At 70.6% G+C, this 43,329-nt stretch carries 29 protein-coding genes and 1 pseudogene; 18 read left to right on the plus strand and 12 right to left on the minus strand.

Annotated elements, in window-relative coordinates; translation table 11 throughout:
- From GCN81_RS32040 to GCN81_RS32590, 4 genes and pseudogenes are all read left to right on the plus strand, one after another.
- A pseudogene (locus GCN81_RS32040) lies at window positions 1–495 on the plus strand (hypothetical protein); the annotation flags it as partial.
- Window positions 496–535: 40 nt separating this feature from the next.
- Window positions 536–1,804 carry a type VII secretion-associated serine protease mycosin gene (mycP, locus tag GCN81_RS27085; RefSeq protein ID WP_156727205.1) on the plus strand — a complete coding sequence of 423 codons (1,269 nt, stop codon included), beginning with the start codon at window positions 536–538 and terminating at the stop codon, window positions 1,802–1,804.
- Between the two features lie 1,584 nt (window positions 1,805–3,388).
- The gene (locus GCN81_RS27090; RefSeq protein WP_267904605.1) at window positions 3,389–4,642 is read left to right on the plus strand and encodes a helix-turn-helix domain-containing protein; all 1,254 of its coding nucleotides are present in this window, start codon (window positions 3,389–3,391) and stop codon (window positions 4,640–4,642) included.
- A 507-nt stretch (window positions 4,643–5,149) separates the two neighbouring features.
- Window positions 5,150–5,530 (plus strand): hypothetical protein, encoded by a 381-nt coding sequence (locus GCN81_RS32590; RefSeq protein WP_231626998.1) that lies wholly within the window; start codon window positions 5,150–5,152, stop codon window positions 5,528–5,530.
- A 406-nt stretch (window positions 5,531–5,936) separates the two neighbouring features.
- Here GCN81_RS32590 and GCN81_RS27100 read toward each other — a convergent pair whose 3' ends face one another.
- Window positions 5,937–6,338, minus strand: a complete 402-nt coding sequence (locus GCN81_RS27100) for a hypothetical protein (RefSeq protein ID WP_156727207.1) — start codon at window positions 6,336–6,338, stop codon at window positions 5,937–5,939.
- A 70-nt stretch (window positions 6,339–6,408) separates the two neighbouring features.
- Window positions 6,409–6,981, minus strand: coding sequence for a DUF6817 domain-containing protein (locus GCN81_RS27105; RefSeq protein WP_156727208.1), 573 nt, complete (start codon window positions 6,979–6,981; stop codon window positions 6,409–6,411).
- A 207-nt stretch (window positions 6,982–7,188) separates the two neighbouring features.
- Between GCN81_RS27105 and GCN81_RS27110 the strand changes: the two genes are divergently transcribed.
- Window positions 7,189–8,736 (plus strand): aspartate aminotransferase family protein, encoded by a 1,548-nt coding sequence (locus GCN81_RS27110; protein ID WP_156727209.1) that lies wholly within the window; start codon window positions 7,189–7,191, stop codon window positions 8,734–8,736.
- 126 nt (window positions 8,737–8,862) lie between these two features.
- Here GCN81_RS27110 and GCN81_RS27115 read toward each other — a convergent pair whose 3' ends face one another.
- Entirely contained in the window at window positions 8,863–10,317 is a 1,455-nt protein-coding gene (locus GCN81_RS27115) for a flavin monoamine oxidase family protein (RefSeq protein WP_156727210.1), read from the minus strand.
- A 195-nt stretch (window positions 10,318–10,512) separates the two neighbouring features.
- Window positions 10,513–12,162, minus strand: a complete 1,650-nt coding sequence (locus GCN81_RS27120) for an MFS transporter (RefSeq protein ID WP_156727211.1) — start codon at window positions 12,160–12,162, stop codon at window positions 10,513–10,515.
- Between the two features lie 335 nt (window positions 12,163–12,497).
- On the opposite strand from GCN81_RS27120, the gene GCN81_RS27125 reads away from it, so the two are divergent.
- Window positions 12,498–14,084 (plus strand): GMC family oxidoreductase, encoded by a 1,587-nt coding sequence (locus GCN81_RS27125; protein WP_156727212.1) that lies wholly within the window; start codon window positions 12,498–12,500, stop codon window positions 14,082–14,084.
- 78 nt (window positions 14,085–14,162) lie between these two features.
- Here GCN81_RS27125 and GCN81_RS27130 read toward each other — a convergent pair whose 3' ends face one another.
- Entirely contained in the window at window positions 14,163–14,363 is a 201-nt protein-coding gene (locus tag GCN81_RS27130) for a helix-turn-helix transcriptional regulator (RefSeq protein WP_156727213.1), read from the minus strand.
- Between the two features lie 250 nt (window positions 14,364–14,613).
- Window positions 14,614–15,522, minus strand: a complete 909-nt coding sequence (locus GCN81_RS27135; RefSeq protein ID WP_156727214.1) for a sugar phosphate isomerase/epimerase family protein — start codon at window positions 15,520–15,522, stop codon at window positions 14,614–14,616.
- A gap of 117 nt (window positions 15,523–15,639) precedes the next feature.
- Between GCN81_RS27135 and iolC the strand changes: the two genes are divergently transcribed.
- From iolC to mmsA, 4 genes are read left to right on the plus strand one after another with little or no spacing between them, the layout of a single operon-like run.
- Window positions 15,640–16,617: a 5-dehydro-2-deoxygluconokinase gene (gene iolC, locus GCN81_RS27140; RefSeq protein ID WP_267904606.1), complete on the plus strand. Its 978-nt coding sequence runs from the start codon at window positions 15,640–15,642 to the stop codon at window positions 16,615–16,617.
- Between the two features lie 36 nt (window positions 16,618–16,653).
- Window positions 16,654–17,463: a 5-deoxy-glucuronate isomerase gene (iolB, locus tag GCN81_RS27145; protein WP_156727215.1), complete on the plus strand. Its 810-nt coding sequence runs from the start codon at window positions 16,654–16,656 to the stop codon at window positions 17,461–17,463.
- Between the two features lie 14 nt (window positions 17,464–17,477).
- Window positions 17,478–19,364 (plus strand): 3D-(3,5/4)-trihydroxycyclohexane-1,2-dione acylhydrolase (decyclizing), encoded by a 1,887-nt coding sequence (gene iolD, locus GCN81_RS27150; RefSeq protein WP_407698024.1) that lies wholly within the window; start codon window positions 17,478–17,480, stop codon window positions 19,362–19,364.
- 10 nt (window positions 19,365–19,374) lie between these two features.
- Entirely contained in the window at window positions 19,375–20,877 is a 1,503-nt protein-coding gene (gene mmsA, locus GCN81_RS27155; protein WP_156727217.1) for a CoA-acylating methylmalonate-semialdehyde dehydrogenase, read from the plus strand.
- A gap of 132 nt (window positions 20,878–21,009) precedes the next feature.
- On the opposite strand, the gene GCN81_RS27160 is transcribed toward mmsA, so the two are convergent.
- Window positions 21,010–21,879 carry a LolA-like protein gene (locus GCN81_RS27160; protein ID WP_231627000.1) on the minus strand — a complete coding sequence of 290 codons (870 nt, stop codon included), beginning with the start codon at window positions 21,877–21,879 and terminating at the stop codon, window positions 21,010–21,012.
- Between the two features lie 177 nt (window positions 21,880–22,056).
- Window positions 22,057–23,025 carry a ScbA/BarX family gamma-butyrolactone biosynthesis protein gene (locus GCN81_RS27165; RefSeq protein WP_231627001.1) on the minus strand — a complete coding sequence of 323 codons (969 nt, stop codon included), beginning with the start codon at window positions 23,023–23,025 and terminating at the stop codon, window positions 22,057–22,059.
- A gap of 341 nt (window positions 23,026–23,366) precedes the next feature.
- Here GCN81_RS27165 and GCN81_RS27170 point away from each other — a divergent pair, with 341 nt between their 5' ends.
- The 3 genes from GCN81_RS27170 (at window position 23,367) to GCN81_RS27180 (ending at window position 25,677) form a co-directional block, all read left to right on the plus strand.
- Entirely contained in the window at window positions 23,367–24,050 is a 684-nt protein-coding gene (locus GCN81_RS27170) for an HAD family phosphatase (protein ID WP_156727231.1), read from the plus strand.
- A 52-nt stretch (window positions 24,051–24,102) separates the two neighbouring features.
- Window positions 24,103–24,873, plus strand: coding sequence for a glucose 1-dehydrogenase (locus tag GCN81_RS27175; RefSeq protein ID WP_156727218.1), 771 nt, complete (start codon window positions 24,103–24,105; stop codon window positions 24,871–24,873).
- Between the two features lie 123 nt (window positions 24,874–24,996).
- Window positions 24,997–25,677, plus strand: a complete 681-nt coding sequence (locus GCN81_RS27180) for a ScbR family autoregulator-binding transcription factor (RefSeq protein WP_156727219.1) — start codon at window positions 24,997–24,999, stop codon at window positions 25,675–25,677.
- A gap of 100 nt (window positions 25,678–25,777) precedes the next feature.
- Here GCN81_RS27180 and GCN81_RS27185 read toward each other — a convergent pair whose 3' ends face one another.
- Window positions 25,778–26,467: a ScbR family autoregulator-binding transcription factor gene (locus GCN81_RS27185; protein ID WP_156727220.1), complete on the minus strand. Its 690-nt coding sequence runs from the start codon at window positions 26,465–26,467 to the stop codon at window positions 25,778–25,780.
- 307 nt (window positions 26,468–26,774) lie between these two features.
- On the opposite strand from GCN81_RS27185, the gene GCN81_RS27190 reads away from it, so the two are divergent.
- From GCN81_RS27190 to GCN81_RS27210, 5 genes are all read left to right on the plus strand, one after another.
- Window positions 26,775–29,102 carry a BTAD domain-containing putative transcriptional regulator gene (locus GCN81_RS27190; RefSeq protein ID WP_156727221.1) on the plus strand — a complete coding sequence of 776 codons (2,328 nt, stop codon included), beginning with the start codon at window positions 26,775–26,777 and terminating at the stop codon, window positions 29,100–29,102.
- 206 nt (window positions 29,103–29,308) lie between these two features.
- A complete protein-coding gene (locus GCN81_RS27195) occupies window positions 29,309–29,674 on the plus strand; it encodes an acyl carrier protein (RefSeq protein ID WP_156727222.1) in 366 nt (121 codons plus the stop codon).
- Between the two features lie 2 nt (window positions 29,675–29,676).
- Window positions 29,677–30,504: a 4'-phosphopantetheinyl transferase family protein gene (locus GCN81_RS27200; protein ID WP_197287797.1), complete on the plus strand. Its 828-nt coding sequence runs from the start codon at window positions 29,677–29,679 to the stop codon at window positions 30,502–30,504.
- 2 nt (window positions 30,505–30,506) lie between these two features.
- Entirely contained in the window at window positions 30,507–32,054 is a 1,548-nt protein-coding gene (locus GCN81_RS27205) for an acyl-CoA carboxylase subunit beta (protein WP_156727223.1), read from the plus strand.
- 38 nt (window positions 32,055–32,092) lie between these two features.
- Complete coding sequence (locus GCN81_RS27210; protein WP_156727224.1) at window positions 32,093–32,326, plus strand: acyl-CoA carboxylase subunit epsilon; 234 nt, start codon at window positions 32,093–32,095, stop codon at window positions 32,324–32,326.
- A gap of 88 nt (window positions 32,327–32,414) precedes the next feature.
- Here GCN81_RS27210 and GCN81_RS27215 read toward each other — a convergent pair whose 3' ends face one another.
- The 3 genes from GCN81_RS27215 to GCN81_RS27225 all read right to left on the minus strand — a co-directional run.
- Window positions 32,415–33,203: a thioesterase II family protein gene (locus GCN81_RS27215; RefSeq protein WP_231627004.1), complete on the minus strand. Its 789-nt coding sequence runs from the start codon at window positions 33,201–33,203 to the stop codon at window positions 32,415–32,417.
- 103 nt (window positions 33,204–33,306) lie between these two features.
- A complete protein-coding gene (locus tag GCN81_RS27220) occupies window positions 33,307–40,005 on the minus strand; it encodes a type I polyketide synthase (protein WP_156727225.1) in 6,699 nt (2,232 codons plus the stop codon).
- A 57-nt stretch (window positions 40,006–40,062) separates the two neighbouring features.
- A partial coding sequence (locus GCN81_RS27225) for a type I polyketide synthase (RefSeq protein ID WP_156727226.1) occupies window positions 40,063–43,329 on the minus strand: 3,267 nt, incomplete at its 5' end.

Here is a 43,329-nt window from a genome sequence, read left to right on the forward strand (position 1 = left end):
GGCCAACAGCGCCCGGCCAACCCCGGCCCCGGCGCGGCCGGTCGCCTGCCGCGCGACAGCGGCATCATCGGCGGCCGCCCTGCCCAGACGGGCACCGGGCGCCCCACCGGCCCCGGCCCCCGCGGCACCGTCATCGGCACCGAAACCCCCTACGGCCGCGGACCGGTCGGGGCAGGCGGCGTGGGCGCCGGAGCAGGCGGCACCACCCCCGGCCGGGGCAGCTCGGCCACCGGCCGCCGCCTGGCCCGCGAGAGCGGCGGCGTAGTCGGCGGCACTCCTCAGCAGACCACCCGCAGCAGTCGGGGCCAGTTCACCCCGGGCGGCACCGGCCTCGTACGCGGCATCACCCCCGCAACCCCTCCCCCGCCCGGCACCCGCGCCAAGCCACCACGCCGCGACGACGACCGGACCGATCGTCCAGGCCTGGCCACCGAAGACGAAGCAACCTGGCAGCAGGGCCAACGACCGGCCACCCCACCGGTCATCGACAACTAGCCCCGCCCGCGCCACCCCTCACCGAACACGAGGCAACCAGATGCACCCCCAAAACAGGCGACGACCGGCCCGGATCAGGTCCGCCCTGGCGGCCGGGCTGGGCCTGCTGCTGGCAGGCATCGCGACCGTCCCCGCACAGGCCGACTCCATCCGCGAGGACCAGTGGCACCTGGACGCGATGCACGCCGAGGAGATGTGGAAGACCAGCACCGGCAAGGGCATCGCCGTCGCCGTCATCGACAGCGGGGTCGACAAGTCGGTGCCCGAGCTCCGTGGCCAGTTGCTGGAAGGCAAGGACTTCTCAGGCATGAAGGGGGATTGGTACACCGACTACGACGACCACGGCACAGGGATGGCCTCCCTCATCGCGGGAACTGGCGTACGCGGTAATGGTGTTGGTGTTCACGGTCTGGCGCCGGGGGCCAAGATCCTCCCCATTCGGACGCGCTATGCCCAGCAGGACTTTGGTGGCACCGGCGTATTCATCCGGCATGTGGCACAGTCCATTCGTTTCGCCGCAGACTCTGACGCGAAGATCATCAACCTCTCGCTGGGGAAGACGAACTCACCTGGCAAGAACGATGCCGGTACGCCCGAACTGGCTGAAGCGGTCAGGTATGCCCTCGACCAAGGGAAACTGGTCTTCGCGTCTGCCGGAAACAGGGGGCAGAAGGGGAACACGGTGTCGTACCCGGCCGCGACTCCCGGCGTGGTCGCCGTCGCGGCTGTGGACAAGAACGCCAAGCCCATCGCCATGTCCCAGTGGGGGCCGCAGGTGGACTTGGCCGCCCCCGGTGCAGACATCGCCAGCGCCTGCGCCGGTGGCACGCACTTCTGCCGAGGAAGCGGCACCAGCAACGCGTCCGCCCTCGCTTCCGCCTCCGCCGCCCTCATCTGGTCCAAGCACCCCGACTGGACGAACAACCAAGTACTCCGCGTCCTGATGCAAACCGCTAGCGGCAACGAGAAGGGCCTCTCCCGAGACGACGTAGTCGGCTACGGCGTCATCCGCCCCCGCATCGCCCTCACCAACCCAGGTGACCCCGGCCCCGCCAACGAGTACCCCATCCCCGAGCCCAAACCCACCGCGTCCAAGTCCCCATCCCCAAAGCCCTCAACGCCACCGAGCGCCGACGCCGACGCTGACGCCGAGACGAAGGACCCGTCCGCCCGGCAGGAAGCCACAGCCCCCACCACCACCGACGACAGCAACACGGGCCTCTGGCTGGCCCTGGGTATCGGCGCCGCAGTTCTACTCGGTACGGCGATCGCCGTACCCACCGCCATCCGCAACCGCCGCCAAGGCTGACCCACATCCGGTGACCGCCGGTCGGTCAAGCAACCGGGGTTTGCCCACGAGTCCCGCGGGGCTCCGTTGTGATGGCCCGGGGTCGGTTGAGCGGGGCGGGGCTGCGTTGTGGTGGGCCAGTACCGGATGGGTACCGGTGGCCGCCCGGTTCGTCGGATGGTGGCGGGTCCGGGCCGGGTGTAAAGGGCGCTCCCTTTGGTCGCGTCGGCTGCGCCGATTCCGCTGTCGCTCCACCCTTGACACCCGTCCCGGACCCGCGAGGCTGAGGTACACCGGGCGGCCCAAAAACAGGGCAGCGGGACGGGTAGGGGAGGGGTGGGCGTTTGAGTGCCGGGTGCGGATTGGTTGTTGGGGCGCATGAGGGGGGTGGGTGGTGCGACACCGGCTCAGCGGCTGCGGCGGGTGGGGGTCACGGGTGCGCACGAAGGGGTGGGCGGGTGCTCGCCTCGGCTCAGCGGCTGTGGGCCAGAGGTCGAACGGGCGCACGGGCGCCGGGGGTGGTGGAGCGCGGCTTGCGGCTGCGGGTGGTTGCGATACGCGGGTGGTGGGTGTGGCTTGGCTGTGGTGGTGTCTGCGGCCCCGGCCGGAGGTCGGCAGGGGCGGCGGTCCGTTGTCGGCCGTCGCCCACCCAGGGTGCGGCGCTGAGTAAGGGCCGGGTCAGGGGTCAGGGTCGGTGAGTCGAGCTGGGGGCTGCCCGGCGACCCCCGTCCGACCCAAGTCGGGGGTAAGAGGAGACTTTGGTACAGCAAGCCGCCCCTTTTGCCCGGCTTTTGGTGTACCAAAGTTGCACTTCTCTTCCCGACCTGATCCCACCAGCCCCAGAGGTGCCCTCCCGTCCCACCGGTCGGTGGTCGCCAGGCCGAGTGCCACTCCCACGCGTCGCTCGCGCGCCCGGTCACCCCACCAGCCCGCAGCCGCCAAGCTGGGAACGCTCTCACCCGGCCTTGGTGCGCTCGGATCACCCACGACCCGCAGCCGCCGAGCCGGGGCAGCACAACCCGCTCAGCCTTCGCGCGCACCGACTGCCCCCACGACCTGCAGGCGCTGAGCCGGGGCGAGCACGCATCCACCCCTTCGTGCGCACCCCCAGGCCCCCACCACCCGCAGCCGCCGAGCCGGTGTCGGACCACCCCGCCTCCTCGGGCGCACGCCAGACCCCCACCCGCCGCAGCCGCTGAGCCGGTGTCGCACCACCCATCCCCCTCGTGCGCCCCAACAACCAGTCCGCACCCGGCAGCGAAACGCCCGCCCCTTCCCGGGCCTCCGCCGCCGCCTCCCCTGGGCCGTCCTCCCACGGTCTGCAGAGCGGGGACGGGTCGGGTGTCAAGGGTGGAGCGACAGCGGAATCGGCGCAGCCGACGCGACCGTAGGGAGCGCCCTTGACGGCCGGCCCGGCCCCGCGACCATCGAGACTAGAGGGCGGCCATCCCTGTGCCCTCACGGACACGGGGTAACCCCGACGCCGCCCCGCTCACCCCCGCGTCGTCCACCGCCAGGCTGGTCAGGATTCGATCAACCCTGACGGGGGGCGTGGCTCAGCCGTAGGCTGGCTCTGATGTGAGCCATGCGGAGAGGGGCAATACTGTGCCGTCCGACGCAACTACTCCCGACCCGTCTGCTGAGCCGATCGCGTTCGGTCAGCGGATGCAGGTGCTCCGTACCCGGCGGGGTATGAGCCGTACGGTACTCGCGGGCCGGGTGGGCAAGTCTCCGAGCTGGGTCAAGCAGGTTGAGGGCGGGCGGCTGCAGATGCCGAAGCTCCCCATGGTGCTGCGGATTGCCGAGGCGCTGCGTGTGCGCAATCTCTGTGAGCTCACGGGCGATCAGTCGATGGCCGTAGACCTGTTCGCCGGGCCGGGGCATGGGCGGCTACCGCAAGTCCGGGCCACGATCAACATTTTCCCGCTGGCCAGAGAGCAGGAGGCGCCGCCCGCAGAACACTTGAGGACGCGCCTTGCCCGAGCCTGGCAGGCACGCCATTCCGCACCGAACCACCGCGAGGTCATCGGAGCCCTGCTGCCCGAGCTGATCGGGGACGCACAGCTCGCCGTACGGCAGGCCGAGACGGGCACGGAACGGCGCGTCGCGCAGGGGCTGCTCTCGGAGGTGTACAGCCTGAGCCAGTTCTTCCTCGCGTACCAGCCTGATGCCTCGCTGCTGTGGCGCGTGGTCGAGCGAGGGCTGATCGCCGCGCAGGAGTCGGAGGACCCCCATGCGCTCGGAGTGGCGGCTTGGCTCGCCGCGCAAGCGCATCGTGACAGCGGCCCTGGCCACTTCGAGGAGGCCGACGCGGTGAACCTCGCGACTGTCCGCTATCTGGAACAACTCCTGCCGGACGCCGACGACGATGTCCGCGCCATCACGGGGGCGCTGCAGTTCGAGGCGGGGTACACCGCGGCGCGTCGGGGTGACGCGGGAACGGCGTGGGGTTACTGGGATACGGCACGCGCTGTCGCGGAACGCCTGCCCGCCGACTACTACCACCCGGTGACGTCGTTCTCGCGCGCCATCATGGGTGCGCACGCGGTGACCATCGCGGTTGAGCTGCACGCGGGTGGCGAGAGCGTCAGACAGGCCGCAGCCGCTGATGCGGTGATCATCCCGTCGTGCCCCCGACGGGCTCGGCACCGGATTGAGGAGGCGCGCGCCTACCAACTCGACGGGCAGGCCGAAGCGTCACTGGTGACCCTCGGGAAGGCGTACGAGGCGGCCCCCGAGACTGTTCGTTACAACGGCTACGCCCGCAGGATCGTCCTGGAAGAGGCGGAGTCCAAGAGCCCGGCACAGCGCCGCCGCGCGAGCGAACTCGCGGTGAAAATCGGAGTACTGGCCGCGTGAGGCAGGGGGCACGGAGTGTGCCCCCTGCCAGGGCCTCAGGCTTCTAGGTTCGGTCTGCGTACGACTGAACCTAGAAGCCCCGCGACCGCTGACACGGCGGCCCGGGGCATGGCCAACGCTTCGTAGGAGCGTCGACATGACCGAGCTTATCCACGCCCTGATTTTGTGGGCGAGGCTGGTGTCCGGCTTGCGGGGGTGGGTGCGGTCGCCGCCGCCCCGGACTGCAGCGCTGCCTGCGCTCGACGGGGTGCCCCTGCACCTCGTGCCCGTTCCCGTCCCCGTCGCGCGACGACGTGGACGGGAGTGGCCCCCGGCTCCCCGTTCGCCGTATGGGCTGGACACGCCGCTCGACGGTGAGGAAACAGCTCTCGTCCGCCCGTACTTGGTCGAGTATGAGCAGCGGCAGGAGCGGGCACGTCAGCGGCGGCGGCGCCTGGCTCGGGTACTCGCGGCCGACTTCGGCGTTGACTTTGACCGCCACCTGGTCGGCGCGCGGGGGATGGTGTCATGAGCGCGCAGCAGCAGCCGCGCGACGACGGCAGGCGCCCCGGTCTGACCGTCACGGTCTACCGGGTGAACCCGAACACCGGGGCCCGCACCCCCGCCCGGACGCGGGTCCTGGCGCCCGCCGACACGCCGACACGCCGCCACAGACCCTGGCTTACCCGTCGTGCCAGTGCCCCCGCTGCACCAACAGGGGACCCGATGAGTCCGGCGTGGGGTGCCGAACACGACCGCGACGCGACGGCGTACGCGACGGCCTACGTGGCGCTGCTCGACCACGGCGCCCAGTGCGCGGCGTGCCGCACCACCCCGGCCTTGTGCCCGGAGGGCCAGCGCCTCGCGGACGCGCTGAGAGCCGCACGGAGGGAGGCGCGCCCGTCATGATCTGCTGCCGCTGCGATCGGGCCATCAAGTCGGGCGAGCTGTATGAGAGGCACGTCCACGACCGGGGGACCGGTGCGCCGCTGGTCAACTACAGCCACCGGAACGGGTGTCCGGCGACGGCCTCCGGCCTGAAGCAGGCCCGGTGACGCTGGCGAGTCGTGCTGAGGGGAGTGACTAGATGGGTTGGGACACGCTTCTCCGTGCGCAGGTGTCCCAAACCGTCCAGTCGCTGGCGCTCGATCTCGATAGCTGGTCCTCGGGGGGCCGTCAGGGAGGGCGTCGGCGCCTTCGCAGTTCATGACGTTCTGGGCTGCTTTTCCCACGCCACTATGTCCGGGCCCTCTGCGACGCTAACGCGCCGTTCGCGTGGTCGCGTTGTCGCGTTGTCGCATTCCAGCTCAACCTTTCAATGGAGCGAAGATGCCCCGACGGTGACGATCACCATGGTGAGGGTGAGCTGCGCGCCCCACTGTGCGGCGATGACCCCGGCGCGTAGGCGTTGGGGGCCTTGTCTGTTCCAGCACAGGGCGGTGAAGCCAAGGGCGAGGGCGGACCAGAACGGGACCCAGAAGACGGCGCTCGGGGGTGGGGGGCAGCCGCCCTGGGTGAGGCACTGGGCGGCCTCCGGGGTGGCTAGGGCGATGAGCCAGGAGCCGAGCACCATCGGGAGGAACAGGCCGAGGCCCCAGCCTGCCCAGAGCGTTAGAGCGCGGCTGTTGGGCTGCGGGGCGGCGTCGAGGTCGTCGCCCGTTGTCCGCGTGTGCGCGTGGGTTCCGGGTGTGGTGTCGGTGTCCGGCATGTTGGTCATGGGGTCAGTCAAGTGGGTTGGTGGGAGTGGGGGATCGGGGTGTCTGCTCAGGTGGGGTGAGTATCGGTACTCAGTGGGTGAGGGTTGTGCGGGTCTGCTGCCAGGCGTTTTCCGACAGTAGGGGCCTGAAGCGGGTGAGGAGGGTGAGGAGGTCTGGGCCGTGCTTCGCGCGGAAGTCCGGGTTGGCGTGGGCCAGGTCCAGTTCGTTCGCGGCGGTCAGTTCGGCGAAGTCGCGGAGTTGGGGGAGGGGTGGGGTGAACTTCTTGCCGGTGAAGCGGTCATGGAAGTGGGCGTGGGCGTGGGCGTGGGTGGCGGTCAGGGTTGGGTAGGTGGCGGTGCGGTCGCAGCTTGCGTAGAAGTAGACGAGTTCCTCGGCTTCTTGGCCGATCGCCTCGGTGAGGCGGGGGCGTTCGGACAGGTCGAGGAGCGCGGCGGGGAAGCCGTCGGTGCCGTAGAAGGCGTGGCACAGGCCTGCCAGTTGGAGCGTGGGGCGGGCGCCCCACGTGGCCAGGAGGGTCTGCACGCGGTGAAGGTGGGCGAGGAGTGTGCCGCCGGGGTGTTCTGTGGTGTCGGCGCCGCAGGTGATGAGGAGGGCGGTGGCCGCCTGGGCGCGGGCGGAGGGCTCGGTCACGGGGGACGACATGAGGACATGATGGCGAAGGGCGGGCTATCCCGGGGCTGTTTCCCCGAGGCAGCTCGCCCGCCCCAGTGGAGCCCGCGTTACTGGCTGGTTGCCTGACGCCGACTTGTCTCTCGGTACGTTCGGGCCTAACCGCCTGACGGCCGAGGAACGTCCCCGTCGTGCGCGTACCGAGGGAATCCCCAGGCCCCTGACATGGGAGAAGACGACATGAGTTCCGCAGCCACCGAGCAGAAGTTCGCCGACGGGTACCTGAGCGAGAAGGTTCAGGGGCTGGGCATCGCCCGGGCGTACACCCGGGCCCAGGGGAACACGCTTTACTACCTGGACGAGCACGGCGAGGAGGCCGCCGTGCTCGACTACGTCGGTGGCTTCGGCTCGCTGATGTTCGGACACAACAACCCCGAGATCAACGCGCACGCCAAGGCCATCCTGGACGCGCAGACCCCCGTCTTCACGCTGATGCTCGGCCATTCCTACGCCAACGAGGTGGCCACGGCGATCAACAAGATCGTGCAGCGCGAACTGGACACGGACGAGCCCCACTACAGCCTCTTCGCCAACAGCGGTGCCGAGGGCGTCGAGATCGCCATCAAGCACACCGAGCTGGACCGTGGCATCCGGATCGCCGAGCTGCTCGACGACGTCGAGGCGCACATCGAGGCTGCCCGCGCCGCGGTGGACTCGGGCGCGGCCACCCTGCCCGACGGCGCCGCCTCCTTCGACGCGCTGGCCGCCGACGTACGGGCGAGGAACACCGAACTCGCGGAGCGCGCACCGGTGTTCCTCGCGCTGGAGCGGGCCTTTCACGGCAAGCTCACCGCGAGCGTGCAGCTCACCTACAACCCGGACTATCGCACCCCGTTCAAGGCGCTCGCCGCGCAGAGCCGCTTCGTGCCGGCCGACGAGCCCGAGACGCTGCGCGAGGTCGTCGCTCAGGAGCGCCGTAACGGCCTGGATGTTGTGGTGAGGGAGGGGCAGATCGTTGTCGTAGAGCGGGACTTTCCCGTCATCGGCGGCTTCTTTCTTGAAGTCATTCGTGGCGAGGCGGGCATCTGGCCGGTCAGTCGGGAGTTCGCCCAGGAGGTGCGCGAGACCGCCGATGACCTTGGCTGCCCGCTGGTCGTCGACGAGATCCAGAGCGGTCTGGGCCGCACCGGCGCGTTTCTCGCCAGCACCCACATCGGGCTTCAGGGCGACTACTACGTGCTGGCCAAGAGCCTGGGCGGCGGCATCGCCAAGACCGCCGCAGTGATCATCCGCGAGAGCCGGTACCGCAAGGACTTCGAGCTGATCCACAGCTCCACCTTCGCCAAGGACAGCTTCTCCAGCCTGATCGCCATCAAGGTGCTGGAGATGCTGGAGGCCGACGACGGCAAGGCGTACAAGCTGGCCGCCGAGCTGGGCCGCAAGCTCACCGCCGTACTGGAGTCGCTGCGCGCCGACTTCCCCGACGTCTTCAAGGACGTCCGGGGAACCGGCCTGATGCTCGGCCTGGAGTTGCACGAGCAGCCGGATTCGGCGTCCGGGATCATCCGTGAGATCTCCGACGGCGGCGGCCTCGGCTACGTCGTCTCCGCGCACATTCTGCGCGAGCACCTCATCCGCATCTTCCCGACCGCCAGCGCGGGCAACACGCTCCGCCTGGAACCCTCCATCTATCTCACGGACGCGGAGATCGACCGTCTGGACGTCGCCCTGCGCGCCACGGCCAAGGTGCTGCGTGACGCGGACGGCCAGCGCCTGGTCGGCGCCTGACCCCAGGGTTCCCCCTACGGAACAGGGGTACCCCGCCCGTAGGGAACAGGGATACCCCGCACGGAAGCGGCCGCCGACACCAGTCGNCGGCGGCCGCTTCCGTCTGCGGTTACGGCGGACGGTGGTTCAGGCGAGCCGCGTCGCCTGCTCGGCCGCCCGCATGCCCGTCTCGATCGCCCCGTCGACAAAGCCGAGCCAGCCGCTCGCGATGCCGTCATTGGCGAAGGACAGGCGGCCGTGCGGGCGCTGCACCGCGGGCAGATGGCGGGTCAGCTGGCCGGGGCGGCGCAGGGCCCAGCCACCGCGGCTGAACTCGTCGCGGCCCCAGTCCGCGTACTTGTACTCGACGACCCGCGCACCCGGCACCAGCCGCTTCACGGCCGCGGAGACCTGTGCGGCGTCGCGTACGTCGAAGCCCGGGTCCTGGCTGAAGCCGATCATCAGCTGCTCGCCACCGTCGAGCTGGTAGTACGAGAACAGCGACGAGATCTGCGCGCCCTCCCCCGCGTGGGCGGAGACGAGGCCGACGTCGCCACGTACCCGCAGCCAGAACTTCGCGCTGTTCGGCACGCCGCTGCCCTGCTGGGCGACCTCGGCGTGGACCGGGGGCAGGCCCGGAGCGAAGGCGATGTCCTTCCACACGTTCGCCGGGACGGCGATGACCGCGACGGGGGCGGTGTAATGGCGTCCAGCGCGGGTGACGACGGTGATCTCACGGCCGTCGTCGGTGACCGACCTGACCGGAGAGTTGAGGACCAGCCCGGGCCGGGCGTCCGCGAGCATCGCGTGGAGCAGGCCGCTCATGCCCGTCTCGCCGCTCTGGCCGATCAGCGTGTTCCAGCCGGTGGCGTCGTGGCCCGGCAGTGCCCACCACTGGGCCAGCGCGGTGTAGCCGCCGTTCCGGCTGTCACCGCCGGAGTAGGTCGCGGTGGTACCGCTCAGCCACAGTTCGTCGCGGGTGCCCAGGCTCAGTTGACTGATCCGGTCGCGCAGCGACAGGTGGTCCAGCGCGCGTACCTTGTCCGCCGCTGCCAGGGGTTCCAGTGGGCGGGGGAGGAACTGCTCGGTGTCCGCGAACAGTTGGGTAAGCAGCTCGTCGTTGCGGGCGAAGGCGAACGCCGGGTCGAAGTCGGCGAAGCCGCCGTCGCCGTCGGGGAAGACGGCCCGCTCGGGGGCTATGCCGCCAGGGACCAGGTTGACGCCGTACCGGGAGAGTTCCCGCGCCACCAGCGCCTGGTGCTGCGAGAACCACCCCGCGCCCAGCTCGATGCGCTTGCCGGCGAAGGACTCGGTCCAGGTCCGGCCACCTATTCGGCTCTTCGCCTCGACTATCAGCGGGCGCAGTCCACGGGCCCGTAGCTCGCGCGCGGCGGTGATGCCCGCGAAGCCCGCGCCGACCACGATCGCGTCGAAGCGGTGGCTCTCCTCACTGGCCCGCGCGACGGCCTGTTCGGTGGCCTGTTCGGTGGCCCCTGCGGCTCCCGTGCCCGCCGCCCCGAGTACGGTCGCGCCCGCGGCGGCGGCCGCGACCTTCAGAGCGGAACGGCGGTCGAGACCCGATGCAGAATCTTCCGTGCTCATGTGCTCCCCTTGTCAGGATTGAGTTCAGGAGTGGGTTCAGAAGTGGGTTCAGGAGTGCGTGGTGGACGACGTTCTTGTGCCGTAATGCGGAGGCAGGCGCCGCGATCAGCGGTCCAGCGCCCGCCAGCCGCCGGGACCGGTGATGTCGGTCCCGGCGGCTGGCGGGCCCCGTAGGGGGCGTACGGAGATCCGTCCCTAGCTGACCTGGGCGGTCTCGGTCTGGTGCCCCTGCCGCGAAAGGGGCGTCCCCGCCGCCTCGTCGGCCGCGGCATCGGCCGCAGCGTCCTCAGGCGCCTCCTCCTGAGACGCGTCGTCCTCGGCTCCGGCCGACGGCACATGGCGCAGGGCGACCATGGCCATGACCGCCAGCAGCAGGACGATGCCCGCACTGACGGCAGCGATGACGGACATACCGGAGAGGAACGCCTCACGCGCCGCGCTCAGGACACTCGCACCCACCTCGGAGGGCACGTCCGTGACCACCGCCGACGCGCTGGCCAGCGAGTCCTCGGTAGCGCTGACGACGTTGCCGGGAAGTCCCTCGGGGACGTCCACCTGGCTGGCGTACACCGTCGCGCCGAGGCTGCCGAGAGCGGCGATGCCGAGGGATACGCCGAGCTCCATGCTGGTCTCGGACATGGCGGACGCGGAGCCCGCCTTCTCCGGGGGCGCGGAGGCGACGACCAGGTTGGTGCCGAGCGCCATCACCGGACCCGTACCGAGGTACAGGACGGCGAAGCCGACGACCACGAGCCACAGACCCGTGTCGGGGGCGACGAAGGCGAGCAGCAGGTAACCCGTGGCGGACACGAGCAGCGCGCCGCCGACGACGAAGCCGGGACGGATCCGCTGGGCGATCGCCGGGGCGACCGTGGAGGTGATGACCATGCCGATGGCGGCGGGCAGCAGCCACATACCGGACTTCAGCGGCGAGAGCCCCTCGACCAGTTGGAGGTACTGCGTGACGAACAGGTAGATGCCGCCGATCGCGACCAGACCGAGCAGCAGCACGCCGAGCGCCACCGCGAAGCTCCGGTTGGCGAACAGCCGCATGTCGAGCAGCGGGTTCTCCAGCTGGCGCTGGCGCCGCACGAAGACCACGGCGAAGGCGAGGCCGACGACCAGCGCCACGACGGACGCCGCCATGTGTTCACCCTTGGCGACCTCCTTGATGCCGTACACCAGCGGCAGCATGGCGAGCAGCGACAGCGCGACGCTGGCGAGGTCCATACGGCCCGCGTCCGGGTCCTTGTGCTCGGGCAGCAGGATCGGGCCGAGCACCACGAGCAGCAGCATCACGGGAACGCCCAGCAGGAACACGGAGCCCCACCAGAACGACTCCAGCATCACGCCGCCGACCAGCGGGCCGATCGCGATGCCGACGGAGAAGCAGCTGGCCCAGGCACCGATGGCCATGCCGAGCTGCTTGGGGTCCCGGAACATGTTGGTGATCAGGGCCAGCGTGGCCGGCATCAGCGTCGCACCGGCGAGTCCGAGCAGCGCGCGGGTGACGATCAGCATCTCGGCGCTGGTCGAGTAGGCCGCGAGGGCTGAGGCCACACCGAATGCGAGCGCGCCGGTCAGCAGCAGCTTGCGGCGGCCGATGCGGTCCCCGAGGGTGCCCATCGTGATCAGGAACCCGGCCACCATGAAGCCGTAGATGTCCATGATCCATAGCGCTTGTGTGCTGCTAGGCGCCAGGTCGGCACTGATGTGCGGCACCGCCAGGAACAGGACCGTCACGTCCAGTGACAGCAGGAGGGTGGGAAGTGCTAGGACGGCCAGGCCCAGCCACTCCCTCGGGCCGGCACGCAGACCAACAGCGGCCGAGGCGTTCGCACTCATCACGGATTCCTTCTCCTCAGTCCTACACGGGGGCGTGACCACACACGGGGAGGTTCGTGTCCACACGCCTGGGGTCACGGACCACCATCCCCCCGCCGGTTCTGTGGCAGATCTGACGCTGGCCTTGACTCAGTCTTTGGACGGTCATTGACCTGTCTTGGCTCAGTTCGCGGCCCTCTCCGCGGACGGAGGGGGAACCCATGACCGATTAGTGGGCGCCTCCGGATACGTTCGCGGCGAGGTTCAGCCACCACGGTTCAGCCATCGCCGTCGCGCCACCGTCACGCCGTCGTCGTCACCGCCGTCACCTTCGTAGAGAGTCCGGGGAGATGCCCATGACCGAGGAAACGTTCGACTACATCATCGTGGGCGCCGGTTCGGCTGGCTGCGTGCTCGCGGCCCGGCTGTCCGAAGACCCCTCCGTGACCGTCGCGCTCGTCGAGGCCGGGGACTCCGGCGACGACGAACGGTCCATCCAAGTGCCCTGGCTGGCTCCTACGTTGATGGGTTCCGCGTACGACTGGGCGTTCAGCACCACCGCCCAGCCGGGGCTGGGCGGCCGGGAGGTCTTCTACCCGCGCGGCAAGGTGCTGGGCGGCTCCTCGGCGATCAACTTCATGATGTGGATACCGGGGCATCGGCTGGACTTCGACGACTGGAACGAGGCCGTAGGCGACAGCTGGTCCTGGGGCCGGGTGGAACCGTACCTCCGTAAGTCGGAGCGGTGGGCCGGGGAGTTCGAGCCGGGCCGGACGTACGGCACCGAGGGGCCGCTGTGGATCGCGCCGCCGCAGGACCCCGACCCCACCACCGAGTCGTTCCTCCAGGCGTGTGCCGAGCTCGGTCTGAAGGAGATCGACGGCGGGCTCGGTGGCCCAGGTGGTACCGGCACCTCGGTCACCCCCCTCAACCAGTACCGGGGCGCCCGCTGGAGCGCCGCCGACGGATATCTGCGCCCCGCCCTGAAGCGTGCGAACCTACGCCTGATCAGCGGGGTGAGGGTGGATCGGGTGACCCTGACAGACGGCCGGGCGACCGGCGTCGAGCTGGCCGGAACCCGGATCGCCGCGCGCCGGGAGGTCATCCTCAGCGCGGGAGCGGTGGGCTCCCCGCATCTGCTGCTGCTGTCCGGCGTCGGCGATCCGGACGAACTGCGCCGGGCCGGGGCCGAGTTGACGGCCGCGCTCCCTGGCGTGGGCAGGAATCTGTCGGACCACCTGATCCTGGACCTCGCGGTGGACACCACCGCCCCCGTCGCCCTCGCCGACGCCGACACCGAGGCCAACCGCAAGCGGTACGAGGAGGACCGCCGCGGCCCGCTCACCTCCAACGTCGCCGAGGCGGTCGCCTTCCTCCGCGCGGACGGTGAGCCGGGCGCCCCGGACCTCGAACTGATCTGGACCCCGGTCGCGTTCACCGAGGACACCGAGTCCGGTACCCGCCCCGGCCTCACCATCGGCGTGGTTCTGCTGCGCCCGGAAAGCCGGGGCAGCGTCGGCCTCGCCTCCGCCGACCCGGCCGCGCCGCCGGTGATCGATCCCGGTTACCTGAGCGCGCCCGCCGACGTGCACACCTTCCGCGCCGGAGTCCGCTTCGCGGAGCGGGTGTTCGGCGCGGGGGCGCTGCGCCCGCTCGCGGGTGAGGCGCTCGGTGACTGGCGGCCCGGGCTGGATGACACAGAGGTGGAGGGTTATGTGCGGGCCGCCGCACAGACGCTGTTCCACCCTGTGGGCACCTGCCGTCCCGGGCCCGCGGGCGACGCGTCGGCCGTGGTGGACGAGCGACTGCGGGTCCACGGCGTGGCGGGGCTGCGGGTGGTGGACGCGTCGGTGATCCCCACCGTGCCGCGCGGCCACACCCACGCGTCGGTCGTCATGGTCGCCGAGCGGGCGGCGGAGCTGATCCGCGAAGCGGCCGACTGACCGGCTCCCAGGGGGCCCGCGCACCCGCGCACGGTGTGCGGGTGCGCGGGTGCGCGGGGCCGGTGTGCGGGGCGGGGGTTATTCCTGCCTGCGGCCGCGGTTGCCGGGGCGGCTGGCGACCCAGGTGCGGACGGTATCCGCGTACCAGTAAGGCTTGCCGCCCTCGACGTGGTCGGGGGGAGGGAGCAGGCCGTGCTTGCGGTAGGAGCGCACGGTGTCCGGTTGCACCCGGATGTGTGCGGCGATCTCCTTGTACGACCAGAGTCGGCGTTCGGTCATCGGTGGAACCTCCATGTACGCGCCGCAGCGGCGGCCGGGGGAGCCGTCGGGGAGCGATCACTCAGCCTGTGCCCGATGAACGACAGTCAGTGACTGTGCGGAGTGCATTGTTGACCAGCCGTGACGGGAAACCCGCGTGAACGTGACATGTGTGACGGGAGCGGGATGTTGGTTACTTCTGTGGTGCTTGTGGCTTCTGGGGTGGTGTGGCTTCTGGGGTGGTGTGGGTGCCGTGGTGGCGTGGGTGCTGTTACGCGCCGCACCCGCGGAGGTAGCGGCGCGTGCGGTGGGCGATCGGGAAGGGGCGGTCGGGGGGACACGGGTACATGTCCTGCTCGACGATCGCGAAGAGGTCGATGTTCAGGGCCTGGGCCGCCCGTAGGACCGGAGGCAGATCGGGCACGCCTCCCGGTGGCTCGCACATCACGCCCCGGGCCACCGCCGGTCCGAACGGCAGGTCCTCGGCCCGTACCTCCGCCAGGACCCGCGGGTCCACCTGCTTCAGGTGCAGGTAGCCGAGACGCGGGCCGTACGTCTCGATCAGCCTGACGCTGTCCCCGCCGCAGTACGCGTAGTGGCCGGTGTCCAGGCACAGCGCGACCAGGTCCGCGTCCGTGGCGTCGAGGAAGCGGGCGACGTGCGGCTCGGTGTCGATGTGGGTGTCCGCGTGGGGGTGGACGACGATACGCAGCCCGAAGCGCTCCCGTACCTCCCGGCCCAGGCGCTCGGTGCCCGAGGTGAGCCAGCGCCACTGCTGGGGCGTCAGTTCGCGGTCCTCCAGGAGCTTTCCGGTCTTGTCGTCACGCCAGAAGGAGGGGATGACGACCAGTTGGTCCGCACCCATCGCGCGGGTCAGCTCGGCAACGGGCGCGACGTGCGCCCAGGTTGTGTCCCATACGGCGGGCCCGTGGTGCAGCCCGGTGAAGACGGTGCCCGCCGAGACCCGCAGCCCGCGGCGCGCGGTCTCCTCGCGCAGACGGGCGGGATCGGTGGGCAGATAGCCGTACGGGCCGAGCTCGATCCACTCGTAACCGGACTCCGAGACCTCGTCGAGAAAGCGTCGCCAGGGGACTTGGCGCGGGTCGTCCGGGAACCACACCCCCCAGGAGTCGGGGGCGGAGCCGATGCGGATACGTGACAGGGGCGACGGCAGCGTCATAGGCGTCAGCTTTCAGGCGGGGGGAAATAGGTGTCAAGAGCTTCAATGGCGTGTAGGTCTGTATGTAAGGACATAGCGCGAAGGACATAGGGCAAACGGCAAGGAGGGGCGTGGACGGTGACCGCTGACGACGCGTACGACGTCATCGCGATGGGACGGATCGGGGTTGATCTCTACCCCCTGCGGACCGGAGTTCCGCTGGCGCAGGTCGACACCTTCGGCAAGTTTCTCGGCGGTTCCGCCGCCAACGTGGCCGTCGCGGCGGCCCGACTCGGGCGGCGTACGGCGGTGATCACCCGTACCGGTGAGGACGCGTTCGGCGGGTATCTGCACCAGGCGCTGCGTGAGTTCGGTGTCGATGACCGATGGGTGACGGGGGTGCCGGGGCTGCCGACGCCGGTGACCTTCTGCGAGGTCTTTCCGCCGGATGACTTTCCGCTGTACTTCTACCGCCAGCCGAAGGCCCCCGACCTGGAGATCTACGCCGATGAGCTGGACCTCGACGCGATCGGCTCGGCGCGCGTCTTCTGGGTGACCGGGACCGGGCTGAGCGAGGAGCCGAGCCGCTCGGCGACGCTCCAAGCCCTCAAGCACCGGGCCGGACTCGGGGCGGGGGTCACCGTCTTTGACCTGGACTGGCGGCCGATGTTCTGGGGAGACACAGCCCGGAACGACCCCGGCCAGGCCCGCACCTACTACACGGCCGCCCTCTGCCACGCCACCGTCGCCGTGGGCAACCTGGACGAGTGCGAGGTCGCCACCGGCGAGCGCGCCCCGCACGCCGCGGCCCGCGCGCTGCTCGACGCGGGCGTCGAGCTCGCCGTCGTCAAGCAGGGCCCCAAGGGCGTCCTGGCCATGAACAGCGCGGGCGAGAGCGCCGAGGTCCCGCCCGTGCCCGTCGAGGTCGTCAACGGGCTCGGGGCCGGAGACGCCTTCGGCGGCGCGCTGTGCCACGGGCTCCTGGCCGGGTGGGACCTGGAGCGGACGATGCGGTACGCGAACGCCGCCGGGGCCATCGTGGCGTCCCGACTGGCTTGCTCGTCCGCCATGCCGTACCCGGACGAAGTGGCCGCCGTACTGGAAGGTGGACAGTGACCATCGTCGAAGGCAGTTGAGTTGAGGGGAGCCGGGATGCATCTACCCGCGGGCAGTACGGCCAGTGGGCCATACGCGCTGGACATCGATCCCAAGCGGGCCGGTTGGGGGTACGCCAGCCTGCGGGTCATCGAGCTGCCGCCCGGCGGCAGCCATCAGCTGGCCACCGGGGACAGCGAGTGGATTGTGCTGCCGCTCAGTGGTGGATGTACCGTACAGGTGAATGGTGAGTTCTATGAACTCCTGGGTAGGGAAAGCGTGTTCAGTGGGATCAGCGACTTCGCGTACGTACCACGCGACGCCCACGCCCAGATCGCCTCCGGCGCGGGAGGCCGTTTCGCCCTGGCAGGAGCGAAGTGCGAGCGCAGACTCCCCGCCCGCTACGGCCCCGCGCCGGAGGTCCCCGTCGAGCAGCGGGGCAGCGGCGACTGCGCCCGCGAGGTGCACAACTTCGGGGCGGCGGGCGTCTTTGCCTGCGACCGGCTGATCGCCGTCGAGGTGCTGACGCCGGGCGGCAACTGGTCCTCGTACCCGCCGCACAAGCACGACGAGCACCGGCCAGGCGAGGAAGCCGAGCTGGAGGAGATCTACTACTTCGAGATCGCGGACGAGCAAGGGCGCCCAGGCCTCGGCTACCAGCGCGTGTCGCCGTCCAGGCCGGGCGGCGCCGATCTGCTCGCCGAAGTCCGCAGTGGCGACGCGGTGCTGGTGCCCGACGGCTGGCACGGACCGTCCATCGCCCAGCCGGGCCATCCCATGTACTACCTGAACGTCATGGCGGGTCCGGGCGACGAGCGCGCCTGGCGGATCAGCTTCCACCCCGACCACTTGGAGGGATACCGGTGAAGCCACAGACAGCGGTGAAACCGGTGAATACGGTGAAACTCACCGTCGCCCAGGCGCTGGTGGCGTTTCTCGCGCGCCAGTACACCGAGCGGGACGGCGTCCGGCAGCGGCTGATCACCGCCACCTGGGGCATCTTCGGACACGGCAACGTGGCCGGGATCGGGCAGGCGCTGGTCGAGTACCGCGACGAGATGCCGTACCACCAGGGCCGCAACGAACAGGCCATGGTGCACGCGGCCGTCGGGTACGCCCGCCACAGGCGCAGGCTCTCCGCGCACGCGGTCACGACGTCGATCGGGCCCGGCGCGACCAATCTGGTCACCGGCGCGGCCCTGGCCACCATCAACCACATCCCCGTACTGCTGCTGCCCGGGGACACCTTCGCCACCCGGCCCGCCGACCCGGTGCTCCAGCAGCTCGAAGTGCCGTACGCGGGTGATGTGTCGGTCAACGACTGCCTGCGCCCGGTGTCGCGGTACTTCGACCGGGTCACCCGCCCCGAGGCGCTGATCCCGGCCGCGCTGGCGGCGATGCGGGTGCTGACGGACCCGGCGCAGACGGGCGCGGTGACGCTGGCGCTGCCGCAGGACGTACAGGCCGAGGCGTACGACTGGCCCGAGGAGTTCCTCGCCGAGCGGGTGTGGGGCGTACGCCGCCCGGCTCCCGATCCGCGCGAGCTCGCGGCGGCCGTGCGGGCGGTACGGGAGTCCCGCCGCCCGCTGATCGTCGCGGGGGGCGGCGTCCGGCACAGTGAGGCGGAGTCCGCACTCGGGGCGCTGGCCGACGCGACCGGTATCCCGGTGGCGTCGACCCAGGCGGGCAAGGGCTCGCTCACCTTCGACCACCCCGCCGACCTGGGCGGCATCGGCCACACCGGCACCGCGACGGCCGACGCGCTGGCCCGTACCGCCGACCTGGTGATCGGGGTCGGGACCCGGTACACCGACTTCACCACCGCCTCGGGCACGCTGTTCGGCGAGCGGGCCCGGTTCGTCAACCTCAACATCACCGGGTTCGACGGTCACAAGATGGGCGCCCTGCCGCTGGTCGCCGATGCCCTTACCGGGCTTGAAGCGCTCACCGAGGCCCTGCGCACCGCCGTCCACCACGTCGACCCCGCCTACGAAGCCGAGTACACCGACCACAAGGCCCGCTGGGAACGCCAGGTCGACGCCGCCTACGCCACCCCTGACCCGGACGCCCGCCCCACCCAGGCCCAGGTGCTCGGCCTGCTCGACGAGCTGGTCACCGGCGACGACGTGATCATCAACGCGGCCGGTTCACTCCCCGGCGACCTGCACAAACTCTGGCGCACCCGCTCCAGCGGCCAGTACCACGTCGAGTACGGCTACTCCTGCATGGGCTACGAGATCCCCGCCGCCATCGGGGTGGGGCTGGCCGACTCCGGGCGGCCCGTCTGGGCGCTGGTCGGGGACGGGACGTATCTGATGATGCCCACCGAAATCGTCACCGCCGTACAGGAGGGGATCGCCATCAAGGTGGTGATCCTGCAGAACCACGGGTACGCGTCCATCGGCGGGCTCTCCGAGGCCGTCGGCGGTGAGCGGTTCGGCACCGCCTACCGGTTCCGGGCGGACGACGGTACGTACACCGGCGCGCCGCTGCCCGTCGATCTCGCCGCCAACGCGGCCAGCCTGGGGATGCGCGTGATCCGCGCCCAAACGGTTCGTGACCTGCGCGAAGCGCTGCGCGAGGCACGGGCGGCCACGGGCCCCACAGGTGTCTATGTGGAGACCGAAACGGCAGACACAGTGTCGGGCGTGCCGCCCGCACAGGCGTGGTGGGATGTTCCCGTAGCCGAGACCGCGCGCCGCACGCCCGCGGTCACGGCACGCGAAGAGTACGACCGGCATGTCACCACCCGACGCCGTCACCTGTGAGGAGTACGTCATGACGAAGACCGTCAACCACTGGATCGGTGGCAAGACCGTCGAGGGGGCGTCCGGTACCCACGGGCCGGTCACCGACCCGGCCACCGGCAAGGTCACCACTCAGGTCGCCTTCGCGTCCGTGGACGAGGTGGACGCCGCGGTCGCCGCCGCGCGGGAGGCCTACGCGAGCTGGGGCACCTCGTCGCTGGCCCAGCGCACCAGCATTCTGTTCAAGTTCCGCGCGCTGCTCGACGCGCATCGCGACGATATCGCCGAGCTGATCACCGCCGAGCATGGCAAGGTGCACTCGGACGCGCTGGGCGAGGTGGCCCGCGGTCTGGAGATCGTGGACCTGGCCTGCGGGATCACGGTTCAGCTCAAGGGCGAGCTGTCCACGTCCGTGTCCAGCCGGGTGGATGTCGCCTCGATCCGGCAGCCGCTGGGTGTCGTCGCCGGGATCACGCCGTTCAACTTCCCGGCCATGGTGCCGATGTGGATGTTCCCGATGGCCATCGCCTGTGGGAACACCTTCGTACTCAAGCCGTCCGAGAAGGACCCGTCCGCCTCGATGAAGATCGCCGAACTGCTGGCGGAGGCGGGGCTTCCGGACGGTGTGTTCAATGTGGTGCACGGCGACAAGGTGGCCGTGGACCGGCTGCTTGAGCACCCGGACGTGGCGGCCGTGTCGTTCGTCGGCTCGACGCCGATCGCCCGCTACATCCACACCACGGCCTCGGCCAACGGCAAGCGGGTGCAGGCTTTGGGCGGCGCCAAGAACCACATGCTCGTCCTGCCCGACGCCGACCTGGACGCGGCCGCGGACGCGGCGGTGTCGGCGGCGTACGGCTCGGCTGGCGAGCGCTGTATGGCGATCTCCGCGGTGGTGGCGGTCGGTGGGATCGGTGACGCGCTGGTGGACAAGATCCGGGAGCGTGCCGAGAAGATCAAGATCGGGCCCGGCAACGACCCGGCCTCCGAGATGGGGCCGCTGATCACCGCCGCGCATCGCGACAAGGTCGCGTCGTATGTGAAGGGCGCCGCTGACCAGGGCTGCGAGGTCGTGCTCGACGGCACCGGGTACACGGTCGAGGGGCATGAGGACGGGCACTGGATCGGGCTTTCGCTGCTCGACCGGGTTCCGGTCACCGCCGACGCCTACCGGGACGAGATCTTCGGTCCGGTGCTGTGCGTCCTGCGGGCCGAGACGTACGACGAGGGCGTGGAGCTGATCAACGCCTCGCCGTTCGGGAACGGCACGGCCATCTTCACCCGCGACGGCGGGGCGGCCCGGCGCTTCCAGTTGGAGATCGAGGCGGGGATGGTCGGCGTCAACGTGCCGATTCCGGTGCCGGTGGGCTACCACTCGTTCGGCGGCTGGAAGGATTCGCTCTTCGGCGACCACCACGTCTACGGCAACGACGGCACGCACTTCTACACGCGCGGCAAGGTCGTCACGACTCGCTGGCCCGACCCGTCGGACTCGCCGTCCGCGGTGGACCTGGGCTTCCCCCGCAACCACTGAGGCACCTGGGGCCACAGGACCAGGCCCGGGCTCGGCCCCCAGGCTCGGGCGCGGGCCACATGAGAACGGAACCAAGCCCAGGTCGGCGGTCGTGCGTGCCGCCGATCTTGGCTTGGCCGTCCTCCCGCAGGCTTAGCCCTGCGCGTCACCTTGCATGCCGCCCTGCACACTGCCTTGCACGCCGCCCTGAGCCCCACCTTGTCCGGCCTTGACCTCGTCGGTCACGTCGCCGGTCTCGGCGGCGGGCGGTGCCGTGATCTTCTTGGCGGCGCCGAACTTCTCGAAGTCCATCGTCACCGTCATGGCGCCCATCTTCTGCTTGATCCGGACCGGCAGGTCCTTGCCGTCCACCCAGATCTCGATGTCGATCTCGGCGTTCCCGGCGAGCTGGCCCATCGCCGAGTCGTTGTCGAGACCGAAGGCGGTCTGCGGGAGCGCCGCCTTGTAGTGCGTCGCCTTCCTGCCGCCGACCGTCTCCTCACCGAGGTTCTCGACGTCGTTCGCGTGCTTGATACCGCGCAGCCCGGCCGTCGGGTCCGCGTTCTGCGACTGGAGGTTCGCGGACGCCTCGTCGCCCATCACCGCGGACGCGTCTATCTTCATCCACTGCTTGCCCTGAAGCGGGCCGCTCGGCTGCGGGTTCACCTTGTAGTAGTACGAACCGTCGACGAACAGCGACCGGACGGTGTCGCCGGAGACGAGCGCCTGCATGCCCGATGCCTTGGCGTCCATCTCGACGTCAAAGCCGAGGCCGTCGCCCCAGGTGTAGGTGCCGTCCATGGAGATCGGCTGGCCGTTGCCGAGATCCGTGGCCATGGAGACCTCGGCGGACCCCATCTTGTCCGTCTTGGTCGTGGCGCGCAGGAGCGCTGCCGGAACGGCGCTGCCAGCCTTCTCCTTGACGCCTTCGGCCGTCTCCTTGACGGAGTCGGAGCCGCAGGCCGTCGCGCCCGCCGCGATCGTGACGGCTGCCGCGCAGGCCACGAGGGTCCGCATCTTCATGTCTGTCCACCCCTGGATGTCTGTGAACTCGTCTGTGGACCCGTCTGAGAGCCACCGCGAGCCACGTCGGTGAGTTCGCCTCTGATTCTCCTGTGTGTCCGCGGCGGACTCTAGTAGAGAGGTCGGACACTCGATCGAGCCGGGGACTGCCGGAACCCGGCAGTCCCCGAGTCTGGGTCAGGCCGGCACCGCGGTGGTGACGGTGGAGGTGAAGACGGTCTCGCCCTCTTGATGGGCCCTCACCACCAGGCCGCTGTTCAGGCCGGTGGGGTCGTCCGCGGGGTACTCGGCCTCGATCCAGCAGGGGCTACCGAACTCGACGTACCGGGAGAAGGTGCTGTGCACGGACGTGGGCAGCAGCGGGGCGTCGCCCGGTGCCATCGCGTGCGCCACCTGTCGGGCGGCCTCCAGCAGGACCATTCCGGGGACGTGGTCGACGTAGTGGTCGAAAAGGACGGGGTGTTGGGTGTCGACCCGCAGTTGCCAGCACCGCGGGTGAGCGGCGGGCCCCAGGACGACGTCTGAGCCAGACGAGCGGCCAACCCGGGCGGGTGGGACGGGGGTGCCGGGGAGCAGCGGCACAGCGGCGGTCGCCAACCGCGCACCACGCAGCCTGCGGTAGAGCTCCGGCGATGCGCAGGTGTAGCCGAGGCCGCCGGTCGCGATGACCCGCCCGTCGTGGCGGATCGCGACCTCGTAGCGCAGTCCTGTCAGCCTGGTGCCGCGCCTGCGAATCTCGCTACAGACGACGTCAAGTTCGAGGTCAGCAGGACGGGCCCCGATGGCCAGGTGCCCTGGTATGACCGTGTAGTTGAGATCCCACATCAGGAACTGGTGGTCGAGGGGTACCCCAAAGGCTGAGTGGCCCAGCAGGGTGCCTACCTGCCGAATCGTTTCGGCGGCCAGCATTGGGTCGTAGTGACCCGATACGGGGGCGAAGAAGCTGTGGGCTCGCGGCCACTGCGCCGATATCACGTAGTGGTCGTCGGCGAGCTGCCGGCAACCCGTCAGGAAGACCTCGGCCACGGCGGCGCGGTGGACCAGCTGCCGGGGCACCGTCGAGGTGAGAGTGGAGTGCGAAGGCTCGGCGAGAGCGGAGCCTAAGGCGAGTGAATGGTCGTGTGTGGCAGCAAGCGTCTGCGTCATGACTTCCCCCTGAAGGACCTGACCGAATAGGCATGTGCTGCGCCCTGCCCGATGAAAGATACGTACTCCTCGGTTTGATTCGCAACAGATTCCGTGGCTGAGGTTTGATGGTGGCGCGCACCTCGCGACACGGAGATCTGGAAGCGCATCGTCCGATTCGCTCAGCAACACCCCTGGGTATCCTGGTCATTGGGGTGTGCGGGTTCGCGTGGCGCATGGGGGAAGTTTACGGATCAACAAGAGTGAGGGCTTGGCTGGAAGGTTGTGTCGACACCTTTCCGGAGCGTAACATCCGTACTCCCCGGTTTTTATTGGCGTGACTGGAGAATGCTGTGGATCACGTGGAGCAGCTGCGGCTCGCCGCTGTGAACATCGACGGAGTACTCCTGAACGACACGTTCAGTCCCGTTATCCACCAGTTCATCACTCGGCGCGGCGGTCGCTACGACGCGGCCGTGGAGCGGGAGATCTTCTCCCAGCCTCAGCGTGTCGCCTGCCGCGCGCTCGGCGCCGCCGCCGGACTCGACCTGACCGAGGACGAGATCCTGGCGGCCTACTTCGCGGAGCGGGACGCCTACCTCGCGGACGAGCCGATCCGTGTCTTGGACGGGGCCGTTGAACTCCTGCACAGGCTGCGCTCTTTGGGGCTGTGGACGGTGTGTTACGGCGGCTTGGACAAGACCCACTTCGACCGCCATGCGGGCGAGCTCGCCGAACTCTTCGACGGTCCGCGGTACGTCTGCACCAACGACTTCCGCCCGGGGGTCGCGGAGATCACCACCGAGGTGTTCTCACTCCACTTCGACCAGGTGGTGTTCATCGACGACGTGGCGCGCGTCGCCGAGACAGCCAAAGAGCTCGACGTGCCGTTCATAGGCCATCCCAGCGACTTCGCGCACGGCTTCCAGCGCCAGTTGATGCGCGAGGCCGGCGTGCGGCATCTTGTGGACTCGCTGGCGGGCATTGACGAGCACCTCCTGCGCACCGTGGACAGGGAGGCGGCCACGGGCACCGCCTGGACCTGAGGGCCCGTCTCTGAGCGCCCTGCCGATTCAGTCCCGTTACGGAGGAATGACCATGACTGAGGACCACCGCCTGCTGCCCGCCAAGGTCGCCCTGATCACCGGCGCGAGCAGCGGCATCGGGGCCGCGGCCGCCCGGGTGTTCGCGCGCGAGGGGGCCAAGGTGGTGCTCATGGCCCGCCGCGCGGAGCGGCTCGAGAAGCTCGTCGCCCAGCTGCGCGCCGGTGGGGCCGAGGCCGAGTACGTCGTTGCCGACGTGACGCGGGCGGCGGACACGGCCCGGTCAGTGGCCCATGCCGTCTCCCGATTTGGGCGACTGGACGTGGCCTTCAACAACGCCGGTTGGGGGGTGGGGCGCACCCCGCTGCATGAGATGGGGGACGAGCTCTACGACCAGATCATGGACGTCAACGTGCGCGGGGTGTGGAACTGCCTGCGTGACGAGCTCGCCGCGATGCTGGAGTGCGGCGGCGGCGCGATAGTCAACAACGCCAGCGTGGGCGGTCTTCTCGCGACCCCGGTGGCGGCGCCCTACGTCGCGTCGAAGCACGCGGTGATCGGCCTCACCAAGGCAGCCGCCGCGGAGTACGCGGACCGGGGGATCCGCGTCAACGCGGTCGCCCCCGGCACCACGCGGAGCGAGGTGGTGGCGGAGTGGTTCGCAAACAATCCCGGCATCGAGGAGGTGCTGCACGCGGCGACACCGCAGCCGCGCACCGCGGAGCCCGAGGAGATCGCCGAGGCCGTGGCCTTTCTCTGTAGTGACCGTGCCTCGTTCGTCACCGGCGTCACGGTGCCGGTCGACGGCGGTTTCACCATTATTTGACCGTGTCACGAGGGGTGGCGTTGATTACATACTGACTCGTTGGTTTTAATGGCCTGTCCCACATACGTGCGTGGCGCGTATTGATCGCCCGACAGTAAGGGCTTGCACAGTTAGGACAGCCAGGTGGCGAAACAGGATCGCGGGATCCGTACCCGCCGAGTGATCTTGGAGGCGGCGGCCGAGGTCTTTGAGGAGCGCGGGTACGACGCAGCGAAGATCACCGACATTCTCACGCGAGCAGGGGTGACCAAGGGAGCGCTGTACTTTCACTTCGACTCCAAGAAGGCCCTGGCACTGGCGGTGCTGGACGCACAGGTGGCCCAAGCCCCCCGGCAACTCCCGCAGGCGTCTAAGCTGCAGGAGTTCGTTGACCTGGGCATGGTCTTCGCTCATCGCCTCAGCTATGACCCACTGGTCCGCGGCAGCGTCCGGCTCACCTTGGACGACATGGGGGTGCAGCTCGACCGCAGCGGCCCGTATGTGGCTTGGGCTGAGATCCACACGCGCACGCTTCAGGAGGCAAGGGACCGGGGGGAACTGCTCGCGCATGTCGACCCGGTCGAGAGTGCCATCCTCCTGGTCGGGGCTTACGCGGGGGTCAACATGATGGCCCGGACGACGAACAAGCGTCACGAGCTGGATCAGCGAGCCTCGACTCTCTACCGGCACCTGATGCCCAGCATCGCGGTTCCCGCGGTGCTGGCCACGCTCGATATGGCGCCGGGGCGCGGGGCGCGCGCTCTGGCTGAGGCGGAGGGGACCGCCGCCGTCCGCGACGAGGTGGTTGCACCGGTGGACGGCTGAGGTTCTGCCTGGGGGCCCTGGCGGCAGACTGGAGAGTCTGTTCGTCAGGGTTCGGCCAGGTCGATGCGGCGTCCAGCGGACCGGGCAGGCCCGACAGGCCCTAGGGGTGTGCGGCGGTGTCCGTGGGGGCGGCGGCTGGTTCGGGGACGCGTGGGACAGCCTGCGCGGCAGTCCATGCCGACTCTGAGCCGGCCGGGTCCAGTTGGCCGAGAGCTTCCGGTGTCGCCATCCGGGGTAGCTGCAACTGCCAGAAGCCGGTGAGTGAGCCTCTGGAGATCCACGCCTGGTCGGAATCGCTCAGTACCTCGAAGCCCACGGTGGCGGCGACGATCGCCGAGGCCGTGTGCTGGCGCGACAGTTCGGGGTTGAGCCACCCGTCACGGGCCGCCTCGGTGAGAAGCCGATGCACACACGTCTGCCACTCGAGGTGCAGATCGAGCCGAGAGGCGTGGCCGTCGCAGTTGAGCCGCAGCCCGGCCTTGGCGACGACGTTCTCGCGTAGCACCTGGGCCAGTGCGTGTGAGGTGTCGACCAGCGCCTGGAGCCCGGACACGCGCCCCTCGCCGCTCCGTCGGGCCACGGTGTGCAGGGTGTGGGAGGCCTCCGTCTCCACGGCCTCGGCCAGTGCGGCCTTGCTGGGGAAGTGGAAGTACAGAGCCCCCGAACTGACGCCGCTCAGTCGGCTGATGGCGGTCATGCTGGCCTCCGTGTAGCCGTGCTGGCGGAAAGCCCTGGCGGCGGACACGATGAGCTGGCTACGGGTACGGACAGCGCGTTCCTGCTTGCTCACGATCAGTCCTCGCGGTGCTGAGGGCTCGAAGGGGTGGATGTCATGGGTGGCAATGAAACCAACCTCTAGGTATTTATTCCAGTCGTGCGCCCTGTTTGTACAGTAAAGACTTCCTGAAGTGGGTGGGAGCTGGTGGATGCTCCGGGGACTGCTCTCTGCTTGAGCCTCCGATGTGGGTCTATTTGCCCTGGTTTGGCGGCAGGTTGAGCTCTTGAGTCTTTGACAAACCGACGCAGCGGTTTGTAATCTCTCGTTAGATCGTGGGTGCGTGGCAGCACTCGGCCGCGCGAATCGAGGGGGAGGGAACATGCGGTTCAAGATGCTGGGCCCGCTGGAAGTGACCGCCAGCGGCCGTCAGATCGAACTCGGAGGAAGCAAGCAGCGTGCGGCGCTGGGCTTCCTGCTGCTGCAGCCCAACCAGGTCGTGCCCACCAGCCAGCTCCTGAAGGCCCTTTGGAGCGTTGAGGAGGCGCCAGCCACGGCCCGGAAGATCCTGCAGAACGCGGTGTGGGGGCTGCGCAGGGCCCTGTCCGTGGAGGATGAGCCGGGCACGCCGGTGGCGCTGCGTACGCAGGCTCCTGGATATCTCCTTGAGGTCGCCCCCGAGGATGTGGACCTGCATCTGTTCCGCCAGTGGGTGGCCGAAGGCCGGGCCAGGCTCGCCGCGGGCGCGCCCGAGGAGGCCGCGCGGCTGCTGCGCGACGCGCTGGATCTGTGGCGCGGCGATGTGTTGTCCGACCTGGTGGAAGTCGGCTTCTTCTGGAGCGAGTTGACCACGGTGCAGAACGCGCGCCTGGACATCCTGGAGGACCTCTTCGACGCGCAGCTGGCGTGCGGGCGGCACTACGGGATGCTCGGGGAGCTGGAGGCGATGGTCGAGAGCGAGCCGCTGCGGGAGCGCTCCTGTGGCCAGCTGATGCGCGCGCTGTACCGCTGTGGCCGCCAGGCCGACGCGTTGGGCGTCTACAGCCGGCTGCGGAGGGTGCTGGTCGAGGATCTGGGCCTGGAGCCCAGCCGGGAGCTGCAAACGCTTCAGCAGGCCATACTGCTGCACGATCCCGCGCTCCAGCAGCCAGAACCCGCCGAGCTGGTAACCACGAGTCCGCGGCCACGCCCCGAGCGGCAGGGAAGGCAGGCAGGGGAGGCAGGGCAGGGAGAGCAGGGAGAGCAGGCAGGGCGCGGACGGCACATGGCGACGCCCGCGCCTTCCGCCCTGCCCGCCCCGTCCACCCTGCCCACCCCGCCCGTACTGTCCACACCCTCCGCCCCGCCCGTACCGGCCACGCTCGAAGCTGCCCCGTACGCCCCACCAGCCAGCACGGCAGTCGCGGCCGTACGCAAGGAGGTCAGTGTCCTGCTGGTCCGCGCCGAACTGGGCCCCGACTCCGGGGTGCCGGGAGGCGAGGAGGTGGACACCGCCCTCGACCGGATGAGCAGCCTGATCCGGGAGCAGGTCGAAGCTCTGGGTGGCACGGTCGCAGCGTCCATGGGCACCGTGAGCCTCGGACTCTTTCCCGCGCGGGACCACCCGGACGGCCACGCCGAGCGCGCCGTGCGGGCGGCGATGGAGTTACGCAAGGCGTTCGCGTGCGGACCCGAGGCCACCGGCCAGCTGGCCTCGCTGGCCGGGTGCGCGGCCGTCAGTGCCGCGGTCAGTACGGGTGAGGCGCTGGTACGTGAGGGGCCGGACGGTGGAGCCGCGCCCCTCCAGGTCAGCGGTGCCTTACTCCAGGAGTGCCAGATCCTGCTGTCCCTCGTACCCGAAGGCGAGATACAGGTCGGGCCCACGACCCGCAACACCACTGGCTCGCTGTTCTCCTACACGCAGGTGCAGGGCACGCCGGCCAGGTGGACGGTGGAGCGGGCCATACCGGTCGAGGACATGTACGGCGCTCCGCAACCGGTCCAGGATGTCGCTGACCAGAGCGAACTCAACCTGTTAAAGGGCCTGTTAGCGCACGGCAGCCGCTGGGCGCAGCCCCATCTGGTCACCTTGCGAGGCGGTTCCGACGACGAACGCGGCAGGATCCTGACGGAGTTCCGGCGGGTGGTCGTCGCCGAGGATCCGCAGGCCGTGCAGGTGCTGTGCTGGTGCACGCCGTCCATGGCGGAGAGCGGTCCGTTCGAACTGCACCGGATGATCTTGTCCGGCTACTGCGGGATCACGCGGGCCGACTCTCCCCTCGCGATCCGGGACAAGGTGGAGACGACGGTACGCCGCCTCGTCGGTGATCAGGGGCGGGCGAACTGGCTGGTGGCACGGTTGATTCCGTTCGTCGACCCCGCGAGTCGGCCCACGCGTGGCTTCGGTGACGGCGAGTGGCGAGAAGGATGGCACCAGTTCCTCGAAGTGGCGGCGCGGGACCGGCCGTTGGTGCTGATCGTCGACGATGTTCAGTTGGCCGACGAGACGCGAGACCTTGTCGAATCCATCGCGCGACTGTCCCGGCGTGTTCCGCTGCTGGCGGTCGCCGGGGTGCCCGACGGCGCACGCGGCCTGTCGGCCGATCAGGCGGCTGGCCGGGTCCATGCCACGACGATCGCGCTCGACCCGTTGCGCGGCCCCGAATCCCGACGCTCCGCAGAGAGTCCGTCACTCACCCGTGACGTGCTCTCGGGGAGTGCCGCACGCTGATCCCGCGCTGACAACTACGTACGGGCACACCGAGAGCGGTGGCCGGGTAACCCCCGGCTGCCGCTCTCGCCGTGCTTTCCGCGGCTATTCCGCTCGTGCCCCCACTTACTCGCCATTTGATTGCCAATTGCCATTCTCTGGTTGGCTGGACAACGGAATTCATTCACCGAGTAAAGGGCGAAAGCCTCACCGAGAGGGACTTGATCATGACCGAACAGGCCGTGTCCGCCGCCTATCTCGAACGCTACCCAGACCAACTGGCCCTCCGGGCGTCGGACTTCGAACTGCGGACCCACACGATCGCGGACTACATCTGTCAGGAGCTCGGGCGCTTTCTGGAGATTCCGCCCGCGCACCGCGTCAGCGCGAGCCGCTCGCTGCGCAGCCAGGGGGTGGGCTCGATCACCGCGCTCAAACTCCGGCGCACTCTGGAGGACGCCCTGGGGATCGAGGTGTCCGCGGTGGACCTGCTGCGGGACATCACCGTCGCGGAGGTGGCGGCGCTGCTGGCGAGCCGGCTGGACGGCCCCACGGTCGAGCAGTTCGCCGCCGCGGGCGGTCGCAAGCCGTGACCATGACCGCAACCGGCAGCGCCCCTGGGCCGGCACCGGTCATCGCCGCGGAGGACGGGGACCTGCACTTGTGGGCCCTGCGCCAGCCATGGACCGACGAGGGGTCCACGGTCATGGTCAAGTCCGAGCTGGACGACGCCGAACTGGAGCGCGCGGCATCGTTCGTCCAGCCACACGACCGGCTGCTCTACCTGTCGGCGCACATCGCCCTGCGGCGCCTGCTGGCCGCGTACGTCGGCATCCCGCCCGCACACCTACGCCTGGGCCGCGCACCCTGCCCAGGCTGCGGCGGCCCCCACGGCCGCCCCGTCGTCCTGGACACCGACCTGCCGCTGCACTTCTCGCTGTCACACAGCCACGGGCTGGCCATCTTCGGCGTGGCCACCTCACCCGTCGGCGTCGATGTGGAGCGAGTGCCGTCCCTGGAGACAGCCGAACTGTGTCTGCCCGCCCTGCACCCCGAGGAGCAGGCGGAGCTGGCCCGGCTTCCGGAGGCCGAGCTGCCGGTGAGCTTCGGGCGGCTGTGGACCCGTAAGGAGGCCTACCTCAAGGGCATCGGCACCGGGCTCAGCCGTGACCTGGCCGCCGACTACCTGGGCGAACGGGAAGACGGCGTATCCGACCGGCCCAAGGGCTGGGTGGTGCGGAGCGTCACCGGATACCCCAGCCATGTCACCGCGGCCGCGCTGCTCACCGACGACGACCACTGCACCACCGCCCGCAGGCTCCCCACGGAGTGCCTGTACATCGAGGACGCATCGGAACTGATCGCCGTCGCGAGGCAGCAGGTCTGCACCGCGCTGCCCGCGAACGGCGCAGGAAGCGAGTGAAGATGACACAGGACCGCTTTCAGGAACTGACCGAACTCAAGGAGCAGGCCCGCCAGGGGCCCGACCCCAAGGCCACCGAGCGGCAGCACGCCAAGGGCAAGCTGACCGCCCACGAACGGATCGCGCTGCTGCTCGACAAGGGCAGTTTCACCGAGGTCGAGGCGCTGCGCAGGCACCGTGCCACCGGCTTCGGTCTTGAGGACAAGAGGCCCTACTCGGACGGAGTCATCACCGGCTGGGGCACAGTGGAGGGCCGCACGGTCTTCGTGTACGCCCATGACTTCCGGATCTTCGGCGGAGCACTCGGCGAGGCCCACGCCCAGAAGATCCACAAGCTGATGGACCTGGCCATCGCGGCGGGCGCGCCCTTGGTGTCGCTCAACGACGGGGCCGGGGCCCGCATCCAGGAGGGCGTGTCGGCGCTCGCCGGATACGGCGGGATCTTCCAGCGCAACACCAAGGCCTCCGGTGTGATCCCGCAGATCAGCGTGATGCTCGGCCCGTGCGCCGGTGGCGCGGCCTACTCGCCGGCGCTCACCGACTTCGTCTTCGCGGTCCGGGACATCTCGCAGATGTTCATCACCGGACCCGACGTGGTCCAGGCCGTGACCGGCGAGCAGGTCACCCAGAACGGCCTGGGCGGCGCCGATGTACACGCCGGGACCTCGGGCGTGGCGCACTTCGCGTACGACGACGAGGAGACCTGCCTGGCCGAGGTGCGGTATCTGCTGTCGCTGTTGCCGTCCAACAACCGGGATCTGCCGCCGACGGAACTCAGCGACGATCCGGTGGACCGGGCGGGCGACGCCCTGCTGGAACTCGTCCCGGAGGACGGGAACCGCGCGTACGACATCCGCGGGGTCCTCACCGAACTCGTCGACGACGGCGACTACCTGGAGGTACACGCCGCCTGGGCGCCGAACATCGTCTGCGCGCTGTCCCGGATCGGCGGCCAGGTGGTGGGCGTCGTCGCCAACCAGCCGAACGCCATGGCGGGCGTGCTGGACATCAAGGCCAGTGAAAAGGGGGCGCGGTTCGTACAGTTCTGCGACTCCTTCAACATCCCGCTGGTCACCCTGGTCGACGTGCCGGGCTTCCTGCCCGGCGTCGACCAGGAGCACGAGGGCATCATCCGGCGCGGCGCGAAGCTGCTGTACGCGTACTGCAACGCCACCGTGCCGAGGATCTCCGTGGTGCTGCGCAAGGCATACGGCGGCGCGTACATCGTGATGGACTCGCGGTCCATCGGCGCGGACATCGCGCTGGCCTGGCCGTCGAACGAGATCGCCGTGATGGGCGCCGAAGGCGCTGCGAACGTGGTCTTCCGCCGGGAGATCGCCGCGGCCGAGGACCCGGAAGCGATGCGTCAGCAGAAGATCAAGGAGTACAAGGAGGAGCTCGTCCACCCCTATTACGCGGCCGAGCGCGGCCTGGTCGACGACGTGATCGACCCTCGTGACACGCGCGCGGTACTGGCCCGGTCGCTGGCCATGCTGCGTTCCAAGGACGCCGATCTGCCCTGCCGCAAGCACGGCAACCCGCCGCAGTGACAGCCGTCGACACCAGGATGAGTGAGAGGGGCGGGGACATGGATGACCAAGCGGTGGACACTCACCTGATCCGCGTAGTCAAGGGCGATCCGAGCGCGGCCGAACTGGCCGCGCTCACCGCGGTTCTGCTGTCCCGCGCCGCGCAGACCGGCGCCGAGCCGGACGATGTGTCGCGCGGCCAGCGGGCGGTGGCCCGCTGGCGCAGGCCAGAGCGGACGCGCGGCTACACCGGCCCGCGCACCTGGCGGATGGGCAGCCCAGTGGGCGGGTAGCCCGTGCACGCCGGCGGGCGCAGAGCACTGGGCGGGAACCGGACACCCGGTTCCCGCCCAGTGCTGTACGCCCCGCCGACCGCTCCGGTCAGGCGGATGCTCCGCTGAGGGCGCCCCTGATCACGTCGACGATCTCGGCGGTGTTGCTGTCGAGAAAGAAGTGACCGCCGGGGAAGGTCCTGAAGTCCCCGTGCAGCGCCGAGTGCCCGAGCCAGTCCGCCGCGTCGGGTACGGCGACGACCGGATCCGCGTCACCGACCAGCACCGTGAACGGGATGTCCAACGGCGGCCCCGGCGCCCAGTGGTAGCCGCTGAGTGCCCGGTAGTCGGCGCGCAGCGCGGGCAGGATCATCTCCAGCAGCTCCGGGTCCTCCAGGAACCGGCCCCCCGTACCGCCAAGCCGCCGGATCGCCGCGACCAGCGCCTCGTCGTCGTGCAGCTGGTCGGTGCGGGGCGGGTTCGGGGTAGGCGCGCCGCGACCCGACAGGAACAGCCGCAGCGGCGCGGGCACCGCACGGCGCGCCAGCAGGCGGGCGGTTTCGTACGCCACCGCCGCGCCCATGCTGTGGCCGAAGAACGCGTACGGGCGGTGGGGTTCGGGACGGGCCGCCAGCTCGGTGGCCACGGATTCGGCGAGCGCGACAACAGAGGTGACCGGCGCCTCCAGACGGCGGTCCTGACGTCCCGGGTACTGCACCGCGTGCACCTCGATCTCGCGCCCCAGGGCACGCGACAGCGGCACGTAGGCGCTGGCCGCGCCACCGGCGTGCGGGAAGCAGTACAACTGGAGACGGGCGTCGTCGGACGGCGCGGCGAACTGCCGGAACCAGGGGCTCTCCATCCGCGTTGTGCTGCTCGTGCCTGAGGTGATCTCCATGTCGGCTCCATTCCAGCGGCCGTCCACCGCCCCATCGGGCAGCGGACGGCCGCTTGTCATCGGTGTGGTGTCGTGTGGTGTCGTGTGGTGGGGTCGGTGAGGGTCAGGAGGCCTGAAGTTCCGGCAGCTCGCTCTGCTCGAGGTCGGCGGTGCCCACGTCGGCCCGCGGGAAGAACCCGACCTGGACGAAGAAGTCGACGTACCGCTGGAAGAGCTCCACGGTCATCGGTGCGCACCGGACTGTCGTGTCTTCCAGCGCCCGCTCGGCCACGCTGGTATCGACCGGCGGATAAAAGGCCTCGTTATTCGAGGCCATCATTTCGAAGGCCTCCAGAAGGGGCAGCATGACGTTTTCGGGGTCCGACTGCACCAGTGTGCTCCAGCTTTCCCAGTCCAGCTCCGACAATCGGTGCCCAGCGGAGCGGAGTTCAGCGACGAATTCCGCGAAGCTCAGGTGGCTCTGGTTATAGAGGTGGAAGTTACCGCCGACCGTATCGGCCTTCCTGGACAGCGCGACGACGGCGGCACTGACGTAGTCCACCGGGGTCAGATGCACCTTCCCGACCAGCCCCGCGGGCACCGCCCCGGCCTGGACGAGACCGCGCAGGCTCAGCCACACGAAGTCGCGGGTCTGGCAGGCGCCGTTCACCTGGTCGCCGGAGATTACGTCGACCCGGTAGATCGACACCGGCAGTCCACGTTCCCTGGCCACGCCGATGACCTGCTCGGCCACCCACTTGCTCTGCAGGTAGCCGCTCGGCAGCGCCTCGACGGGGCCGGTGGTGTCGTCCACCTTCAGGGGCTCGCCCTGCGCGAGTTCGCCCGCGAAGACGCCGGTGGTCGACAGGTAGTGCACCGGCACCGTGCGGTGCCGTGCGGCCAGCCGCAGCACTTCTTCGGTGCCCCCGACGTTGGCCGCCCTCAGGCTGGTGAACGGGTGCAGCCAGTGGACCGTCGCCCCCGCGTGGTAGACGGCGTCCACGCTACGGGCCAGCGCGTCGAACGTCTCGTCGGAGAGCCCGAGCCGGGGCTGGGCGAGGTCGCCGACGACGACCCGCAGCCGGTCGGCGTCGACCTCGTCCCAGACGCGGAACCAGCGCAGGTTGTCGATCAGCCGGCACAGACCCGCCTCCTCGTCCGCAGCGCGTACCAGGCAGTGCACCACCGCTCGTGTCTCCCGCATCAGGTCACGCAGCAGGAAGGCGCCGAGGAAGCCGGTCGCACCGGTGAGGAAGACCTCGGCCGGGTTGTCCGCGAACCGTATGGTCTCGGCGGCGGGCTGGATGTCAGCGGCCAGCCGGATCTCCGCCGGGAAGTCCACCGTGCCGCGCGACACCTTGCTCGCGCCGCCCGCCTGGCCGCCGCCCGCCTGGTCGAGCAGCACGTCGCACAGGTATCCGGCCATGGCCTCGGGCGTCGGGTGGTCGAAGACCAGCGTGGACGGCAGCCGCAGGCCCAGGCTCGCGCCCAGCTGGTTACGGAGCTCGACCGAGGTCAGCGAGTCGAAGCCCAACGTGGCCAGGGACTCGGCGGTGTTGATGGCCGACGCGTCAGCGTGTCCGAGCACGGCCGCCATGTCAGCCGCGACCAACTCACAGACAAGCTGGCGCTGTTCCTCGTCGCCCAGCCCGGCGAGTCGTGCCGCCAGATCGCTCACCGACAGCTCGGAGTTGTTGGCGGTGCGCCGTACCGGCCTGCGGACCAGCGCGGTCAGCAGCAGCGGCGTACGCTCCGGCTGTTCCCGCATCGCCGCGAGGTCGAGCCCGGTGATCACCGGGGCGGGGTGCGGCAGGGTGAGCGCCAGGTCGAGCAGCCCCGGCCCCTGCTGGGACGTGATCGGCTGGAACCCGGCGCGGGCGATCCGGGCGAGGTCGGCCTCGTCCAGGCCGCCGGTGATACCGGAGGCCTGCGCCCACAGGCCCCAGGCGGCGGCGGTCGCCGGGAGGCCGTGCGCCGCGCGGTGGGCGGCCAGGCCGTCCAGGAACGCGTTGGCCGCGGCGTAGTTGGCCTGTCCGGCGCCGCCGATCACCCCGGCGATGGAGGAGAACAGGACGAAGGCGGAGAGGTCCAGGTCCTTGGTCAGCTCGTGCAGGTTCCACGCCGCGTCGACCTTGGGGCGCAGTACGGCGGCGAGCCGCTCCGGGGTCAGGTCGGTGACCAGCCCGTCGTCGATGACGCCCGCGGTGTGCACGACTCCGGTGAGCGGGTGCTCGGCGGGGACCGCGCGCAGCACGGTGTCCAGCGCGGTACGGTCGGCGGCGTCGCAGGCGGCGATCGTCACCCGCGCGCCGAGCGCAGCGAGTTCGGCTGTCAGCTCGGTGGCGCCCGGTGCGTCCTGGCCGCGGCGGCTGAGCAGCAGCAGATGGCGTACGCCGTGCTCGGTCGCCAGGTGGCGGGCGAACAGCGCGCCCAGGCTGCCGGTGCCGCCGGTGATCAGTACGGTGCCGTCCGGGTTCCAGGCGCCCGAACCGGGACGCGCCGCGGAGGAGCCGCGCGCGGCCGGGACGTTCGCGCGACGGACACGGGGGATCAGGACCCGGCCGCCGCGGATCGCGGTCTGCGGCTCGCCTGACACGAGGATCGAGGCGAGCAGGTCATCAGAGACCTGAATGCCGTTGCCGTGACCGCCGTGACCGCCGTTGCCGTCACCGCCGTCGGTGTCGACGAGCAGGATGCGGCCCGGCGCCTCCGACTGCGCCGAGCGCACCAGACCCCAGACGGCCGCCGCCGCGAGATCAGGCACATCCTCGTCGCCCGTGGCGACCCCGCCACGGGTGACCAGCACCAGCCGGGCCGTCTCGGAGCGCTCGTCGGCGAGCCACTCCCGCACCAGGCGCAGCGCCCACTCGGTCTGCTCGTGGACCGCCGCGGCCGGACCGCCATCGCCCGGAGTTGCGGCGGACGTGGCGGCGGATGCGGTGGCGGACGGCAGCCAGGCGACCAGCGCGTCCAGGCCCGTCCCGGAGGCCATCGCGGTGCCCGCGTCGGCCAGCGTGCCGTACCGCTGGACACCCGCCACGACCGGGGCGGCCGGATCGTCGAGTACTCCCAGCGCGAGGGGCCGGTCGGGCACGGGAAGCGCTACCGGCTGCCACGCCACCTGGAACAGCGCGTCCTCCTTGCGCGCCAGTACGGCGTCGACCTCACCCGCGCCCACGGCCCGCCAGGTCACCGACCGCACCGTGGCCACCGGCTGTCCGGCCCGGTCGGCCAGTTCAAGCAGCACCGCGCCCTCACCCGTGGGAACCACCCGCACCCGGACCGTGGTGGCCCCGGTGGCATGCAGTCGCACCCCCCGCCAGTCGGCTGCGAAACCGCTCGTGGCTCTGGGAACGCCCGAGTCCGTGAGGACACCGGCGTCCGTGCCGAGTCCGGCCGCGCGGACCGCCGTGTCGAGCAGCAGCGGGTGCAGACCGAAATCGGCGGCCTCACCGTGCCGTTCCTCGGGCAGCGTGATCTCCGCGAGGATCTCGGCACCCCGCCGCCAGGCGCCCGTCAGGCCGCGCGCCGAGGCCGCCTCATCCGCCCCTTCCGCTTCGTTCAGGGGCAGCGGTTCGGCGTCCTCGGGCGGCCAGGCGAGCGGCTCGCCGGGAACGGGGTGCGCGCCGCCGCCCAACTGCCCACTGGCGTACGCCGTCCACGGCACGTCCGCGCCGTCCGGCCGGGCGTGCAGCGAGAAGGCGCGGCGGCGCGCCGCGTCGGGGGCGGCCACCGTCAGCTGGAGTTGCAGCGGCGTGCTGGCGGGCAGCGCCAGCGGAGTGTGCAGCGTGAAGTCGTCCACCGCCGTGGCCCCGAGCTCGTCGCCCGCGCGGACGACCAGGTCCACGAGCGCGGCGGGCGGCAGCGCCGGAACCCCGAGTACGGTGTGGTCCGCCAGCCACGGGTGGCTGCGCAGCGAGACCCGCCCGGTGAACAACGCCCCCTCCCCGTCGGCGAGTTCGACCCTGGCGCCGAGCAACGGGTGGGCGCCCGGGTGAAGACCCAGGCCGGAGGCGTCGGTCGCCGCGGCCGTGGCGTTCAGCCAGTACCGCTCGTGCTGGAAGGCGTACGTGGGAAGCGGGACGCCCCGGGCACCCGTGTCGGCGAAGTACGCCGCCCAGTCCACGCGTACACCCCGGTTGTGCAGCTCACCCACGGCGCGCGTCAGCGTCTCGGCCTCGTCCTGCCCCGGCCGCAGGGTATGCGCGCTCAGGACCGCGTCCGGCTCCTGGACTCCCGCGGCGGCCAGCGCGGACAGCGTGGTGTCAGGGCCGAGTTCGAGGAACGTTGTGACCCCGTCGGACTCCAGGGTGCGCACCGCCCGCAGGAACTGGACGGCGCCCCGCACCTGCGTGACCCAGTACTCGGGCGACGTCAGCTGGACCGGCGACGCGGCCTTGCCGGTCACCGTGGACACGACCGGGATACGCGGCTGGTGGTACGTGAGTTGGGCGGCGACCGCGCGGTAGGCGTCGAGCATGCCGTCCATGTGCGCGGAGTGGAACGCGTGCGACACCGTGAGCCGCTTCGTCCTGGCGCCCTGCTCGCGCCAGTGCGCGCAGACCGCGTCCACCGCGTCCTCGTCACCGGAGACGACGATCGCCCGCGGGCCGTTCACAGCCGCGATCGAGACACCGCCCCCGTGCTCCGTGAGAGAGGCGGCGACCTCGCTCTCGATGGCCTGGATCGCGGCCATGGCGCCCCCTTCGGGAAGCGCCTGCATCAGGCGGCCGCGGGCCGCGACCAGGTGAGCGGCGTCGTCCAGGGACAGCACGCCCGCCACATGGGCGGCGGCGAGCTCCCCGATCGAGTGCCCGGCGACCTGGTCAGGCGTGATCCCCCAGGACTCCACCAGCCGGTACAGCGCGACCTCGACGGCGAACAGGGCGGGCTGGGTGTACTCGGTACGGTCAAGCCCGTCGCCCGAGACGATCACCTCGCGCACCGGGCGCTCCAGATGCGGGTCAAGGGCGGCGCACACCGCGTCGAAAGCCGACGCGAACGCCGGGTACGCGGCGTACAGCTCCTGGCCCATCCCGACCCGCTGCGCGCCCTGCCCGGTGAACAGGAAGGCCGTACCGCCCGTACAGCGGTCCCCGGCGGTGACCCCGGCGTGCGGCTCGTCGGCGGCCAGCGCGCGCACGCCGTCCAGCAGTCCGTCGATGTCCCGGCCAGTGACCACGGCCCGGTGCTCGAACGCGGTCCGTTCCGTGGCCAGCGAGAACGCCACGTCCAGCGGGTTCAGTTCGCCGCGCTCACCCACGTACGCGACCAGCCGCCGCGCCTGGTCCCGCAGCGCGCCCGGCGTCTTGCCGGAAAGCACCCAGGGCAGTACGGGGACCGACCGGGGCACGTGCTCGCGCGACTCCTCAGGCTCGGCGGCCGGGGCCGGGGCCTGCTCGACGATCACATGCGCGTTGGTGCCGCTCACCCCGAACGCGGAGACCCCCGCGCGCCGCGGCCGGTCCACGCCAGGCCAGTCGCGCGCCTGGCTCAGCAGCTCGACCGCGCCCGCCTCCCAGTCGACATGCCCGGTGGGCTCGTCCACATGCAGGGTCCTGGGCAGCACACCGTGCCGTATCGCCTCGATCATCTTGATCACCCCGCCGACGCCCGCGGCCGCGACGGAGTGCCCGATGTTGGACTTGAGCGAGCCCAGGTACAGCGGACGGTCCGCCGGACGCCCCTGGCCGTACGTGGCGAGCAGGGCCTGCGCCTCGATGGGGTCGCCGAGCCGGGTGCCGGTGCCGTGCGCCTCGACCGCGTCCACATCGGCGGTGGTCAGACCCGCGCTGGCCAGCGCCTGGCGGATCACCCGCTCCTGCGACGGGCCGTTGGGGGCCGTCAGACCGTTGGACGCGCCGTCCTGGTTGACGGCGGTCCCACGGATCACGGCCAGCACCTGATGCCCGTTGCGCTCGGCGTCCGACAGCTTCTCGACGAGCAGCAGCCCGACGCCCTCACTCCAGCCGGTCCCGTCGGCCGCCGCCGCGAACGACTTACAGCGCCCGTCCGGGGCGAGCCCCCGCTGCCGGGAGAAGTCCACGAAACCGCTCGGCGACCCGGAGACCGTGGCACCGCCCGCCAGCGCCAGCGTCGACTCACCCGACCGCAGCGACTGCACGGCCAGGTGCAGCGCCACCAGCGACGACGAGCACGCCGTGTCCATGGACACGGCGGGGCCCTCGAACCCGAAGGTGTACGAGATGCGCCCGGAGGCGACGCTGCTGAGCTTGCTCGTCATCAGATAGCCCTCGAGGTCCTCGGGACCCTCGCGGTCGAGATAGCTCTGTTCCACCACCCCGGCGAACACCCCGGTCCTGCTGCCGCGCAGCGTGCCCGGATCGATACCCGCGCTCTCGAACGCCTCCCACGCGGTCTCCAGCAGGACCCGCTGCTGCGGGTCCATGCCCAGGGCCTCACGCGGGGAGATCCCGAAGAACGGCGCGTCGAACTCCGTCGCCCCGTCCAGGAAGCCCCCTTCACGGGTGTACGACTTCCCGGCCACACCCGGCTCCGGGTCGTACAACCCCTCGATGTCCCAGCCGCGGTCGGTGGGCCACTCAGAGATCCCGTCGACCTCGTCGCGCACCAAGCGCCACAGGTCCTCGGGCGAGCGCACCCCGCCGGGGTAGCGGCAGGCCATGCCGACGACCGCGATGGGCTCGTCCTGGACCGACTCCAGGTCGGTGATCCGCTGCCGTGCCTTGTGCAGGTCGGCGGTCACCCATTTCAGGTACTCGACCAGCTTCTCTTCATTGGACTGGTTACTGGACTGGTCATGGGGCTTGTCATGGGACTGGTCGTTGGACTGGTTCGACATACCGGTTCCGTCTCTCCTCGGTACAGGGCGGGCGCGCCGGGGCGCGCCCGCACGGGGTCAGCTCGCGCTACGACCGAGCTGGGTGTCGATGAAGTCGAAGATCTCCGCCGCCGACGCGGACTTCAGCGAATCGGTCACGGCCGTGGCGTCGTCGTCAGCGGCGGCGTCGCCGCCCTGCGCGCCGAGCCGCGACACCAGCGCCTGGAGCCGTCCGGCCACCGCCGTCCGGGTCTCCTCGTCGCCCGCCAGGTCCGCCAGCTCCGACAGGGCCGCCTCCAGGCGGTCCAGTTCCGCGAGGGCCTGGGCCCCCGGCGCCCCGCCCAGCTCCATCCGGTCCAGCAGATGGGCGCCGAGCGCGGCCGGGTTCGGGTGGTCGAAGACCAGCGTGGCCGGGAGCCGTACCCCGGTCTGCGCGGTCAGCCGGTTGCTGAGGTCGACGGCGGTCATCGAGTCGAAACCCAGCTTCTGGAAAGGCCGTTCGGGCTCGATGACGCGCCCGCCCGAGTGGCCCAGGACGACCGCGATCTCGGAGCACACCACGTCCAGTACGGCCTGCTGCCGCTCCGCGGGCTCCAGCGCGGCCAGCTGCCCGCCGAGCGACGGGGCGGCCGTGCCACCGGACTTGGCGCTGCGCCGGTCGGCGCCCTTGACCAGACCGTGGAACACCGACGGCACCCGGCCGTGCGCCCGCATCGCCGACAGATCCACCGGCAGCGCGACCAACTGAGCCTCGCCGTCGACCAGGGCCGAGTGCAGCAGCTCCGTACCCTCCCGGGTCCCGATCGGCCGGAACCCCTCACGGGCGTACCGCTTGGCCCCTGCCTCGCCGAGCCCCGCGTTCAGCCCGACGGTCAGGTCCCACACCCCCCAGGCGATCGACGTCGCTGCGAGGCCCAGGGCCGCGCGATGACCGGCCAGACCGTCCAGGAAGGCGTTGGCGGCCGCGTACCCGGCCTGCCCTGGCCCGCCGATCACCCCCGTACTGGAGGAGAAGACGACGAACGCGGACAGGTCCATCCGCCGGGTGAGCTCGTGCAGATGCCAGGCGGCGTCCGCCTTCGGACGCAGTACGGCGTCGATCCGGTCCGGGGTGAGATCGGTGAGCAGCCCGTTGTCGAGCGCCCCCGCGGTGTGGATGACACCGGACAGCGGGTGCGCGTCCGGGATGGCCTCCAGCAGCGCGGCCAGCGCCGTACGGTCCGACACATCGCAGGCCGAGACCGTCACCCGCGCGCCGAGTGCGGTCAGTTCGGCCGTCAGCTCGGCGGCGCCCGGCGCGTCCGGGCCGCGACGGCTGACCAGCAGCAGTCGCCGCACGTCGTGCGTGGTCACCAGATGGCGGGCGGCCAGCGCTCCCAACGCTCCGGTGCCACCGGTGATCAGGACGGTGCCCTCGGGGTCCCAGGAGATCATCGACGCCGCGTTGGTCGCCGACGTCGACGCCGAACTCCGCTGCAGGCGCGGCAACCGAACCGTGCCACCACGGATCGCCGCCTGCGGCTCACCGGAGGCGACCACCGCGCCCAAAGCGCCCTCGGGCAGAGGCTGTTCGGCCGTCACGCCGCCACCGAGCGGCTGCTCCAGATCGACGAGGACGATCCGCCCCGGTGCCTCGGCCTGCGCGGAACGCAGCAGTCCCCACGCGGCGGACGCCCCCAGGTCCGACACATCGTCGATACCGGTCGTCACCGCACCACGGGTGACCGCGACCAACGGTGTCTCGGCCAGCCGGTCGTCGGCCAGCCAGTCCTGCACCAGGGTCAGCGTGGCGTGGGTGCGCGTGTGCAGCGCCGCCACGACGTCGGTCTCATCGGGACTGGTGCCGACCCACACGCGCACGGCGTCGATGGGCGCCCCCGCCTCGACGGCCTTGGCGACCGCCGAGACATCGGCGAAGGGTACGCTCCCGTCGCTGCGCACGGCCGACGTCGCGTCGGGCGCGGCGTCCTGCCGCCCGAGGACGCCCCACCGCACCGGCACATCCGGCTCGGTCAGCGCGCCCGCGCCCCACTCCAGGCGGTACAGCGGCTGCACCGCCCCACCGCCCACCGCGAACTCCGCGTCCGGCACGTCCCGGAACTCCAACCGCCCGACGGACAGCACCGGTTGCCCGGTCGCGTCGGTGAGCAGCAACGACACCGCGCCGTCCCCGAGGTCCACGGCGCTCACCCGCACCGCGCTCGCACCGGTCGCGTGGAGGCGTACGTCGTGCCAGTCGGCCGGGACGCGGATGGCGCCCGCCTGACCGGTGCCGACGATACCGAGCACCGCGGGGGTACGGGCCGCGGCGTCGAGCAACGCTGGGTGCAGCCCGTACCGGGCGGCGTCGGCGGCGAGCTGGTCCGGTAGCTCGGCCTCGCTGACCTGGGCTTGTGCCGCGTCGGACAGGGCGGGTGCGGCCCCGGCCCCGGCCCCCGTCCTGTCCCCGGCCAGCAGGGTGCCCGCGGCGTGGGTCGTCCAGCGATTGCCCTCGCCGATCGGCCGGGCGTGCAGGGCGAACGCCTGGCGCCGGTCACGGTCCGCCGGGGACACTGTCAGCTGCACCTCGGCCGCGTGCCGGGGCAGCACCAACGGCGCGTGCAGCGTCAGCCGTTCAACGGCACCCGCGCCGAGCTCGTCACCCGCGCGGACGGCGAGATCGAGCAGCGCGGCAGCCGGGACCACCGGGGCGTCCAGGACGGCATGGTCCTCCAACCACGGCTGACTACGCGCCGAAAGCTGCCCGCTGAACACGGTGCCCGCCCCTTCGGCGAGCTCCACCTTCGAGGCGAGAACGGGATGCCCCAGCGTCCCCGCCCCGGCCCCGGCCCCGGCCCCAGCCCCGGCCGCGTCGGACCCGGGTCCGCCGCTCAGCCAGTAGCGCTCGTGCTGGAAGGCGTAGGTGGGCAGGGGGGTGTGCTGGGCGTGGGTGTCGGCGAAGTAGGCCCGCCAGTCGGCCGTCACTCCGGCGGAGTGGGCCTGGCCGATGGCGGTGACCAGGGTGTCGGGCTCGTCGCGGCCACGGCGTTGGAGCGGGATGACGGTGGCCCTGTCGGGCTGCTCCAGGGTGCTCTGGGTGAGGGGGGTGAGGACGGCGTCGGGGCCGAGTTCGAGGTAGGTGCGGACGCCGGTGTTGTGGAGGGTGGTGAGGGCGTGGGTGAAGCGGACGGTGCCGCGGATGTGGTCGGTCCAGTAGCGGGGGGAGGTGAGTTGTTCGGGGGTGGCGAGGGTGCCGGTGAGGGTGGAGATGATGGGGATGGCCGGTTCGTTGAAGGTGAGTTGGGCGGCTATGTCGTGGAACTCGTCGAGTACCTCGTCCATGTGGGGGGAGTGGAAGGCGTGCGA

It is taken from the genome of Streptomyces apocyni (assembly GCF_009739465.1).
In the GTDB taxonomy this organism is placed as follows: Bacteria; Actinomycetota; Actinomycetes; order Streptomycetales; family Streptomycetaceae; genus Streptomyces; species Streptomyces apocyni.

Excerpts from the sequence above, each read along its gene's own strand:
- GCN81_RS27160 (WP_231627000.1), bottom strand. The coding sequence starts at position 21,879 with ATGAAGATGCGGACCCTCGTGGCCTGCGCGGCAGCCGTCACGATCGCG.
- GCN81_RS27115 (WP_156727210.1), bottom strand. The coding sequence starts at position 10,317 with ATGAGCACGGAAGATTCTGCATCGGGTCTCGACCGCCGTTCCGCTCTG.
- GCN81_RS32590 (WP_231626998.1), top strand. The coding sequence starts at position 5,150 with ATGAGCGCGCAGCAGCAGCCGCGCGACGACGGCAGGCGCCCCGGTCTG.
- GCN81_RS27120 (WP_156727211.1), bottom strand. The coding sequence starts at position 12,162 with ATGAGTGCGAACGCCTCGGCCGCTGTTGGTCTGCGTGCCGGCCCGAGG.
- GCN81_RS27135 (WP_156727214.1), bottom strand. The coding sequence starts at position 15,522 with ATGACGCTGCCGTCGCCCCTGTCACGTATCCGCATCGGCTCCGCCCCC.
- GCN81_RS27130 (WP_156727213.1), bottom strand. The coding sequence starts at position 14,363 with ATGACCGAACGCCGACTCTGGTCGTACAAGGAGATCGCCGCACACATC.
- GCN81_RS27165 (WP_231627001.1), bottom strand. The coding sequence starts at position 23,025 with ATGACGCAGACGCTTGCTGCCACACACGACCATTCACTCGCCTTAGGC.
- mmsA (WP_156727217.1), top strand. The coding sequence starts at position 19,375 with ATGACGAAGACCGTCAACCACTGGATCGGTGGCAAGACCGTCGAGGGG.
- mycP (WP_156727205.1), top strand. The coding sequence starts at position 536 with ATGCACCCCCAAAACAGGCGACGACCGGCCCGGATCAGGTCCGCCCTG.
- GCN81_RS27190 (WP_156727221.1), top strand. The coding sequence starts at position 26,775 with ATGCGGTTCAAGATGCTGGGCCCGCTGGAAGTGACCGCCAGCGGCCGT.
- GCN81_RS27200 (WP_197287797.1), top strand. The coding sequence starts at position 29,677 with ATGACCGCAACCGGCAGCGCCCCTGGGCCGGCACCGGTCATCGCCGCG.
- GCN81_RS27125 (WP_156727212.1), top strand. The coding sequence starts at position 12,498 with ATGACCGAGGAAACGTTCGACTACATCATCGTGGGCGCCGGTTCGGCT.
- GCN81_RS27195 (WP_156727222.1), top strand. The coding sequence starts at position 29,309 with ATGACCGAACAGGCCGTGTCCGCCGCCTATCTCGAACGCTACCCAGAC.
- GCN81_RS27220 (WP_156727225.1), bottom strand. The coding sequence starts at position 40,005 with ATGTCGAACCAGTCCAACGACCAGTCCCATGACAAGCCCCATGACCAG.
- GCN81_RS27100 (WP_156727207.1), bottom strand. The coding sequence starts at position 6,338 with ATGACCAACATGCCGGACACCGACACCACACCCGGAACCCACGCGCAC.
- GCN81_RS27210 (WP_156727224.1), top strand. The coding sequence starts at position 32,093 with ATGGATGACCAAGCGGTGGACACTCACCTGATCCGCGTAGTCAAGGGC.
- GCN81_RS27105 (WP_156727208.1), bottom strand. The coding sequence starts at position 6,981 with ATGTCGTCCCCCGTGACCGAGCCCTCCGCCCGCGCCCAGGCGGCCACC.
- iolB (WP_156727215.1), top strand. The coding sequence starts at position 16,654 with ATGCATCTACCCGCGGGCAGTACGGCCAGTGGGCCATACGCGCTGGAC.
- GCN81_RS27215 (WP_231627004.1), bottom strand. The coding sequence starts at position 33,203 with ATGGAGATCACCTCAGGCACGAGCAGCACAACGCGGATGGAGAGCCCC.
- GCN81_RS27110 (WP_156727209.1), top strand. The coding sequence starts at position 7,189 with ATGAGTTCCGCAGCCACCGAGCAGAAGTTCGCCGACGGGTACCTGAGC.
- GCN81_RS27175 (WP_156727218.1), top strand. The coding sequence starts at position 24,103 with ATGACTGAGGACCACCGCCTGCTGCCCGCCAAGGTCGCCCTGATCACC.
- GCN81_RS27205 (WP_156727223.1), top strand. The coding sequence starts at position 30,507 with ATGACACAGGACCGCTTTCAGGAACTGACCGAACTCAAGGAGCAGGCC.